Annotated in this window: 49 protein-coding genes and 1 tRNA gene (2 of these 50 only partly in view); 27 read left to right on the top strand and 23 right to left on the bottom strand. The window is 63.6% G+C overall.

All coding sequences use genetic code 11. The features are described from left to right. Positions 1-972, bottom strand: the 5' portion of a protein-coding gene (locus tag CK220_RS12490) for a slipin family protein (protein WP_095811822.1). The gene continues 174 nt to the left of window position 1, outside the view; the window shows 972 of its 1146 coding nt (coding positions 1-972); it begins with the start codon at positions 970-972; its stop codon lies off the left edge, out of view. Positions 973-1328: 356 nt separating this feature from the next. Then, positions 1329-1394, bottom strand: a tRNA-Ile gene (locus CK220_RS12495). A 476-nt stretch (positions 1395-1870) separates the two neighbouring features. Here CK220_RS12495 and CK220_RS12505 point away from each other — a divergent pair. The 3 genes from CK220_RS12505 to CK220_RS12515 all read left to right on the top strand — a co-directional run bounded on the left by CK220_RS12505 (position 1871) and on the right by CK220_RS12515 (position 5550). After that, on the top strand, positions 1871-2821 hold the full coding sequence (locus tag CK220_RS12505; RefSeq protein ID WP_095811823.1) for an AEC family transporter: 951 nt from the start codon (positions 1871-1873) through the stop codon (positions 2819-2821). Positions 2822-2972: 151 nt separating this feature from the next. Beyond that, complete coding sequence (locus tag CK220_RS12510) at positions 2973-4430, top strand: NAD-dependent succinate-semialdehyde dehydrogenase (protein ID WP_095811963.1); 1458 nt, start codon at positions 2973-2975, stop codon at positions 4428-4430. A 97-nt stretch (positions 4431-4527) separates the two neighbouring features. Further along, the gene (locus CK220_RS12515; RefSeq protein ID WP_095811824.1) at positions 4528-5550 is read left to right on the top strand and encodes an aldose epimerase family protein; all 1023 of its coding nucleotides are present in this window, start codon (positions 4528-4530) and stop codon (positions 5548-5550) included. On the opposite strand, the gene CK220_RS12520 is transcribed toward CK220_RS12515, so the two are convergent. Further along, entirely contained in the window at positions 5547-6467 is a 921-nt protein-coding gene (locus tag CK220_RS12520) for a sugar kinase (RefSeq protein ID WP_095811825.1), read from the bottom strand. The genes CK220_RS12515 and CK220_RS12520 overlap by 4 nt on opposite strands. Positions 6468-6621: 154 nt before the next feature. Here CK220_RS12520 and CK220_RS12525 point away from each other — a divergent pair, with 154 nt between their 5' ends. Both CK220_RS12525 and CK220_RS12530 read left to right on the top strand, forming a co-directional pair. Further along, positions 6622-7065, top strand: coding sequence for a FixH family protein (locus tag CK220_RS12525; RefSeq protein ID WP_095811964.1), 444 nt, complete (start codon positions 6622-6624; stop codon positions 7063-7065). 7 nt (positions 7066-7072) lie between these two features. Further along, positions 7073-8281 (top strand): cytochrome c peroxidase, encoded by a 1209-nt coding sequence (locus tag CK220_RS12530; RefSeq protein WP_095811826.1) that lies wholly within the window; start codon positions 7073-7075, stop codon positions 8279-8281. A 200-nt stretch (positions 8282-8481) separates the two neighbouring features. On the opposite strand, the gene CK220_RS12535 is transcribed toward CK220_RS12530, so the two are convergent. Then, on the bottom strand, positions 8482-8934 hold the full coding sequence (locus CK220_RS12535; RefSeq protein ID WP_095811827.1) for an Lrp/AsnC ligand binding domain-containing protein: 453 nt from the start codon (positions 8932-8934) through the stop codon (positions 8482-8484). Positions 8935-9099: 165 nt separating this feature from the next. Here CK220_RS12535 and putA point away from each other — a divergent pair, with 165 nt between their 5' ends. Next, on the top strand, positions 9100-12708 hold the full coding sequence (gene putA / locus CK220_RS12540) for a bifunctional proline dehydrogenase/L-glutamate gamma-semialdehyde dehydrogenase PutA (RefSeq protein WP_095811828.1): 3609 nt from the start codon (positions 9100-9102) through the stop codon (positions 12706-12708). A gap of 35 nt (positions 12709-12743) precedes the next feature. On the opposite strand, the gene CK220_RS12545 is transcribed toward putA, so the two are convergent. From CK220_RS12545 to CK220_RS12560, 4 genes are all read right to left on the bottom strand, one after another. Further along, positions 12744-13058 (bottom strand): antibiotic biosynthesis monooxygenase, encoded by a 315-nt coding sequence (locus tag CK220_RS12545; RefSeq protein ID WP_095811829.1) that lies wholly within the window; start codon positions 13056-13058, stop codon positions 12744-12746. Positions 13059-13108: 50 nt separating this feature from the next. Beyond that, entirely contained in the window at positions 13109-14080 is a 972-nt protein-coding gene (locus CK220_RS12550; protein ID WP_095811830.1) for an energy transducer TonB, read from the bottom strand. 128 nt (positions 14081-14208) lie between these two features. Then, positions 14209-14601, bottom strand: coding sequence for a hypothetical protein (locus CK220_RS12555; RefSeq protein WP_095811831.1), 393 nt, complete (start codon positions 14599-14601; stop codon positions 14209-14211). Positions 14602-14634: 33 nt separating this feature from the next. Then, the gene (locus CK220_RS12560; RefSeq protein WP_095811832.1) at positions 14635-16824 is read right to left on the bottom strand and encodes a TonB-dependent hemoglobin/transferrin/lactoferrin family receptor; all 2190 of its coding nucleotides are present in this window, start codon (positions 16822-16824) and stop codon (positions 14635-14637) included. Positions 16825-17027: 203 nt separating this feature from the next. On the opposite strand from CK220_RS12560, the gene hemP reads away from it, so the two are divergent. From hemP to CK220_RS12585, 5 genes are read left to right on the top strand one after another with little or no spacing between them, the layout of a single operon-like run. After that, on the top strand, positions 17028-17234 hold the full coding sequence (gene hemP, locus CK220_RS12565; protein ID WP_095811833.1) for a hemin uptake protein HemP: 207 nt from the start codon (positions 17028-17030) through the stop codon (positions 17232-17234). A gap of 50 nt (positions 17235-17284) precedes the next feature. Further along, positions 17285-18346: a hemin-degrading factor gene (locus CK220_RS12570; protein ID WP_095811965.1), complete on the top strand. Its 1062-nt coding sequence runs from the start codon at positions 17285-17287 to the stop codon at positions 18344-18346. Positions 18347-18357: 11 nt separating this feature from the next. Beyond that, on the top strand, positions 18358-19251 hold the full coding sequence (locus CK220_RS12575; protein WP_095811834.1) for a hemin ABC transporter substrate-binding protein: 894 nt from the start codon (positions 18358-18360) through the stop codon (positions 19249-19251). Between the two features lie 6 nt (positions 19252-19257). Then, the gene (locus tag CK220_RS12580; protein WP_095811835.1) at positions 19258-20358 is read left to right on the top strand and encodes an iron ABC transporter permease; all 1101 of its coding nucleotides are present in this window, start codon (positions 19258-19260) and stop codon (positions 20356-20358) included. A gap of 7 nt (positions 20359-20365) precedes the next feature. Beyond that, a complete protein-coding gene (locus tag CK220_RS12585; protein WP_095811836.1) occupies positions 20366-21154 on the top strand; it encodes a heme ABC transporter ATP-binding protein in 789 nt (262 codons plus the stop codon). Here the strand turns inward: CK220_RS12585 and rirA are convergent. After that, positions 21151-21612 carry an iron-responsive transcriptional regulator RirA gene (gene rirA, locus CK220_RS12590; RefSeq protein WP_095811837.1) on the bottom strand — a complete coding sequence of 154 codons (462 nt, stop codon included), beginning with the start codon at positions 21610-21612 and terminating at the stop codon, positions 21151-21153. The genes CK220_RS12585 and rirA overlap by 4 nt on opposite strands. A gap of 197 nt (positions 21613-21809) precedes the next feature. On the opposite strand from rirA, the gene CK220_RS12595 reads away from it, so the two are divergent. The 3 genes from CK220_RS12595 to CK220_RS12605 all read left to right on the top strand — a co-directional run bounded on the left by CK220_RS12595 (position 21810) and on the right by CK220_RS12605 (position 24286). Beyond that, positions 21810-23105 carry a DUF445 domain-containing protein gene (locus CK220_RS12595; RefSeq protein ID WP_095811838.1) on the top strand — a complete coding sequence of 432 codons (1296 nt, stop codon included), beginning with the start codon at positions 21810-21812 and terminating at the stop codon, positions 23103-23105. A gap of 67 nt (positions 23106-23172) precedes the next feature. Then, positions 23173-23601, top strand: coding sequence for a TIGR01841 family phasin (phaP, locus tag CK220_RS12600; protein ID WP_066999869.1), 429 nt, complete (start codon positions 23173-23175; stop codon positions 23599-23601). Between the two features lie 187 nt (positions 23602-23788). After that, positions 23789-24286, top strand: coding sequence for a MaoC family dehydratase (locus CK220_RS12605; RefSeq protein WP_066999871.1), 498 nt, complete (start codon positions 23789-23791; stop codon positions 24284-24286). A 17-nt stretch (positions 24287-24303) separates the two neighbouring features. On the opposite strand, the gene CK220_RS12610 is transcribed toward CK220_RS12605, so the two are convergent. Further along, the gene (locus CK220_RS12610) at positions 24304-25728 is read right to left on the bottom strand and encodes a PLP-dependent aminotransferase family protein (RefSeq protein WP_095811839.1); all 1425 of its coding nucleotides are present in this window, start codon (positions 25726-25728) and stop codon (positions 24304-24306) included. Positions 25729-25830: 102 nt separating this feature from the next. On the opposite strand from CK220_RS12610, the gene CK220_RS12615 reads away from it, so the two are divergent. Further along, positions 25831-26694, top strand: coding sequence for a DMT family transporter (locus CK220_RS12615; protein ID WP_095811966.1), 864 nt, complete (start codon positions 25831-25833; stop codon positions 26692-26694). A 9-nt stretch (positions 26695-26703) separates the two neighbouring features. Here CK220_RS12615 and CK220_RS12620 read toward each other — a convergent pair whose 3' ends face one another. Genes CK220_RS12620 through CK220_RS12630 form a run of 3 tightly spaced genes read right to left on the bottom strand, consistent with a single transcriptional unit; the run spans position 26704 to position 29110 of the window. Beyond that, on the bottom strand, positions 26704-27744 hold the full coding sequence (locus CK220_RS12620; protein WP_095811840.1) for a zinc-dependent alcohol dehydrogenase family protein: 1041 nt from the start codon (positions 27742-27744) through the stop codon (positions 26704-26706). Between the two features lie 20 nt (positions 27745-27764). Beyond that, the gene (gene maiA / locus CK220_RS12625) at positions 27765-28415 is read right to left on the bottom strand and encodes a maleylacetoacetate isomerase (protein ID WP_095811841.1); all 651 of its coding nucleotides are present in this window, start codon (positions 28413-28415) and stop codon (positions 27765-27767) included. Beyond that, positions 28412-29110 carry a fumarylacetoacetate hydrolase family protein gene (locus CK220_RS12630; RefSeq protein WP_095811842.1) on the bottom strand — a complete coding sequence of 233 codons (699 nt, stop codon included), beginning with the start codon at positions 29108-29110 and terminating at the stop codon, positions 28412-28414. The genes maiA and CK220_RS12630 overlap by 4 nt, the downstream gene beginning before the upstream one ends. Before the next feature lie 225 nt (positions 29111-29335). Here CK220_RS12630 and CK220_RS12635 point away from each other — a divergent pair, with 225 nt between their 5' ends. Further along, complete coding sequence (locus tag CK220_RS12635; RefSeq protein ID WP_095811843.1) at positions 29336-30019, top strand: response regulator transcription factor; 684 nt, start codon at positions 29336-29338, stop codon at positions 30017-30019. A gap of 9 nt (positions 30020-30028) precedes the next feature. Here CK220_RS12635 and CK220_RS12640 read toward each other — a convergent pair whose 3' ends face one another. Then, positions 30029-31369, bottom strand: a complete 1341-nt coding sequence (locus tag CK220_RS12640) for a hybrid sensor histidine kinase/response regulator (RefSeq protein ID WP_095811844.1) — start codon at positions 31367-31369, stop codon at positions 30029-30031. Between the two features lie 7 nt (positions 31370-31376). Beyond that, entirely contained in the window at positions 31377-32564 is a 1188-nt protein-coding gene (locus CK220_RS12645; protein ID WP_141245128.1) for an FIST N-terminal domain-containing protein, read from the bottom strand. Between the two features lie 260 nt (positions 32565-32824). Between CK220_RS12645 and CK220_RS12650 the strand changes: the two genes are divergently transcribed. From CK220_RS12650 to CK220_RS12665, 4 genes are all read left to right on the top strand, one after another. Beyond that, positions 32825-33325, top strand: a complete 501-nt coding sequence (locus tag CK220_RS12650) for a (2Fe-2S)-binding protein (RefSeq protein WP_095811846.1) — start codon at positions 32825-32827, stop codon at positions 33323-33325. Between the two features lie 126 nt (positions 33326-33451). Next, positions 33452-35800, top strand: coding sequence for a xanthine dehydrogenase family protein molybdopterin-binding subunit (locus CK220_RS12655; protein WP_095811847.1), 2349 nt, complete (start codon positions 33452-33454; stop codon positions 35798-35800). A 12-nt stretch (positions 35801-35812) separates the two neighbouring features. Then, a complete protein-coding gene (locus CK220_RS12660) occupies positions 35813-36610 on the top strand; it encodes a xanthine dehydrogenase family protein subunit M (protein ID WP_095811848.1) in 798 nt (265 codons plus the stop codon). A gap of 202 nt (positions 36611-36812) precedes the next feature. Beyond that, positions 36813-37835, top strand: coding sequence for an acyltransferase (locus tag CK220_RS12665; RefSeq protein ID WP_095811849.1), 1023 nt, complete (start codon positions 36813-36815; stop codon positions 37833-37835). Positions 37836-37841: 6 nt separating this feature from the next. Here the strand turns inward: CK220_RS12665 and CK220_RS12670 are convergent, their stop codons facing one another. The 4 genes from CK220_RS12670 to CK220_RS12685 all read right to left on the bottom strand — a co-directional run bounded on the left by CK220_RS12670 (position 37842) and on the right by CK220_RS12685 (position 40334). Then, complete coding sequence (locus CK220_RS12670) at positions 37842-38327, bottom strand: SRPBCC family protein (protein WP_095811850.1); 486 nt, start codon at positions 38325-38327, stop codon at positions 37842-37844. 123 nt (positions 38328-38450) lie between these two features. After that, a complete protein-coding gene (locus tag CK220_RS12675) occupies positions 38451-38945 on the bottom strand; it encodes a GNAT family N-acetyltransferase (RefSeq protein WP_095811967.1) in 495 nt (164 codons plus the stop codon). 14 nt (positions 38946-38959) lie between these two features. Beyond that, positions 38960-39721 (bottom strand): copper homeostasis protein CutC, encoded by a 762-nt coding sequence (locus tag CK220_RS12680; protein ID WP_095811968.1) that lies wholly within the window; start codon positions 39719-39721, stop codon positions 38960-38962. A gap of 181 nt (positions 39722-39902) precedes the next feature. Beyond that, a complete protein-coding gene (locus CK220_RS12685; protein WP_095811851.1) occupies positions 39903-40334 on the bottom strand; it encodes a cupin domain-containing protein in 432 nt (143 codons plus the stop codon). 274 nt (positions 40335-40608) lie between these two features. On the opposite strand from CK220_RS12685, the gene CK220_RS12690 reads away from it, so the two are divergent. After that, positions 40609-41235, top strand: coding sequence for a hypothetical protein (locus CK220_RS12690; protein WP_176479067.1), 627 nt, complete (start codon positions 40609-40611; stop codon positions 41233-41235). A 296-nt stretch (positions 41236-41531) separates the two neighbouring features. Here CK220_RS12690 and CK220_RS31890 read toward each other — a convergent pair whose 3' ends face one another. Beyond that, positions 41532-43775, bottom strand: a complete 2244-nt coding sequence (locus tag CK220_RS31890) for a hypothetical protein (protein WP_176479068.1) — start codon at positions 43773-43775, stop codon at positions 41532-41534. A gap of 363 nt (positions 43776-44138) precedes the next feature. Here CK220_RS31890 and CK220_RS12700 point away from each other — a divergent pair, with 363 nt between their 5' ends. Next, positions 44139-44318 (top strand): hypothetical protein, encoded by a 180-nt coding sequence (locus CK220_RS12700; protein WP_095811852.1) that lies wholly within the window; start codon positions 44139-44141, stop codon positions 44316-44318. Here CK220_RS12700 and CK220_RS12705 read toward each other — a convergent pair. Together CK220_RS12705 and CK220_RS12710 are read right to left on the bottom strand one after the other, a co-directional pair. Next, complete coding sequence (locus CK220_RS12705; protein WP_245429151.1) at positions 44312-45043, bottom strand: isoprenylcysteine carboxylmethyltransferase family protein; 732 nt, start codon at positions 45041-45043, stop codon at positions 44312-44314. The genes CK220_RS12700 and CK220_RS12705 overlap by 7 nt on opposite strands. Continuing rightward, on the bottom strand, positions 45040-45441 hold the full coding sequence (locus CK220_RS12710; RefSeq protein ID WP_141245129.1) for a hypothetical protein: 402 nt from the start codon (positions 45439-45441) through the stop codon (positions 45040-45042). Before CK220_RS12710 ends, CK220_RS12705 begins: the two co-directional genes overlap by 4 nt. 692 nt (positions 45442-46133) lie before the next feature. On the opposite strand from CK220_RS12710, the gene CK220_RS12715 reads away from it, so the two are divergent. Then, a complete protein-coding gene (locus CK220_RS12715; RefSeq protein ID WP_095811855.1) occupies positions 46134-46598 on the top strand; it encodes a hypothetical protein in 465 nt (154 codons plus the stop codon). A 122-nt stretch (positions 46599-46720) separates the two neighbouring features. Here CK220_RS12715 and CK220_RS12720 read toward each other — a convergent pair whose 3' ends face one another. After that, positions 46721-48022: a hypothetical protein gene (locus CK220_RS12720; RefSeq protein WP_245429153.1), complete on the bottom strand. Its 1302-nt coding sequence runs from the start codon at positions 48020-48022 to the stop codon at positions 46721-46723. A 442-nt stretch (positions 48023-48464) separates the two neighbouring features. Here CK220_RS12720 and CK220_RS12725 point away from each other — a divergent pair, with 442 nt between their 5' ends. From CK220_RS12725 to CK220_RS12745, 4 genes are all read left to right on the top strand, one after another. Beyond that, positions 48465-51566, top strand: coding sequence for an efflux RND transporter permease subunit (locus tag CK220_RS12725; protein ID WP_176479069.1), 3102 nt, complete (start codon positions 48465-48467; stop codon positions 51564-51566). Then, positions 51553-52431, top strand: coding sequence for a hypothetical protein (locus CK220_RS12730; protein ID WP_141245130.1), 879 nt, complete (start codon positions 51553-51555; stop codon positions 52429-52431). Before CK220_RS12725 ends, CK220_RS12730 begins: the two co-directional genes overlap by 14 nt. Positions 52432-52509: 78 nt before the next feature. Next, the gene (locus CK220_RS12735; RefSeq protein WP_095811858.1) at positions 52510-55656 is read left to right on the top strand and encodes an efflux RND transporter permease subunit; all 3147 of its coding nucleotides are present in this window, start codon (positions 52510-52512) and stop codon (positions 55654-55656) included. A gap of 1016 nt (positions 55657-56672) precedes the next feature. Next, positions 56673-56842 carry the 5' portion of an FHA domain-containing protein gene (locus tag CK220_RS12745; protein ID WP_095811860.1) on the top strand. Its footprint extends 721 nt past the window's final position, so 170 of the gene's 891 nt are visible here — the first part of the coding sequence; its start codon is at positions 56673-56675; its stop codon lies off the right edge, out of view.

Here is a 56842-nt window from a genome sequence, read left to right on the forward strand (position 1 = left end):
CGTCTCCTCGCGGCGGCGGATGACGTTGGCCTCGGCCTGCTTCTCGGCCGAAACCACCTGGTTGAGGATCTCGCGCATCTCGCCCGGCAGGATCACATCCTTGAGCGCGATGTCGCTGACCTCAAGGCCGATCGCAGCCATGTCGGAACGCACCTTGGCCGCTGCCTCCTCATCGACCGTGATCTTCTTGTCGAGGATCTGGTCGAGGGTGAGCGCGCCGAGCGTCTTGCGGAAGGCGTACTGCAGGGCGCGGTATAGGGCTTCCGAGAAGTCCTTCACCGTGCTCACCGCCGTCACCGGATCGACGACCCGGTATTCGGCGGCGATGTTGACGCGGATCGTCACCCGATCCTTGGTCAGCATTTCCTGCCCGGCGACATCAAGCGACTGTCGCTTGAGGTCGACGACCTTCACCTGGACCATGCGCCCGACATTCCAGAAGGCATGCACACCCGCGGCAAGCGCGCGGGTGTAGACGCCGTCCACGAACAGCAGACCGACCTGACCGTCCACGACCGGATGCAGGAACATGTGTTCCGTCTTCCGGGCCTGGCCGATCCGGCGCATCAAGGCCGGATCGACGGCCAGATCGGCCGCCGTGTCGGCAGACGTCACCGCCCACGGGCCGGCATCCGTCCACAGCACGAGCTTGCGATCCGGAGCGAGAACGGCATGAAGGGCGCCGTCGCGCTCGATCACGGCAATGTCGGTGCGCCCGGTGCGAACCACGGTGAAGTGACGCGCGGCCACGTCCGGGAGCTTGTCGAACAATGCCTTCTCGTAGGCCGAAACGAATTCCGGGTTCTTCAGGTCATGCCTGGAGATTTCCAGGTTTCCGCGCCGGTTGGTAAGCCAATGTTCACCCGGCATCAGGACAGCCTGGATCTCGCCCTTGTAGAGGGCGACGGCACGTTCATTTTCCTTCACGAGGACGCGCTGGCGTCCCAGAACCTTTTCGAGAATGGTCTTCATTGTCTTTACTCCTGTCGGGCATGGCCCCATGCGAGGCTTCACGTCATGCGTCGATCGTCCTTTCGTTTCTCGTTTCCTTTTCCCGGCACGAATGATCCGGAGACCGGTGACATCGATCCGCGGCGGGCCTTCGGGAGCGGATCGCGGGGCGGCGAAGCGGGCGCCGAAGGCCGAAGCCTCCTTTGCCGGCATCGCCGCGCCTTGATCGTCACCGCGGGCCAGGCACGAGCCGATGGCACAGGACATCGCGGGCCGGCGAGGCCGAAGCCTTGCCGTCCTTGAAATCCTCGCATTCCGGTCCCCGGACCGTTTTTCAGATAACACCGTAAGAGGCTGCCTTGGCTTATCAGGCCAAATGGAGAAGGATTCGAACCTTCGGCCGTCAGATTATGAGTCTGATGCTCTACCCAACTGAGCTATCCGTGTCGTGGGTGTGGGAATTGAACCCTGCCTCCGGATCCGAATCCGGTGCTCTCCATGAGCTACACCCGCAAGTCCCAACACTCCGAAATGGCACCGTACACAGGGCAGCAAAGCCGGCTGCGCGGGCGGAGACGAAAGCTCCAACCGGTGTGCTCGCTTCGGTTTTCGTGACCGGGAGCGCGCGTATAGACCCTGCGACGGGTTGTCGCAAGTGGCATTGTCGCGGCGGGCTTGCGGCATCTTCCGGCTGTGGCATTTCGGCCACAGCGCCGAGCGGGCAGACCTAGCCGTCAGAATGTGACGCGGCCGAGCACTTTGAGCCGTATAGCGGCCGGAGAGGCCGGGGCCATGATCGGCATATAGGGACCGCAAAGCCGGCTGAAGAACAAGCAGAGGACCAACGGTCGGCCGGAGAGCGGCCGATTGCACGGCGCTCGGGGCTCGCCTATCACGGGAAAAATGTCTTCGCCCCAAAATGACTCCGCTCGTCGAAACCGTCCTCTTCGTTTTCAGTCTCGTCGCGCTCGGCTATCTCGCCGGGTTCACCGGCTATCTGAAGCCGGCGAGCGGCGAGGGCATCTCCGAATTCGCCGTCAATGTGGCGATGCCGCTGCTGCTCTTCCAGACCATGGTGAAGTCGGATTTCCACGGCGTGGCGCCTTGGTCGCTGTGGGGCGCCTATTTCGCTGCGGTGGCCATCACCTGGGCCGCCGGCCATCTGGTCACGACGCGTATCTTCGGCCGCGATGCCCGCGCCGGCATCGTCGGCGGCGTGTCCTCGGCCTATTCCAATGTCGTGCTGCTTGGCGCGCCTTTCATCCTCGGCATATTCGGCACCAGCGGCTTCGAGGTGCTGTCGTTGCTGGTCTCGATCCACCTGCCTGTCATGATGATGGCATCAATCGTGCTGTTCGAGATGTTCGGCCGTCGCGGCGAGGAGTCCGTGCATCCGCTGCGCGTCATCCGGAATTTCCTCAGGCGGCTGTTCGTCAATCCGCTGATCATCGGCATTCTGGCGGGGCTCGCTTGGCGCTTTACCGGCGCGCCGCTGCCGGAGCTGATCGGACGGCTGGTCGACGCGCTGGCCGATACGGCCGCGCCGGTGGCGCTGTTTGCGATGGGGCTCAGCCTGCGCCGCTTCGGCATTTCGGGCAACGTCCGCCCAGCGCTCGCGCTTTCGGTGCTGAAACTCTTCGTGATGCCGGCCTTGGTGCTTCTCCTGGTCTGGTTGCTCGGCCTGCCGCCGCTGACTGCAAAGGTCGCCGTGGTGGTGGCGGCGCTGCCTTCCGGCATCAATTCCTATCTCATCGCCGTTCAGTTCAACACCGGCCAGGCGCTGGCCTCCAACCAGATGACGATCGCCACGGCCAGCGCGGTGCTCACCACATCCTTCTGGCTGACGGTGGTCCTGCACGTGTTCGGCTAGCGCTCGCTTTTGCTGGTCCAACCCCTATATGCCATCTTGTGATTGCTTGCCGGGCTTTCCCTAGGTAAGAGCAATGCGCCAGCGTGCGGCCTTGCACGCCCCTCGATATCCAGAAAAACGGCCGATCAGCGCGCCGAACGGAGGCCAGACCATGCTTCAGAAGACCAGTCATTTCATGCGCCAGGCCAATCTCATCAACGGCGAATGGGTGCAGGCCGACAGCGGCCAGACCATCGACGTCAACAATCCGGCGACGGGCCTGAAGATCGGCACTGTGCCGAAGGCCGGCAAGGCCGAAACCCGCCGCGCCATCGAGGCCGCCGAGGAGGCTTTCAAGACCTGGCGCAAGACCACCGCGCTCGAGCGCTCGAAGCTTCTGCGCAAGCTGCATGATGCGATGATGGACAATCAGGACGTGCTGGCCGAGCTGCTCACCATCGAGCAGGGCAAGTCGCTGTTCGAATCCAAGGGCGAGATCGGCTCGGCCGCGAGCTATATCCTCTGGTTCGCCGAGGAAGGCCGCCGCACCTATGGCGACATCGTGCCGTCGCCCTGGGGCGACCGCCGCATCCTAGTGACAAAGGAGCCCGTCGGCGTCATTGCCGCCATCACGCCGTGGAACTTCCCATCCTCGATGCTCGCCCGCAAGCTCGGACCGGCGCTGGCCGCGGGCTGCACGGCCGTGGTCAAACCGGCCTCGCAGACGCCTTACTCGGGCCTCGCCTGGGGCGCGCTCGCCGAAGAGGTCGGCTTCCCCAAGGGCGTCATCAACATCTTGACCGGTTCGGCCGGCGAGATCGGCGACGAGATCTGCGCCAATCCGCTGGTCAAGAAGATCACCTTCACCGGCTCGACCGAGGTCGGCAAGATCCTGATTCAGAAGTCGTCGGTCACCGTCAAGAAAGTGTCGATGGAACTCGGCGGCAACGCGCCGTTCCTGGTCTTCGACGATGCCGACATCGATCGCGCCGTCACCGGCGCCATCACCGCGAAGTACCGCAATTCCGGCCAGACCTGCGTCTGCACCAACCGCTTCCTTGTCCAGGCGGGTATCTATGACAAGTTCGTCGAGAAGCTTGCCGCCGCCAGCAACAATCTGAAGGTCGGCTCCGGCCTCGAAGAAGGCGTGCAGCAGGGGCCGCTGATCGACGAGAAAGCGGTCGAGAAAGTCGAGGAACTGATCGCCGACGCGACGTCGAAGGGCGGCAAGGTCGTTGCCGGCGGCAAGCGCCATGCGCTCGGCGGTTCGTTCTTCCAGCCGACCGTGATTTCCAATGCTACGCCGAAGATGCGCTTCATGAAGGAGGAGATTTTTGGGCCGGTCGCGCCCGTGTTCAAGTTCGAGACCGAGGAAGAGGCGATCGCATTGGCCAACGACACCGAGTTCGGCCTCGCCTGTTATTTCTACACCGGCGATCTCGGCCGCGCCTTCCGCGTCATGGAAGGACTGAAATACGGCATGGTCGGGGTCAATGAAGGCCTGATCACCACGCCCGAAGCGCCGTTCGGCGGCGTCAAGGAATCGGGCCTCGGCAAGGAAGGCGGACATCAGGGCATCGAGGACTATCTCGACACCAAATATGTCTGCATCGGCGGCCTCGGGCTCTGAGAACCTCTCCGCTGGTGGGGCAGGCGCCTGGCCTGCCCTTGCCGGAGACGACCGGCGTAGTCCACAGATCAATGAATTGACGTTTTCGGGCACAGCGATGAAGGACGGCGAGGTCTTCGGCACGACGCAGGCGGGCGAGGACGTTCGCCGCTTCACCATCCGTGGCGGTGGTCTCACGGCCAATATCATCGGGCTCGGCGCGATCGTCCAGGATCTGCGGCTCACCGGCCACGATGCGCCGCTGGTGTTGGGCTACGACCGGTTCGAGCCCTATGAGACCGACCGCGCCTATTTCGGCGCCGTCGTCGGCCGCTTCGCCAACCGCATTCGCGACGGCCGCTTCACCATCGCCGGCAAGCGCTACCAGACGGAGCGCAATTTTCTAGGAAAACACACGCTGCATGGCGGCTCGGAAGGCTATTTCCACCGGCCGTGGTCGGTCTCGCTGCACGGGCGCGATTTCGTGACGCTGACACTGCACGATCCGGACGGCACGATGGGCTTCCCAGGCGCGCTGGACGTCACCTGCACCTACCGGCTGAAGATCCCCGGCACGCTCAGCATGGAATTGACCGCCACATGCGAGGAGCCGACGCTCTGTAATCTCGCGCAGCACTCCTACTTCAATCTCGACGACGCGGGCGCCGGCGACATCCTCGACCACCGGTTGATGCTCAACGCCGGCGCCTACACGCCCGTCGATGGCGAGATGATCCCGACCGGCGCGGTGAAGCCCGTCGACGGCACTCCCTATGACTTCCGCCAGGCGCGGCCGCTGCGCATGGAATCGGAAGGCGAGCAGCTTCCCTACGATCTGAATTACTGCCTCGCCTCGAGCCGTGGACCGCTCCATCAGGCAGCCTGGGTGCAGGGCGCCAGTTCCGGCGTCGAAATGGAGGTCTGGACCACCGAGCCCGGCCTGCAGCTCTATATCGGCCAATATGTCGCGCCGTCCTCCCCAGGGCTGGACGGGCGCCGCTACAACGCCTTTTCAGGCTTCTGTCTCGAAGCGCAGACTTGGCCCGACGCGCCGAACCGGCCCTATTTCCCCCAAGCCACGCTTTGGCCGGGTCAGATCTACCATCAGGTGACGGAATACAGGTTCCGGCTCCCTAGCTAGCTTTCAAAGGCTGTTCTAAGAATCTCGAACGGCGCCAGCGCGCCGCGCACCTGCACGACGGCCGCAGCCACCCGATGCGCGCGCCGAACCGCGTCGGAAGGCTCATGACCGGCAAGCCGGGCGGCGAGATAGCCGCCGTCGAAGGAATCGCCGGCACCCGTGGTATCGAGAGGCGTGGCGACATGCACTGCCTCGATTGTTTCCGAGGCGCCGTTCACGGCAATCAATGCCGGCTGCTCGCCGTTCTTGACGACAACCTCGCCGACCAGCTTCCCAAGTCGCGCCGCCGTCGCGTGCGGTGTCTCGTCACCGAACAGCGTCTGCTCGTCCGGAAAGGTGGGCAGGGCGATGTCGGTGACGGCCAGCGCCTCCAGGATCGCGGCCTGCGCGGCCTCGCGGCTTTGCCAGAGCCGGGGACGGTAGTTGGGATCGAAGGCGATAAGCGAGCCTGCGGTGCGAGCTATTGCAACGGCCGAAAGCAGGGTTTTGCGCGCGGCATCATCCAGAATTGCCAAAGTGATTCCGGAAAAATACACAAGTGCCCGGTTTTCAAGGCTTTTCGCCAGTGCCGCTGCATCGGAGGCAAGCTGGCGCGCGGCCGCATCGCTTCGCCAGTAGGTGAAGGCGCGCTCGGCTCCGGTGAGTGTGATCGCGTAAAGGCCCGGCCTTGCACCGGCAATGACCGGGCTATTGCCGATACCGATGCCGTTCTGGGCGAAGAATGCGATCTGATCGCGGGAAAAAGGGTCGTCGCCGAAGGCCGAGACATAGGTCGAGGGTCGGCCGGGACTGAGCGCATGCAGCGCCCATAGCGTGTTGAAGGTGTCGCCGGCAAAGCCCATACGCCAGTTTGGTCCTGCCTGGCCCGACAGTTCGAGCATGCATTCGCCGATCGACGCGACACCATTGGCTTCCATATGACTTGTCCTCCTAAAGCTTTGGTGCTGTAGCTTTTTGCAGCCGGCAGCGCCATGCTTGGCGCAGGCCGATTTTTGCGCCAGAAGCGATTTCCCACAGGGGGACGGGATGCTGCGCGCAGCCCGTGACGTTATCAGCCGAAGAGGAGCCGGTTTGGCATCGATATGGCGTTACATTCTTGCGGGTCTCGGTCTGGCTGCCCTGCTGGTCGGCATCCTGGCGGTCGTCTATCTGACGGCGCCGCATTCGGCACCGGGTCCCGATACGTCGCGTTCAAAGAAGACGGCGAGCGGCCTGTTCGTTGCGAGCTTCGAGCCGGAGCGCGGCGTCATCCGGCAGGGCGAACTGCAATCCTGGCTGCTGACGCTGAAGACCGCCGCCGGCGCTCCGGTGGAGGGGGCCGCGATCACCGTTTCCGGCGGCATGCCGCAGCACAATCACGGCCTGCCGACCAGCCCTCAGGCGACCGACTATATGGGGGCGGGACGCTACCGCATCGACGGCGTGAAATTCACCATGAGCGGCTGGTGGCAACTGCGCTTTGCGATCTCGGCGGCGGCGGGCTCCGATTCCGTCGTCTTCAACATCGTGTTGTGAGCGGCCGATGAAGCGTGTTGTCCGCGTCGCAAGCCTGTCCGCTCTGGCCGCGCTCGCTTTGCTTGGCGGTTGCGGCGAGCCCGAGTTCGGCGACGCCGAGAAGAAGACCATCGCCTCGCTGGCGTTGAACACGCTGCCGGCCCTCAAAGCGGACACGACGAACCAGTATGCCGATGTGCCGGCCGCGGCGGCGCTCGGATCGACGCTGTTCTTCGATGTCGGCATGAGCCGCGACGGCACGGTGTCCTGCTCGACCTGCCACAAGATCGACCGTCAGTTCCAGGACGACCTGCCGCGGGCGGTCGGCGTCGGCCACACCAATCGCCGAACCATGGCGCTGGCCGGCGTGGCGCGCGATCCTTGGTTCTTCTGGGACGGACGTCGCGACAGTTTGTGGGCGCAGGCGCTGACGCCGCTCGAAAACCCGCTCGAGCAGGCCGGCAATCGCGCGGCCTTCGCGCATTACATCAAGAACCGGTTCGGCGAGCGCTATGAGCGCATCTTCGGGCCGCTGCCCGATCTTTCCACCGTGCCAGCCAATGCCAGCCCGCTTGGCACCGAGGCCGAAAAGGCGGCATGGAACGCCATGCCCGCCAGCCAGGCCGAAGACGTCAACCGTGTCTTTGCCAATATCGGCAAGGCGATCGCGGCCTTCGAGCGCTCGATCGAACCGCGGCAGACGCGCTTTGACCGCTTCGCCATTGACCTCGCGACCGGCGCCAAGCCGCAAGGCGACGCGGCCTTCTCGCCGGAAGAGATCCTCGGGCTGAAACTGTTCATCGGCAAGGCCAATTGCGTGACCTGCCATAATGGGCCGCGCTTCACCGACAGTTCGTTCCACAACACCGGCGTGCCGCCGGTCAAGGATCTGCCGCCGGACCGCGGCCGGGTCGATGCCGTGGCTCAAGTCCAGGCCGATCCGTTCAACTGCTCCGGCAAATTCCGCGACGGCGATGAAAGCGCCTGCCGCGAATTACGCTTCATGATGAAGGACGGGCAGCAACTCGTGCGCGCCTACAAGACGCCGTCGCTCAGGGGGGCAGCTACGCGTGCGCCCTACATGCATGCCGGGCAGTTCTCAACCCTCGACGAGGTGGTGGCGCATTATTCGAAAGCGGCGCCCAGCGTCGAAGGCGTTTCTGAGATCCACCCGCTCGAGCTTTCCGATCGCGAGCGCGTGGCTCTGGTGGCGTTTCTGAAGACCCTGTCGGAGTAGCTAGAGCCGGATGATTTCAGGTCGAATCGGCCTGAAATCTGAATCCGGCTCTAAATCGAAGAGATAGAGCATGATGTCGTCCGAAAACCGCTTCACACTTTTCGGCATCATGCTCTAGAGCCAGATCCACTCCGATCTGATCGGGATGGGGCTTATGACCATGATCTTATCGAAACCGGCTTGCACTTCCGGGATCATGGTTATCGGTCCTTCACCGTTTCCATCGCCACGAAGGTCGAAGTCTGCGCCACGTGGGGAAGGGCCGAAATGCGCTCGCCGAGCACGCGGCGGTAGGCGGCGATATCGGTGGTGCGGACCTTCAGGAGATAGTCGAAGCTGGACGCCATCATGTGGCACTGCTCGATCTCCGAAACGCCCTGCACCGCGCGGTTGAACGCGTCGAGCGCCGCCGAGCGCGTATCCGACAGCTTCACCTGGACGAAGGCGACATGGCCTTCGCCCATGCGCTCGCGGTCGACGATCGCGCGATAGCCTCTGATGTAGCCGTCCTTCTCAAGACGCTTCACGCGGGCCTGCACCGGGGTCTTCGACAGGCCGACCTTCAAAGCCAGTTCAGACATTGAAAGCCGGCCGTCTCGGCCGAGCGCGGACAGGATGTTGCGGTCAATCCGGTCCAATTGGTCTTCGTTCATCGATCTGATGGTCAAAATGGCGGGGCTTTAGCCTGCATGATAGTTCAAATGGACCATCCTGTCGATTTCTTTGGACCGACCTGCGCTCCCGGCTGTGCTAGCTTGCGCCAGTCGGTCCCGCGACCGCCGGACCCGCTCGCTAACGCTTGCTCTCATGGACCCGACATGCCGCTCGATGCCATCCGCCAGCAGATCCGCGCCAATTATTTGCCCGACGAAGACGAGGCGGTGAAGCGACTGTCCGCGGCTGCCGGGCTTTCGGCGCAAGAGCGCAAGGCGATCTCGGCGCGCGCGGCCGATCTGGTGCGCGCGGTGCGCGGCTCGACCGACCCTCGGCTGATGGAGGTCTTTCTCTCGGCTTACGGCCTGTCGACCAAGGAAGGCGTGGCGCTGATGTGTCTGGCCGAGGCGCTACTGCGCGTTCCCGATGCGGAGACGATGGACGATCTCATCGCCGACAAGATCGCGCCGCATGACTGGTCGGCGCATTCGGGCAGCTCGAGTTCCATTTTCGTCAACGCCTCGACCTGGGCGCTGATGCTGACCGGCCGCGTGCTCGATGAAGGCGAGGGCGGTATCGAAGGCACGCTGCGCGCCATGGTGAGACGGCTTGGCGAGCCGGTCATCCGCAAGGCGGTGGCGGCGGCAATGCGCGAAATGGGCGAGCAGTTCGTGCTCGGCCGCACCATCGCCGAAGCGGTCAAGCGCGGCCGTCCGATGACGCAGAAGGGCTATCTCTATTCCTTCGACATGCTGGGTGAGGCGGCCCGCACCGAGGCTGATGCGCTACGCTATCACCGCGCCTATGCGGATGCGATTTCCTCGCTCGACGCGGGGTCCAATGGCCCCGACATTCGCTACAACCACGGCATTTCGGTCAAGCTTTCGGCACTGCATCCGCGCTATGAGGTTGCGCAGAAGGAAAAGATGCTGCCGGTGATGGCCGAGCGGCTGTTGTCGCTGGCGCTTGCCGCGCGGCATTCGCGCATGGGTCTCAACATCGACGCCGAAGAGGCCGACCGGCTCGATCTGTCGCTCGATGTCATCGAACGCGTGCTCGCCGAACCGGAGCTTGCCGGCTGGGACGGGTTCGGCGTCGTCGTCCAGGCCTATGGCCCGCGCGCGGCCTTCGTTATCGACTGGCTTTACGCGCTTGCCAAAAAATATGACCGCAACATCATGGTGCGGCTGGTGAAGGGCGCCTATTGGGACACCGAGATCAAGCGGGCGCAGACGCTTGGGCTGACTGGCTACCCGGTCTTCACCCGCAAGACCAACACCGACGTCTCGTATCTGGCCTGCGCGCGAAAACTGCTGTCGATGACCGACCGCATCTATCCGCAATTCGCCACCCACAATGCGCACACGGTGGCTGCCATCCTGTCGATGGCGAAGGATCGCGACTCCTTCGAGTTCCAGCGTCTGCACGGCATGGGCGAATCGCTGCACGAGACGGTGCGCAAGTCTGAAGGGACGCGCTGCCGCATCTACGCGCCGGTCGGCGCGCATTCCGACTTGCTCGCCTATCTGGTGCGGCGGCTCCTGGAAAACGGCGCCAATTCCTCCTTCGTGCATCAGTTGACCGACGAGGAGGTCGAGCCGGAAGAAATCGCCAGCGACCCGCTGGAGGCTGTAGAGAAACAAGGCCCCGCCGCCAATCCGGCGATCGCGCGGCCCGCCGCGATCTTCGGCGCCCACCGGCGCAATTCAAAAGGGTTCGACATCAGCGATCCGGTGATGCTTGCAGCCATCGAGAGGGCACGGGCGGAATTCGCCGGAGCGGATCGCTGGCATGCCAAGCCGATCACGCGCGCCGCCGGCTACGGCAAGCAGCGCCAGATCGTCAACCCGGCCAAGCCCGACGAGGTTGTCGGCACGGTGCATGAGGCGGCGGCCAAGCAGGTGGCGACCGCCGTGCGAATCGCTGTGGAGGCGCAGCCGGCCTGGGCAAAACGCCCGGTTGCCGAGCGCGCCGCGATCCTCAACCGCGCCGCCGACCTCTACGAGGCCAACGCCGCCGAGTTCTTCGCTTTGGCCACTCGAGAGGCCGGCAAGTCGTTGGCCGACGGGGTCGCCGAAGTGCGCGAGGCGGTCGATTTCCTGCGTTATTATGCGGCCGAGGCGGCGAATGCCGAAGCGGGCACTGAAGCCCGTGGCGCGATCGTCTGCATCTCGCCGTGGAATTTCCCGCTGGCCATCTTCACCGGCCAGATCGCGGCGGCGCTCGTCACCGGCAATTCGGTGATCGCCAAGCCCGCCGAGCAGACGCCGCTGATCGCCTTCCGCGCCGTCGAGATGCTGCGCGAGGCCGGCGTGCCGGAGGATATCATCCAGCTCCTGCCGGGTGACGGCGCGTCGGTCGGCGCGCCGCTCACCGCCGACCCGCGCATCGCAGGTGTCTGCTTTACCGGCTCGACCGAGGTCGCCAAGCTGATAGAAAAACAGCTGGCCGAAACCGCGGCGCCCGATGCCATGCTGATTGCCGAGACGGGCGGGCTGAACGCCATGATCGTCGATTCCACGGCGCTTCCCGAGCAGGCGGTGCGCGACATCCTTGCCTCCGCCTTCCAGAGCGCCGGCCAACGCTGCTCGGCGCTGCGCGTGCTCTACGTCCAGAAGGACGTCGAGAAGAAGATGCTCGCCATGCTGAAGGGCGCAATGGAGGCCCTCAACGTCGGCGATCCATGGCTGATATCGACCGATGTCGGCCCGGTCATCGATGATGAGGCGCAGGCCTCGATCAGCGACTACTGCAAGAAGAAGGGGCTGGAGGGCCGGCTGATCGGCAAGCTGGAAGCGCCGGCTACCGGCCGCTTCGTCGCGCCGCATGTCTTTCGGGTAAAAGGCATCGAGGAGATGGAACGCGAAGTGTTCGGCCCGGTGCTGCATGTCGCGACCTTCGACGCCGACGACATCGACGCGGTGATTGCCGGCATCAACCGCAAGGGCTACGGCCTGACCTTCGGCCTGCACACCCGCATCGAGGGCCGGGTCCAGCATTTCGTCGATGGCATCCATGCCGGCAACATCTATGTCAACCGCAACCAGATCGGCGCCGTCGTCGGCTCGCAGCCCTTCGGCGGCGAGGGTCTGTCCGGCACCGGGCCAAAGGCCGGCGGGCCGCATTATCTGCGCCGCTTCCGCAAGGGCCCGGAGGCGGGTACGGAAGTCGGCGACGGCCACAAGGTGACGGCGACGGAACTCGCCGACAATCTGCCGGACCCGACGCTTGGCGGCTGGTCGACGCGACCCGATCGCGTGGCGATTCTGAGAAAACATCTGCGCGGCAAGGGGGCTGCGGCCATCGCCGCCGCAGCGAGCCTCGATTTCGGCCAGGTCGACCTGCCGGGCCCGACCGGCGAGGCCAACACGCTGTCGCTCGCCCCGCGCGGCCGGGTGCTCTGCCTGGGACCGGACACCGAGACGCTGCTTGCGCAGACAATCCAGGCTTTAGCCGCCGGTAACGCCGTTCTGGCAGTGGCGCCAGGCGCGCCGGCGGCGCTGTCGGCGCTGACCGGCAAGGGCCTGCCGCTGGCGGCGATCGACGGCCGGCCGGACCCGGTCGAAGCGCGGTCGCTGCGCGTCGATGTCGTCGCCTTCTCCGGCACGCCGGAAGCGGCGCGGATCGTGCGCAAGGTGATTGCCGAGCGCGCCGGGCCGATCGTGCCGCTGGTCAGCGAAGTGCTTAATCCGGCAGCCTATGCGCATGAGCGCGCGGTCTGCGTCGACACCACGGCGGCCGGCGGCAATGCGAGTCTGCTTGCGGCTGCCTAGTTGGCCCGAGACGATCACGTTTCGAGGTGGCGCGGTTAGGCGCCCTCGACCACTGAGAACCCTTCGAACTGCGGATGGCCGAGATAGTGAACCTTCGAGCCGCCAGCGTTGCGATGGGCGGCGCGGAAATTCTCTGACTTCGTCCAGGCGACGAAATCCTCCTGGCTTGCCCAGACGGTGTGTGAAGCAAACAGCGTATAGCCGTCCGTCTCGTTGACGGGACCGCGCAGCAGATGGAACTCCTTGAAGCCCTGCATTTCGGAAAGGCTGGAGTCGCGGTTCTTCCAGACGTCCTCGAAGGCTTCTTCCGAGCCGTTCCGGACCTTGAAGCGGTTCATGGCGATATACATTGGCTTCCTTTCGAAATGAACGAATTCTGACGTTTAGGATGGCGAAAGCTTTAAAAAGGGCCAATCCGCGCCTTGAACACCCAACTTGATTTTCCGGTCTCGGGTGGAATGGGAGGGAACGGGGCTTGCTTGCGCACCAGCGTCAAAGCGAACTGATCGAGCTCGGCGGACCCTGAACTTTCAGTGAGCTGCAGGTCGCTGACGCTGCCGTCGGCCGCGACGACGAAAACCACCCTGGCATTGTTGCGAGCCTTGGCCTGGATCGATTTCGAAACGCGACGGTTGGCGCGGGCGAGCTTCTTCTGGATTTCACCGCTGTAGCGGGACTCCAGGGCATTGCCGGCGGCGGCCTGTTTCTTGCCCTTGCTTGCGATGACCGGCGCATCGCGCGCGTCGCCATCTGCTGCTTCCGTGCCGCGCGTTTCGACGGGTTCGCCTGACCCTGCCGATCCGGCTGGTGCGCTCGACACCGCTGCCGGGGCTGGCGGCTGCTCGGGCTCGGCAGGGCGCGCCTCGGCGCTTTGAGGTTCGGTCGCCGGTGTCGGTTCGCTGCCAGTGAGAACACTCCAATCATCTTGGCGCGCTATCGCGACCGCCAGGATATCCGGCGTGGAGGCGGGCTCCTTGGCGGCTTCGGCCGGAGGCCGAGGCGTCACCGGTTCGCTTGCCGGTTGCGGCGCCTCAGTCGGTGGCGTTGGCTGGACAGCCTGGCGTTTCGCCGGCTGCGGATCCGGCACCAGGGTCACGTCCATCGCGCCGGACGCCTCATCATTCAAGGCGCTGCCCATGGCATCGGCGCCGGACTGATCGGTGCCTTCGGCCTGAATCGCGTCCATGGAGTCGAATGTCCCGGCAGGCGCGAGCAGGAACGCGCCCGCCGCAGCGCCATGGAGCACGGCGGAAGCGATGATCGCCACCGGCCATTTGCGATGCCCGGCCGATTGCCGCGGCTGCATGAGCGGCTCGGCCGGCGTGACCGCGGGTTCGCTGTCCGCGTCGGAGGGGTGATTGATGTCCTGCATGTCTCGCGCCGAGACCTGCAGGACGCGACAAGGAATTGTCAAATCAAGATCGGTTGCCGCCCATGGCGGCGGACCGTTGGCAGGCCACGCCATGACGTCTTGCGGGAAGGCCGGACGCAATCCCACCTCTACACGCCAAAAGCGACGGCGGTCTTGGTCGAGGTTTTGAGGCCGCGCATGCACGTCGCAGGCTCGACGCCGGTTCCCGCGCATTCCGTCGCGCTGTTGATCAGCACGCGGCCAAGCTTGCCGCAGTCGGCGCCGGCCAGGTCGAAGCGCGTGACTTTCGTCTTGCCGGCCGGCAGATTCTTGAAGTCGAGCACGGTAAGGCGATCGACGACACCGGCCTCGTTGAAAAACGCGATCTCGAAAGCCGCTTTCGACAGGTCGGCACCGAGCGCGTTATTGACGACGAAGGTCAGCCGGCAGCCCTTGTCGGAAGGTTGCGCGGCGTTGAGCTCGAGATTGAGGGCCGGAGCCGGCGCGGACTGGGCCCGCGCCGGCTCCGGGCCGCAAGACATCGCCAGCGCCGGGGTCGTCAAAGTTCATGGTTCTCAGCCTCCGAAGCGCATGGTTGCCGCAAGCTTCAGCGTGACGCCCGGTTCGTAGAGGACGGCAGTCGTGCTGCCGTTGAGCGGATTGGTGTATTTGACGTCGAACAGATTGTCGGCGCGGAAGTCGAGCTTGAGATTGTCGGTCGTCTGGTAGCTGGCAAAGGCATTGACCAGCGTATAGTCCTTGGCCACCGGATTGCCCTTGGGCTTGCCGTTATATTGCACTTCACCGCCGACGGTGAGCTTGTCCTCCAGGAAGCGCAGGCCGAGCTGCGCCGTCACCTGCGAGGAGGGAATGGTCGCAAGGGCGGCCCGCTCGCCTTCATACGAGATGGTGTGGCCGTTGACGATGGAGGCCGAAAGGCCCGCATAGCCCCAGCCGGCGTCATAGACGCTTTCCAGTTCGAAACCGTCGATCTTGGCCTTGGCGAAGTTCTGGTACTGGAAGCAGATCGGGATGCCCGGGCCGAACGGGCAGCCGCTGGTCGGGTCGAAGGCCGACAGCGTGACGCCGTCGATATAGTCTTCGACATTGTTGTTGAAATAGGCGGCCTTGAGCCGCAGAGCGTCGCCGCCTTCGAAAATGTCGTTCTGCTTGTAGTTGACGCCTAACTCGACGGTCTTGCCGGTCTCAGGCTTGAGATTCGGATTGGGCAGGAAGGGAAAGGTGACGCCGGCCGGATGGTTACCGCTGATCAACGTCTCCGTCAGCGAGGGTGAGCGGTAGCCTTCCGCATAGGTGCCGTAAAACTGCAGGCCGGCGAGGCCAGCGCTTTCGAAGGGCGATACGCCGACGGTGATGCGCGGCGACAGCCGGTCGCCCGATGTCTCGTGCTCGGAGTCCTTCAGGCTGTAATTGTCGTAGCGCAGGCCGGTGATGACCTCTAGCCATTCCCAGGTCAGCTTGTCCTGGACATAGGCGCCGGAGACGTTGCGCTTACCTGACGGCGTGTAGAAGCTGTCGCCGCCGGCTGTGCCCCCGGTTTCGACGTCGTCGCCGACCCAGTCGCCACCGTAAGTCAACTCATGCGAGATGCCGGCGGTCTCGAAGCGCGACGTGTTCCATATGTCGATGCCGGTCGTCCCGACATCGAAAGTCGACAGCGAGCCGGCGGGCAGCACCACGGGCAGGCCGGTCGTCGGATCGAACCGGTTCTGCGGAACGAGCGTCGTCAGATCGAGAAGCGTCTTGTTGTAGGAGGCGTTGATGTGGAGATCGAGCCAGCTTTTGGCATCGTCGGTGATGTTGTAGCGGGCCGTGAAGGTGTTCGACTTGAGGTCGACGTCGTTGGCGGGAACGCCACCGCTGGTTTCCGTCCAGTTGTCGCTCGAGCCGACCCAGCCGAGCTTAAATTCGCTGTTCTCGGTCGGGCGAATGGTGGTCTTCAGCAGGCCGCTCAGCACGTCGAAGCCGGTGCCGGCAACAGTGTCGCCGCCACCGTTCTTGTAGTCGCCGTAGTCGCGGTAGACGATGTTGCCCAGAACGTCCCAGTTCTCGTTGATCCGGTAGGCGCCGCTGGCGCTGGTGGTCCAGCCGTTGCCGTTGGTTTCATAGCGCCCGGTCAGCGATCCGGCCCAGGTCTCTTCCGGCTTGAGGAAATCCTCGGCGTCCTTGGTGTCGAAAAAGACGACGCCGCCGATGGCGCCGGAGCCATAGGTGTTGGCGACCGGGCCACGGATCACGTCGACGGATTTGATGAGCTCGGGATCGACATAGAAGGTCGACTGCGTGCCATGGTCCGAGCGCTGGAAATCCTGCCTCGCGCCGTCGACAATCACCGCGACGCGGCCGAAATCCTGCAGGCCGCGGATGTTGATGCTGGAGCTGACACGCCGCGCGTCGGCCTGCACGGCAACTCCCGGCACGCCAAGGAGCATCTCGTTCGGCGTCGTCGCCATGCGGCGCTCAAGCTGTTCCTTGTCGACATGGCTGGCCAAGGCCAGCGACTGGATCGCCGTCTCGCCGGTGCGGCTGATGACGAGAATCTTGTCGAGCAGCGTCGAGTCGCCCGCACTTTTCTGATCAGTCTTCTTTGTCTGGTCGCTCTGCTGGTCAGCCGCCGGCTGGGTGGCCTGTTGCGCTTTGGCCGCCGGCATACAGAGCGCGATTGCCGCCGCGCCAGCCAGCAAGGCCGCCATTTCCTTCGCCATCGACCGATCTGTCGGCCGTCCCCAATTCACCAACCCCATGCCCCAACTCCAAATCCTCAGGCTCGATGCTGGCTGGCGCGGGGCTCGCTCGCATTTTTGATCGCGTCCGGCGTCTTAAATGTTGACTCATTTAGTCCGGTAATGCACGACTAGTAAACATGATAAATCGAGTCAAGAATTGAATCGGCATTTGACGAGGCGACCGGCCCGGTGGCCGGCACAGGAAAAAGGGACCGAATGAGATGAACAGCCATAACGCAAACGACTTTCGCTACCGCGTCCGCCGTTCCGACGACATGCCCGCGCGTTTCGAGCGCGTGCCGATGTCGGTGCGGACGCTCTCCAGCAACGCGCTGTTCCAGGGTGAGCATGAGATCGGCATCGAACATCATGGTGCGCTCTACCGGTTGAAGATCACCCGCCAGGGCAAGCTGATCCTCAACAAGTGAGCACAATCGGCAGGCGGAACAGAGCAGACAAAAGTGGGCAGATGGACGACATGGACCAGCGCGTAAGACCATCGCCGGACGAGATCCGGCGGGCACGGGAAGACAATCCGAAAATGCGCGAGCGCGATCTGGCGGCCCAACTCGGCATCTCGGAAGCGGAACTGGTCGCGGTGCATTGCGGCCATGGAGCCGTGCGCGTCGAGCCGCGCGTCAACGACCTGCTGAGCGGCCTTGAAGCGGTCGGCGAAGTGATGGCGCTGACCCGCAACGAAAGCGCCGTGCACGAAAAGATCGGCGTCTACGACAAGGTCGTCACCGGCAACCACAACGCCATGGTGCTCGGCGAGAACATCGACCTGCGCATCTTCCCGAAAGTGTGGGCACATGGCTTTGCCGTCGAGAAACGCGACGGCAGCGAGATCCGCCGCAGCCTGCAGTTCTTCGATGCGGCCGGCGAGGCCGTTCACAAGGTGCATCTGCGGCCGGCCTCGAACCTCTATGCTTACCAGAAGCTGGTGGCGAGCCTTGAATCGTCGAACCAGGAGCCGACGATCGCGATCGCCTCAAGCGCGCCGGAAGGCGAAGTGGAGGCCCAAGGCTCGGTAGCCAGCATCGACGACCTCCGCGACCGCTGGAGCCGGATGACCGACGTGCATCAGTTCTTCGGCATGCTGAAGACGCTGAAGCTCAGCCGTCGTGAGGCGGTGCGCATGGTCGGCCAGGACTATGCATGGCTGCTCGACAATGATGCCGTCGGCGCCATGTTCCACCACGCGGCGGAAGGCGAGATGCCGATCATGTGCTTCGTCGGCAACCGCGGCTGCATCCAGATCCATTCCGGCCCGATCAAGTCGGTCAAGCCGATGGGACCGTGGATCAACGTGCTCGACGAGATCTTCCACCTGCATCTCAGGACCGATCACATCCATGAAGTCTGGGCGGTGCGCAAGCCGACCAAGGATGGCCATGTCACGTCGCTCGAGGCTTATGACGCCAAGGGAGGCATGATCATCCAGTTCTTCGGCAAGCGCCACGAAGGCGAGGGCGAGCGCGAAGACTGGCGCTTCCTGGCCGAGAACCTGCCCCGCATTCCCAGCCCGACCGCTGCATGAGGCAAGACCCGATGCGTGGCGTTCTCCGTTTCCGCTCTGCGCTTGCGCCGCTGATCGGCGTTCTGCTTGCCGCCGCCGCTCTGCCTGCCGGAGCCGATGAAGATACGCACGTCTTCTCCGACACCTCGCGGATCGCCTCCATCGGCGGCTCGATCACCGAGATCGTCTATGCGCTCGGCGAGGAAGGTCATCTCATTGCCCGCGATTCTACCAGCCTTTTCCCGCAAGCCGCGCAGAAATTGCCCGATGTCGGCTACATGCGCGCGCTGTCGCCGGAAGGCGTTCTGTCGGTCAATCCGTCGGGGATTCTCGCCCTGCATGGCAGCGGCCCGAAGGAAACCGTCGACGTGCTGAAGAAGTCGAGCGTGCCCTTTATCGAGGTGCCGGAGCGCTACAGCCATGAAGGCGTCCTCGAAAAGATCCGCATAGTCGGCAAGGCGCTGGGGATCGAGGCCAAGGCGGAGAAGCTCGCTGCGGAGACGGACGCGAAGCTGACGGCGGCCGAGAAGCAGACGGCTTCGATCAAGGAGCGCAAGCGCGTGCTGTTCGTGCTGTCGATCCAGGGTGGCAAGATTCTTGCCGCGGGCAGGGATACGGCCGGCGACGGCATCATCAAGCTTGCCGGCGCCGTCAATGCGGTCGAGGGGTTTTCCGGCTATAAGCAGATGTCCGACGAGGCGATCGTCACCGCAAGGCCGGATGTGATCCTGATGATGAAGAACGCCGGTCCGCCGATCCCGGAAGCTGAGCTGTTCGCCAGCCCCTCGATCGCTTCGACGCCCGCGGGCGCTGCCCGCAAGCTGATCAGCATGGATGGCGGCTATCTGCTGGGCTTCGGGCCGCGCACGGCGGAAGCGATTCACGATCTGGCTGTTTCGCTCTACGGCAATCAGGTCGCGGACTGAGCGGTGATGGCCGAACAGTCGATTGCGGGCCCGGCGGGCAGGGTGATGGCAGCCGATGGCGACCGCTCGGCGCGGGCAGGGATCGTCATCCTGCTTTTGTCTGTCGCACTTGCGCTGTCCATATTCCTGTCGCTGACCTCGGGCGCTTCGGACGCGTCCGCCGTTCGCGTCATCCGCGACTGGCTGACCGGAGCCGTGCCGGCCGATACGGCGCTCGCCGCGCGCGACCGGCTGATCGTCTATGACATCCGCATGCCGCGCGTGCTGCTCGGCGTGCTGATCGGCGCCGCGCTTGCCGTCTCCGGCGCGGTGATGCAGGGCCTGTTTCGCAATCCGCTCGCCGATCCCGGCCTGATCGGCGTCTCGGCCGGATCGAGCCTTGGCGCGGTGGCGGTCATCGTGCTCGGCACGACCTGGCTTGCGCCTGTCACGCTCGCCCTCGGCACGCTCGCCCTGCCGCTGGCAGCCTTCTTCGGCGGCCTGGCGGTGACCTTCCTGCTCTATGCCATCGCGACGCGCCAGGGCCAGACATCGGTCGCCACGATGCTGCTCGCCGGCCTGGCGATCGCCGCGCTTGCCATGGCGCTCACCGGCATACTGGTCTTCGTGGCCGACGACCGGCAACTGCGCGACCTGACCTTCTGGCAGCTCGGCTCGCTCGCCGGCGCGACATGGCCGAAGATCGGCACCATTGGCCCCGTGATCGCGCTGGCGCTGGCGACGATGCCGTTCCTGTCGCGCGGCCTCAATTCGCTGGCGCTCGGCGAGGCTGCCGCAAGCCATCTCGGCATTCCGGTGCAACGGCTGAAATACACGGCCATCGTCGGGGTTTCGGCGGCGGTCGGCGCGTCTGTCGCTGTCAGTGGGGGCATCGGCTTCATCGGCATAGTCGTGCCGCATCTGTTGCGCCTCGCGATCGGTCCCGACAACCGCTACCTTTTGCCGGCCTCGGCCTTGCTCGGCGGCTCGCTGCTTCTGCTTGCCGACGCGGTCGCCCGTACCGTCGTCGCTCCGGCCGAACTGCCGATCGGCATCGTCACGGCAGTGGCCGGCGCGCCGTTCTTCCTGTGGATCCTGCTGCGCAAGCGCGGCATCGTCGATTTGTGAGCTGCCGATGATCGAAGCAGACGACATCTCCGTGGCGATCGGCTCCAAGCGCATCGTGTCGCATGTCGATTTCGCGGCACGGCCGGGCGAGGTAACGGCGATCGTCGGGCCGAACGGGTCGGGCAAGACGACGCTGCTCAAGGCGCTGACGGGCGAGCTCTCCTATACCGGCACTGTCACCCTCAATGGCCGAGACCTGGTTTCCATGAAGCCGGTGGAGGCAGCGACGCATCGCGCCGTGCTGCCGCAGTCCACCACGCTGTCCTTTCCCTTCACGGTGCTAGAGATCGTTCGTCTCGGCCTGATCGGCGGGCGTTCCGGGGTGCTGCCCGGCGAGGATGCGCGCTTGCCCGAGCGGGCGCTGGCGCGCGTCGATCTCGACGGCTTTGCCGGCCGCTTCTACCAGGAGCTTTCAGGCGGCGAGCAGCAGCGCGTCCAGCTTGCCCGTGTGCTATGCCAGGTCTGGGCGCCGGTGCTCGAGGGCAGGCCGCGCTATCTTTTCCTCGACGAGCCTGTCTCCAGCCTCGACGTCAAGCACCAGCTCATCATCATGAATATTGCGCGCGATTTCGCCCGGCGCGGCGGCGGCGTGGTGGCGATCCTGCACGACCTCAATTTGACGGCCATGTATGCCGATCGGATTTTCGTGCTCTCTCGTGGCCAGCTGGCTGCCGCCGGCTCACCGCAAGACGTGCTCAATGACGAGCTGATCGAAAAGGTGTTCGACTGCCGGCTCAAGGTCGGCGCTCTGCCTGCTGGAAGCGTTCCGTTCGTGTTGCCGCAATCGGCAGCTTAGGCGGCCGGGGCGCGCTGCTCCAGGAGGTCGATGCCAAGCAGGTGGCGCACGTTCGGGCGCGCCGCGACGAGGTCGGCGATCGTGTAGCGGGAGAGCACGGCGAAGAAGGCGTTGAGCGCTTCGCGCAGCGCCGAATTCAAGGCGCAGCTGTCGATCAGCGGGCATTCGGCGGCGTCGTTCTCGAAGCATTCGGCCATGGCGAAGCTCTCTTCGGTGACGCGCACGACGTCGAACAGGCTGATCTGCTCGGCCGGGCGGCCGAGCCTGACGCCGCCATTGCGGCCGCGCACCGTCTCGACAAGGCCTGCCTCGACCAGCGGCTGCAGAATCTTGAACAAAAACAGCTCAGAAACCGAATAGGCGGTGGCGATCTCAGGGATGCGGCTCAGCCGGTCGCTGTTCGCGGCGCAATACATCAGTATGCGCATCGCATAGTTGGTCTGGCGCGTGAGCCGCATGGTATCCTCGCGAAAACTTAGCTTGGGCGGAATATGGCTCATAGTTTGGAACAATTCCAGACTGGACCGCTACATAGCTGAATAACCTTGTCAACTTTTTGTGCATGTCGGCCGCATCGCACCGCAATGCGCTTTGAGCGAGCGTTTCGCCGGAGCAGGCCCTAGATAAGTCCGGGTGCAATAGGGAAGGCCTTTCCATGTCACAATCAGCTCAGGCCCTCGCGCCGGTTCGATTCGACGCCGATGCGCAGGCAAAGCTCTCGGCATTGCGGCGGACCAAGTTCGTCGCCGCCGCAGCGCTTGGCCTATGCATCCTTGTCTTCGCGCTCGCCAAGCCTTTCGAGGTCACCCATCCGTGGCTCGGCTTTGTTGCCGCGTTCGCCGAGGCGGCGATCATTGGCGGCCTCGCCGACTGGTATGCGGTCGTGGCGTTGTTCAGGCGCCCGCTCGGGCTGCCGATCCCGCACACTGCCATCATTCCTGAGAACCAGCACCGCATCGCCGACAATCTCGGCCGGTTCATCGAGGCCAATTTCCTCGCGCCGGAGCCCGTGCGGGAAAAGCTCGCCGAGGTCGACTTTGCCGCCCTCGTAGCCGACTGGCTGGCCGACGCCGAACGCGCCGCCGACCTGTCGCGATTCGTCGCCCGGCTGGTGCCGCAGACGCTAACCGCTGTGGAACAGTCCGGGCTGCGCGACTTCGTCACCAGTCGCCTGCTGGAGCAGATCGAAAAGGTGCCGCTGGCGCCTTTAGCCGCGGAGCTGTTGTCGGCGCTCACCGACGACCGCCGCCACCAAAAACTGTTCGACGAGTTCACCAGGGTGGTCGGGCGCTTCCTGAACGACGAGAAGGCGCTGGCGACGATGCGCGAAAAGATCCGCGAGGAACTGCCGTCGCTATTCAACCTGTTTCGCGCCGACGCCTATCTGCTCAAGAAGATTGTCGCTTCCGCCGGGTTGCTGCTGGAGGAGGTGCGGGCCGATCCCGATCATCCGGCGCGCGCCGAGTTCGACCGTTTCGCTCTCGGTTTCGTCGAGCGGCTCAGGACGTCGAAGCAATATGCAAGACGCGCCGAAAAGCTGAAGCGCGATTTCCTGGGCCGTCCGGAAGTCAGGGCTCTGGCCGGGGACACATGGGCAAGCCTGCGCCTGTTCATCGAGCAGGACGCCAACGCGGCCAATTCGATGATCCGCGAGCACCTCGCCAACCTGTTCGTCGAGGTCGGCCGACATTTGGCCGACGATGCCCAGATCAGGGCCGACATGAACCAGGGTTTTGTTGTGGCGCTCGCTTCGTTCGTCGAAAGCCAGAAGAGCGGCGTCTCGAAATTCATCGCCGATCAGGTCAAGCGCTGGGATCTGGCCCAGCTGACGCGGCTGATCGAGATCAATATCGGCAAGGACCTGCAGTATATCCGGTTCAACGGCATGGTGATCGGCGGTCTGGCCGGTTTGGCGCTCTATACGGCGGAGCGGCTGCTTCTCCTCAATTGACGCGGACCGGGCGCGCACTATTCTCCCTAGTGGGCGCTGCAAAAGCGGCAGATCGGGAGGCGACGACATGGCAAGACAACCGGAATCCGACTCTTTTCTGGACATCTTCAGCAGGTTCGGCCGCGACTTGAAGCTGCCGAAGGTCGACATTCAGGCGATCCTCGATCACCACCGTAGGAATCTCGAGGCTCTGGAGAAGTCGGCCAGGGCAAGTGCCGCCGGCGCGTCATCCATTCTGTCGAGACAGCACGAAATGGTGCAGGAGGCGCTCGGCGAAATTACCCGGATGGCACGCAACTACCAGCCTCCAGGCAATCCGCAGGAGTTGATGACGAAGCAGGTGGATTTCGCCAGGAAATCCTTCGAGACAACGCTGAAGAATGCCGGCGAGGTCGCCGACCTGGTCCGGAAGTCCGGCACCGAATCGGTCGAAATCCTGCGCGACAGGATCAAGGACGCGATGGCGGAAATCCGGGCCGGCTACGACGGGAAGTGAGCAATCCGGGGCGCCTGATCCGGTCTTCCGGATCGGGTCCAGGCGGCTGAACATCGGCGCGTGCGGCTGCGCGTTCGCTGCCTGCCGTAAAACCGTCAACTCTAAGGGTCAAATCGAGGCGCCGCGAATTGACAGGAGCCGTCGGTTCATGGTCGGGAGATTGGCAGAAGCCAGCAGGAAAGCAGGAATGACGGAAAATCGGCCGAGAACGCCGCCGACCTTCGAACAGTTGCGGACAATGGCCGGCCAGGAGATCGGCGTGTCGGACTGGACGACGGTCGACCAACAGCGCATCGACCAGTTTGCCCAATGCACGGGGGACCACCAGTGGATACATGTCGATCCGGAGCGCGCGAAGCGGCAGAGCCCGTTCCGCACTACGATCGCGCATGGCTATCTGACGCTGTCGATCATCGGCGCGCTGGCGCTGGAGATGGGCATCGTGCCGGAAAACACGCAAGCCGCCTTCAACTACGGCTTCGACAAAGTGCGCTTCCTGGCGCCGGTGAAGTCCGGCGCGCGTATCCGGCTGCGCACGACGCTGCTCACCATGGAAGACCGCGGCCCCGGCCAATATCTGATGAAGGCCGCGAACACCGTCGAGATCGAGGGCGAGCAGAAGCCGGCGCTCACCGCCGAGACGCTGGTGATGATGTATGAGCGCCGCAAGCGGGCAGGCGCCTAAGAACTGCCGCTGCCCTCCTATGCTGCGCCTTTGCGGCGGGACGCCGCCATTGCTCTCTCAAGCACCCTGAAGATGCGCTCATCCGCGCATTGGGCGACGTTGAAACGCATGAAGCGGCCGGCGATGTGCGACAGGCTGAAGGCGTTGCCGGGCGCCAGCACGACATTGTCCGTCAGCGCATAGCGAGCGACATCGGCGGCGTCGATGCCGTCGGGCAGGCGGCACCATAGGAACATGCCGGCCGGCTGGTCGATCCAGGGCATGATGCCCATGGCTATCAGCCTGCCGGCGGTTTCGGCCATGGTGCGCGCCAGGCGGGCGCGCAGTTGTTCGACATGCTTGCGGTAGCTGCCGTCCTTCAGCAGAGTCAGCACCAGTTCCGAGGAGAGCCTCCCGCCGCCGAAAGTCGTGGCGATCTTGAGGTCAATCAGCCCTTCCATCCAGTCGCATGGCGCGGCGATGAAGCCGCAGCGCACCGAAGCTGACAGCGTCTTGGAGAAGGAACCGATCTGGACGACGCGTCCAAGGCCATCGAAGGCCGCCAGCCGCGGCGCCGGCGTGTTCTCGAAATCGGCGAAAATGTCATCCTCGACGATGGCGAGATCCGATTGATCGGCAAGCTTGAGCAGCCGGTGCGCTATAACCGGCGAGAGCACCGCGCCCGTCGGGTTGTGAAGCGCGGAATTGGTGATGTAGAGGCGCGGCCGGTGCTCGGCGAGCGCTTGCGCGAATAGGTCGATATCGGGTCCGGACGGCGTCATAGGAACGCCGACGACCTTGGTCCGATGGGCGCGCAGCAGCGCGTGAAAATTGAAGTAGCAGGGATCGTCGACCAGCACAGTGTCGCCAGGCTCGAGGAGGAAGCGGCACAGGAGGTCGATCGCCTGCGTCCCGGACTCGGTGAGCATGATCTGGTCAGGCGAAGCCTCGACGCCGCGCGCCGACAGGCGGCGGGCAAGCAACTGCCGCAGTGCCGGCAGGCCAAGGGGCGTGCCGTAGTCGGCAAGCGTCGCATCGTCGGTTCGTGCGGCGCCGCGCAGTGCTCGCCGCAACGCGGCCTGAGGCATCCAGGAGGCCGGCAGCCAGCCACAGCCCGGTTTCAGCATGTCGTCGCGTGCCTCCAGCGCTTGCCGCGAGACCCAGAGCGGGTCGACGGCGCGGTCAAGCGGCGGGCCGATCTCGGCCAGCGACAGCGGCGCAAGCGGGCCGGCGGCAAAGAAGCCGGAGCCCGGCCGCGAGCGGATCGTGCCTTCCGCCGCAAGCCGCTCATAGGCCTCGACCACGGTCGACTTCGACACCTGCATCGTGCCGGCGAAGGCGCGGATCGAAGGCAGGCGCGCGCCCGGCGTCAGGATGCGCGCGGCGATGCGCTGCCGGATTGCCGACATGACGGCTTCGACGAGCGTTCCGGCATTGGCAGCTTTCGGGTCGGGCCTGTCCATCTGTACTTCCCTGCGAACCATTACAGTTTTGGCGAATTGTACTCCATTGTCTCTGGCAACGCCATGCGCTGCGCCGGTATGGAAGCCTAAACGGAGCGGATGATGGATAAGAGTTTCAACGGCTGGCTCAACGGCTTCATCGGCGTGCTGATCTTCAGCGGCTCGCTGCCGGCGACGCGCGTGGCGGTGGTGGATTTCGACCCGACATTCCTGACGTCGGCGCGTGCGGCGATCGCCGGCCTGCTCGGCATCGCGATGCTATTCCTGTTCCGCGAGAAGCGCCCGGATCGCGGGGATCTGGTCTCGCTGGTCGTCGTTGCGCTGGGCGTCGTGGTCGGCTTTCCCCTGCTGACGGCGCTGGCGCTCAAACATGTCACGGCGGCGCATTCCATCATCTTTGTCGGCCTGCTGCCGCTGGCGACAGCGGTCTTCGGTGTGCTGCGCGGCGGCGACCGACCGCGCCCGGCCTTCTGGCTGTTCTCCTGCCTGGGCAGTGCGCTCGTCGCGGGTTTCGCGCTGTCGCAAGGCGTGACGGCCTCACCGGTCGGCGACGGCTTGATGCTCGCCGCCATCATCGCCTGCGGACTGGGCTATGCGGAAGGTGCGGCGCTGTCGCGCAAGCTCGGCGGGTGGCAGGTGATCTGCTGGGCCTTGGCGCTGTCGCTGCCCGTCATGCTGGCGCTGAGTTTTGCGACCCTGCCGCCGTCTTTTGCCGCGGTCGGCTCCGGCGCATGGATCGGCCTCGGCTATGTCTCGCTGTTCAGCATGCTGATCGGCTTCGTGTTCTGGTATCGCGGCCTGGCGCAGGGCGGCATCGCCGCGGTCGGGCAATTACAACTGCTGCAGCCCTTCTTCGGCCTGGCGCTCGCGGCGAGTCTGCTGCACGAGCAGGTCAGCCCGCTGATGGTGGTGGTCACGCTCGGCGTGGTGGCCTGCGTGTTCGGGGCGAAGAAGTTCGCTAGGTAGCGAGCCTATTCAAAACTTCGTCACCACGCCGATGCCGATGCCCTCGAAGCCGCCCATCGCCATCAATGCGGCCGGCGCTTCCTCGAGGCTGATCCTTTTGCCGACCAATAGTTCGGGCTTGAGCTTGCCGGTGCGGATCATGTCCATCATCGCCGAATAGCGGTAGGCCTGCATGCCGTGGCTGCCGAGGATTTCGAGCTCGAAGGCGATCACCTTGTCCATCGGCACCTGTGGGCGGGCATGCTCGCCCAGCATCAGCCCGACCTGAACGTGACGGCCGCGCCGACGCAGATTGGCGATCGAGTTGAAGCAAGTGGTTGGATGGCCGAGCGCATCCATCGACATATGCGCGCCGCCATTGGTGAACTGCTTGACGGCCTTGACAACATTGGGCGTGGTCGAGGCGTTGATCGTCGCGACCGCGCCGATCTTTTTCGCAAACTCCAGCTTCTCGTCGGTAAGGTCGATGGCGATGACATTGGCGCCCATGGCGCTGGCGATCATGATCGCCGAGAGGCCGACGCCGCCGCAGCCATGCACCGCCACCCACTCGCCGGGCGTCACCCGGCCCTGGTCGACGATGGCGCGGAAGGAGGTGACGAAGCGGCAGCCGAGGCTGGCGGCAGTGGCGAACTCCATCTCATCGGGCAGGCGTACGAGATTGGTGTCGGCATGCTCGATGCCGACATATTCGGCGAACGAGCCCCAGCCTGTGAAGCCCGGCTGGGTCTGGTACTCGCAGACCTGATGGTTGCCGGAGTTGCATTCGAAACAGCGGCCGCAGCCAACGGCGAAAGGCACGGTGACGCGGTCGCCGGCCTTCCAGCGGCTCACCTGCTTGCCGGCAGCGACGACGACGCCCGCCAGTTCATGGCCGGGGACATGCGGCAGCGTGATGCCGTCGTCATGGCCCATCCAGCCATGCCAGTCGCTGCGGCAAAGGCCGGTCGCCTCGACCTTGATGACGACGCCATCCGCCGCCGGCTTGGGGTCCGGCACGGTCTGGATCGTCGGCGCTTCGCCGAATTTCTCGAAGACGACAGCTTTCATGGGGAGAGTCCTTGTAGGTGCTATTCTGCGTCGATCTGATTCTGCGGCGCTGCCTTCCGGAAGGCGGTAAGTGCCATGCAGGCGGCGTGGATGCGCGAGATCACCGGATAGGCCGCCATGTCGACGCCGAAACGAGCATTGTTGGTGACCTGGGCTGCGAGGCAGATATCGGCGAGCCCCGGTGCATCACCATGGCAGAACCTGCCGGTCTCGGGCGAAGAGGCCAGAATCTTTTCAAGCGGCTGGAAACCTTCATTCACCCAATGCCGGAACCAGTTGACGACATCCTCGTCGCCGGCGCCGAACAAAGTGCGCAGCGACGTCAGCACGCGCAGATTGTTCACCGGATGGATGTCGCAGGCGATCATCTGCGCCAGCATCCGGACCCTGGCGCGTCCCAGCGCATCCTTGGGCAGCAGAGTCGGCTCGGGCGCGATCTCGTCGAGATATTCGATGATCGCCAGCGACTGGGTTAAAAGCGTTCCGTCGTCGAGCACCAGCGCCGGCACCAGTCCTTGCGGATTGACCGCGAGATAGGCGGGTTCGAGATGCTCGCCGTGGCGCAGATGGTGGGGCACATAGGTGTAGGCAAGCCCCTTCATCTCCAGCGCGATCCGCACCCGGTAGGAGGTGGAGGAGCGATAATAGTTATGGAGGACGAGGTCGCTCATCGATTCGGCTGCCCGACGGTTACTTCGACGGCGCCGATGCCGTCGACGCCACCAGTGATCTTGTCGCCCGCCTGAACCGCGCCAACGCCGGCCGGCGTGCCGGTGAAAATCAAATCGCCTGGCTGGAGCTCGACGGCCTCGCTGCAGATCGAGACGACATCGGCGACCGGCCAGATCAGCTCGGCGAGGTCGCCGTCCTGTTTTACGTCACCGTTTACAGCGAGCCAGATGCGGCCCTTTTCGGGATGGCCAGACTTTGCGACCGGAAGCAGCGGGCCGCAAGGGGCGGAGAAGTCGAACGCCTTCGACCAGTCCCAGGGGCGGGCCGCTTTCTTCGCCTGGTCCTGCAGGTCGCGGCGAGTGAGGTCCACGCCGACGCCATAGCCCCAGACATGCGCGAGCGCCTCGGTGCGGGGAATGCGGAAGCCGGGCTTGCCGATCGCCACGACCAGCTCGATCTCATGGTGGAGATTGGCGGTCAGCGGCGGATAGGGGATCTCGGCGCCGCTGTCGACCACGGCGTCGGCCGGCTTGGTGAAGAAGAATGGCGGGTCGCGCTCGTCATTGCCGAGTTCTCGCGCATGCGCCGCGTAGTTGCGGCCGACGCAGAAGATGCGGCGCACGGCAAACCGTTCCGCCGAGCCGGCCACGGCGACCGAAGCGATCGCGGGCGGAGGGAGGACGAAGTCTGGCATGGGCTGTCTCTGTATTGATGTGACTCGCCGACACCTTCGGCCGATTTCGACGGACGGGCAAGGCTCCATGGCCTCGGACACGTCGGCCCTGTCGTTTCACCGACAATGTTCTGTACGATTGGGGACCCTATACCATTGGGCGCTATACTATTTGGCAATAATCTGGCCATGGTCACGGGACTATTCTGTGCTGGACGAAACCGAAGCAATGCCCGAACCGATGCAATGACCTCCGTCAACGAGCGCGCCCGCTTCCTGATCATCGACGACCATCCTCTGTTCCGCGAGGCGCTGCACAGCGCCGTGCAGATGGCCTATCCGGAAGTCGATACGGTCGAGGCCCGCTCGATCGCGGAAGCGATCGATCTTCTCGCCGACGCAAAGCCGTTCGACCTTGCGCTGCTCGATCTCAGCATGCCCGATGTGCATGGCTTCGAAGGCCTATTGCAGCTCAGGACCCGCTATCCGCGCCTGCCGGTGGTAATCGTGTCCGGCTATGAGGAGCCGAAGATCATTTCGGAAGCACTGTCCTACGGTGCTGCCGGTTTCATACCGAAATCGGCGAGGAAGAGCGATCTCGCCGCCGCCATCCGCTCGGTGATGGACGGCGCGGTCTATGTGCCGGAAACCTATGGCGGACAGCCGCCGGACCCCGACAGCACCGACCGCGCCGACATGGTGCAGCGCCTGGCCACGCTGACGCCGCAGCAACTGCGCGTGCTGCAGATGCTGAGGCAAGGCATGCTGAACAAGCAGATCGCCTACGAGCTGCAGGTCGGCGAAACCACGGTGAAGGCGCATGTCTCGGAGATACTGCGCAAGCTCAACGTCTACAGCCGCACGCAAGCGGTGATCGAGGTCTCGAAACTGGACAATGCGGAGCTTTTCAGGGATCAGGCGGGGTTTTGAAGCGGAACTCTAAGCCAACAGATGCGCAAGCAGCGCGCGCAGCTGTGCCGGTTTCAGCGGCTTGCGCATAAGCTCGATGCCAGCGGCTCGGGCGGCCTTGGCGACGAACTCGGAGCCGTCGGCGGTGACGATCAGCGCCGGCACGGGGCGGCCGAGATAGTCACGCACTTCGGCGATCGTCGCGGTGCCCAGGTCGCCGCCGTCGAGATGCTGGTCGGCGATGACGATGTCGGGAACCCAATCGGTGTCTCCCAGCAGGTCGAGCGCATCGTCGGTCGAGGTGGCGGCACGCACCAGGCATTCCCAGCGCTCGAGCAGCGAGGTCATGGCGCTCAGCACGTCGGCGTCATTCTCGACCAGCAGCACCTTGGTGCCGAACAGGCCGTAGCCGCGCGGCCTTTCCATATCGGCGCTGCCTGCCGCCGGTTCAGCCGCGGCGCTCATGCCGACCGGCACGTCGATATGGAAGATGGTGCCGCGTCCCACTTTTGAGGAAAATGTCACGGGATGGCCGAGCGCAGCCGCCATGCGCCGGACGATGGCGAGTCCCAGCCCCAGCCCTCCTGTCAGTCCGCCATCGGCAAGCGTGGAGGTGCCGCGATGGAACTCCTCGAACACCGCCTCGCGCTGATCGTCGGGGATGCCGCAGCCCGTGTCGGCCACGTCGATGCGGATGATGTCGCCCCGATGCCTGGTGCCGACCAGCACGCCGCCCGAGCGGGTGTAGCGCAGCGCGTTGGAGAGGATGTTCTGCAGGATGCGGCGCAGCAGCGTGCGGTCCGAACGCACGACGGCATTGACCGGCCGGAACTTCAGCGACAGTCCTTTCTTCTGCGCCTCGGGCAGAAAATCCGAGCGCAGCGAGGAAAACAGCGCCTCCATGCTGACGTCGCCGATTTCGGGCTGCACCACGCCGGCGTCGAGCTTGGAGATGTCGAGCAGCGTGCGCAGCAGGTCTTCCATCGTTTCCAGCGAGCGCTCGACCTGACGGACGAGTTTCTTGCCTTCCTCACCGGTCTGGACTTCGGCGAGCGCCGAGACCGACAGATGCGCGGCATTGAGCGGCTGCAGCACGTCGTGGCTGGCGGCGGCGAGGAACCTGGTCTTGGAAAGGTTCGCCAACTCGGCGGTTTCCTTGGCGGCGACGAGATCGATGTTCGACTGCTCGAGCCGGCGCAGCGTCGCGTGCAGTTCCTCGGTGCGGGTGCGCACCCGGTTCTCCAGCGTGATGGCGGTCTGGAACAGCGAGAAGGCGTTGCCTTGCTGGTCCATCGAGCGCTCGACGCGGCTGACCAGCGCGGCATTGATCTTCTTCAGCTTTTCGAGGTCATTGATGTCGCGAAGCGGCATGGCTGCACTACTCGGCGGGCTGACGCTCGCCGAAGGCGATGCCGGTAAAAGTCTGGTTGAGATGCATCGAGCGGTACTGCTCGCCATAGGTGCCGAAGCCGATGATTTTGTTGGCCCGGTAGAGTTCCGAAATGTCGCGGAAGACCTGGCGGTTGAGCGCGTCGAGCCTGCGCAGCACGCAGTCGAAGCCGAGCACCATGTCGATGCCGCCGAGCTTGCGCTCGACGTCAAGCAGGGCGGCGCGTGTCGCTTCCACCATGTTCTTGGGTTGAGCGATGGACAGAACGACCCCGTCCTCGATGGCGCAGAAGAAGGATAGCGAGCCGTCGGCATGCATGCGCTGGATTGAGCGGCAATAGTATTCGCCGCCGACCTTCACCACGACAGGGTGGGAAGCAAAGTTTAAGGGTGTCAGCATCTGCGGCACGATGCCGACGGAGGCGGCATATTCCTCCGCCGCGTTGGTGGCATTGAATTCGCGCACGATGCGATGATCGGGATCGGACGCCGTCACCACCAGCTTCTGCTCGGTGGGAATGAAATTGTCGGTCTTGAAGACGTGGAACGGGATTTCGGTCGCGATCAGCACGATGATTGCGCTGTCGCAACCGACCTTGCCGTTCGAGATCAAACTGGTCGTCTCGAATTTCAGGTCGTCGCCGGCGGAGCCGCCGATCAGCGGAATGTCGTCCAGCCCCCAGTGGATGGCCGAGGTGACCGCTTCCTCGGCATAGGATAGCCCATCGATGAAGCAGAGCGCGAACACGCTGTTTTTGCGCTCCTGGCCGTCGCGGCCGCGCAGCAGGCGCCGCAGCGCCGTGACCTCGCCGGTGATCCGGTCCATGCCGGAGGATGAGAGGTTCTCGACCATGGTGCTGACGGTCGAAAATGATGCCGAAGGCAAAAGCAGGGCAAGTGCATGGCCTTCCTCAAGCCCTTGCGGCGTGATCTCGCCGGCTGTCGAGCAGCCGGCATAGGCCAGCGCCGGCGCATGCAGCTTCAGCGCATGCGTCAGTGCCGACGCGTCGACAAGGCTTTGGGAGAAGAAGAGCAGTGCGAAGCCGGCGTCGACGGCCGCGGCTTCGGCCGCGATTGCCCGGGCAAAGGCATTCGGATCGGGCTCATCTGTGGTGAGCGCCGAGAGGCCGCATGCGTAGCGCGTGCTCGAACTGGCCAGCTTGCCTTCTCCCGCAATTCCTCCAACGCTGTTTTTGTGCGTGTCTTCTTTTGCGTGTCAGGCACGCCTGCGTCGAGGGCATCTTTGCCTTCAATTGCGGCTTTGGCAATGGGCCGACTGCTGCGGCGCACGGAGCTTTTGTCATAATCGAAAGTACAATGGAAAGAGCGCTGGCAGGGGTGTTTTGGCCGTTGTACGGTATCGAAATAACGCACTGCCGACGCACAAGCACGGCATCGGCAACGCGATGGACCGAGGTTATACCCAGGGGAGGTTGCATGTCGGACGTGTCGTTGACGGTTAATGGCAGACGGGTCAGCGGGAACGCCGAAGACCGAACGCTGCTGGTGCATTTCCTGAGGGAACACCTCGGCCTTACCGGTACCCATGTCGGCTGCGATACCTCGCAATGCGGCGCCTGCCTCGTGCATGTCGACGGCAGGGCGGTGAAATCCTGCACGATGCTCGCCGTCCAGGCATCGGGGTCGACCATCGTCACCATTGAAGGGCTTGCGAACGGCGCCGACCTGCATCCGGTGCAGGCGGCCTTCAAGGAGCATCACGGGTTGCAATGCGGCTTCTGCACGCCGGGCATGATCATGGCGGCCACCGACATGATCGCCCGCCACCCCGAAGGTCTCGACGAGGCTACCGTGCGCGCCGAGCTCGACGGCAATATCTGCCGCTGCACCGGCTACCATAACATCGTCAAGGCGATCCTCGCCGCATCGCAAGCGATGGCGAAGGGCGCCAAGGGCAAGGCCAGGCAAGCGGCGTGAAGCCCGAGTGAGTAGCGAATAGTGAGTAGCGAGTAGTCGGGCTTACTTTTCCGGCCTCCACTCTGACCGTTCCCTACTCACTATTCGCTACTCACTACTCGCTTTTCTACGGGAGGAATTTCCGCAATGGGTATCGAAGGCGTCGGAGCCCGCGTGGCGCGCAAGGAAGACAAGAGGTTCATCACCGGCGGCGGCCGCTATGTCGAGGACATGGTGGTTCCCGGCATGAAACACGCCGTGTTCGTGCGCAGCCCGCACGCGCATGCAGAGATCAAGAAGATCGACGTAAGACAAGCGCAAGCGATGCCCGGCGTCGTCGGCGTGCTGACCGGCAAGGAGCTCAAGGCCGACGGCATCGGCAATCTCATCTGCGGTTGGATGATCCATTCCAAGGACGGCACGCCGATGAAGATGGGCGCCTGGTCGCCGCTCGCCGTCGAAAAGGTGCGTTATGTCGGCGACGCCGTCGTCATCGTCATCGCCGACACCAAGGGCCAGGCGCGCGACGCAGCCGAAGCGGTCGAGATCACCTACAAGGAACTGAAGGCGGTGGTCGAGGCGACCAAGGCGCTCGAAAAAGGCGCGCCGCAGGTCCATGCCGAAGCCGAGAACAACCTGATCTTCGACTGGGAACTCGGTGACGGCAAGGCAACCGACGCCGCCATCAAGTCGGCGGCCCATATCACGCGCATGAAGATCGTCAACAACCGGCTGGTGCCGAATGCCATGGAGCCGCGCGCGGCGCTCGGCCACTATGACAAGGCCGAGGACCATTATACCTGCTGGACGACTTCGCAGAACCCGCACGTCGCGAGGCTGGTGTTGAGCGCTTTTTACAATGTCGCGCCGGAAAACAAGCTCAGAGTAATCGCGCCCGATGTCGGCGGCGGCTTCGGCTCCAAGATCTACATCTATCCGGAAGAGATCGTCTGCCTCTGGGCGTCGAAGAAGACCGGCGTTCCAGTCAAATGGGTCGCGGACCGCACCGAGAGCTTCCTTGCCGATGCGCATGGCCGCGACCATGTCTCGACGGTGGAGATGGCTTTCGACAAGGACAACCGCATCACCGGCCTCAAGGTCGACACGATCGCCAATCTCGGCGCCTACATGTCGCTGTTCTCGTCCTGCGTGCCGACCTATCTCTACGCAACGCTGCTGTCGGGCCAGTACGACATCCCAGCCATCCACGCCAATGTGCGCACCGTCTACACCAACACCGCGCCGGTCGATGCCTATCGCGGGGCAGGGCGGCCGGAGGCCACTTACGTCCTCGAGCGCTTGATGGAGGCGGCCGCGCGCGAGCTTGGCGTGTCGCCGGCAGAGCTCAGGCGCAAGAACTTCATCACCTCGTTCCCGCACCAGACGCCGGTGATCATGAACTATGATGCCGGCGACTATGCCGCCTCGCTCGACGCGGCGATGAAGGCTGCCGACTACGCCGGCTTCACCAAGCGGCGGCAGGACGCCGCCAAGCAGGGCAAGCTGCGCGGCATCGGCATGAGCTGCTACATCGAGGCTTGCGGCCTCGCGCCGTCGGCGGCGGTCGGTTCGCTTGGCGCCGGCGTCGGTCTTTGGGAATCGGCGGAGGTGCGCGTCAACGCCGTCGGTACGATCGAGGTGCTGACCGGCTCGCACAGTCATGGCCAGGGCCACGAGACGACCTTCGCGCAACTGGTCAACCAGCGCTTCGGGGTGCCGATCGATTCGGTTTCGATCGTCCATGGCGACACCGACAAGGTGCAGATGGGCATGGGCACCTACGGCTCGCGCTCGGGCGCCGTCGGCATGTCGGCCGTCGCCAAGGCGCTCGACAAGGTCGAGGCCAAGGCCAAGAAGATCGCTGCGCATCTGATGGAAGCCGACGAGGGCGACATCGTCATCGAGAATGGCGAGGTCAAGGTCGCGGGCACCGACAGGAGCTTGCCCTGGGTCCAGGTGGCGCTCGCCGCCTATACCGCCCACAATCTGCCCGCCGGCATGGAGCCCGGCCTGAAGGAGACGGCCTTCTACGACCCGTCCAATTTCACTTTCCCGGCCGGCTGCTACATTTGCGAGGTCGAGATCGATCCGGAAACCGGCCTGACGGAAATCATCCAGTTCGTCGCGGCCGACGACTTCGGCAACATCATCAATCCGATGATCGTCGAGGGCCAGGTGCATGGCGGCATCGCGCAGGGCGTCGGCCAGGCGCTACTCGAGGGCGTGCATTATGACGCCAGCGGCCAACTGCTGACGGCAAGCTACATGGACTACACCATGCCGCGCGCCGACGACCTGCCGTCGTTCAATGTCTCGACCTCGAACACGCCATGTCCCGGCAATCCGCTCGGCGTCAAGGGCTGTGGCGAGGCTGGCGCGATCGGCTCGCCGCCGGCGGTGATCAACGCCATCACCGATGCGCTCGGCGTCGTCGACATCGCCATGCCGGCATCGCCGTCGACCGTGTGGTCGACAATTCAAGCCAAGAAGCACTGAGGAGGAGCAAAGATGTATTCGGTCAACTATCATCGCGCCGCCTCGGTCTCCGACGCCGCCAAGCTGTTGAAGAGCGGCGATGCCAAGCTGCTTTCCGGCGGCATGACGCTGATCCCCGCAATGAAAACGCGGCTCGCAGCACCTTCCGACCTCGTCGATGTGTCGAGACTGAAGGAACTGCAGGGCGTCAAGGTGTCCGGCAAGACGGTCACCATAGGTGCCGCCACAACGCATTATGACGTCTCCACCGACGAGAATCTGAAGAAGGCCTGCCCGGCGCTTGCGCATATGGCCTCGCTGATCGGTGACCCGGCGGTGCGCTACAAGGGCACGATCGGCGGCTCGATCGCCAACAACGATCCGGCGGCCGATTATCCTGCGGCGCTGCTGGCGCTGGGGGCAACCATCATCACCAACAAGCGCGAGATCGGCGCCGACAAGTTCTTCAAGGGGCTGTTCGAAACGGCGCTGAAGGAAGGTGAGATCATCACCGCGGTGACCTTCACCCCGCCTGCAAAGGCTGCCTACCAAAAATTCCGCAACCCGGCCTCGCGCTATGCGATCGTCGGAGTGTTCGTGGTCAAGGGCAAGGATGGAGTGCGGGCAGCGGTGACCGGTGCCGGCGCCGACGGCGTCTTCCGCTCCAAGGAGATAGAGGCAGCGCTGGCGAAGAATTTCGACGTCTCGGCGCTTGATGGTCTCAAAGTGTCCGCCAAGGGCTTGATGAGCGATATCCATGCCTCGGCCGATTACCGCGCCAACCTGATCGCGGTGATGGCGAAGCGCGCAGTGGCCGCGGCCATCGCCTGAACGCTCTCGGCCTGGATGAAAGAAGGGGCCGCCGCGGCCCCTTTTTCTTTTGTATGCGCAATCACTTGGCAGGAACTGCCTGGGAATTCGCGGCTTCGCACTTGCACAAGATTATCCCGCACTGCAAAATAAATTCGGCGGGAAGCGAAGCGGTTCCAGGCACGGCTATTCGTGCCGGGACCTCGAGTTGCGAAGGACGGGCATGACCGACATTTCCGCGACGGCCGGTGTCCTGCCGCTGGCCACAGCCGACAAAGCGGCACGGGCAAGGCTGGCCTATCTCGACGGCTGGCGCGGCCTGTCGATCGCGCTGGTACTGATCGGCCATTTCTTTCCGATTCCCGGCATCAATCTCGGCGTGCTCGGCGTCGAGTTCTTCTTCGTGCTCAGCGGCCGGCTGATGGGGGAAATCCTCTTCGTCGAGCGCTTTCCGCTGAAGAAATTCTTCAAGCGACGCTTCGCCCGCGTCTACCCAGCGCTGCTGGTGTTTGTGATCGCCGCTATGGTCGGGCTGTCCGGCACCTTCATCGCCTTCAAATGGAAGGCGGCGCTTACCGCGCTCACATTTACCTACAACTATGCCGGCATTCTCATCAATCGCGCGGGCGCGCTCGACCATATCTGGTCGCTAGCCATCGAGGAGCATTCTTATGTCATCCTGGCGCTGATCAGCGTGGTGGTTTCCCGGCGTGCGAATGTCGTGCGCCTCCTTGTCGTGCTGTCGCTGCTTGCCATGGCCAACGGCGCCATCTCCTACTGGGTCTTCGGCATGGACTACGAAACCAGCTACTGGCGGACCGACGTGCATATCGCCTCGATCCTGCTGTCGGCGGCGATCTGCCTGCTCAAGGCCGATGGACACCTGCCGGCATTCCTCAGGAACCGGCATCTGGCGCTGGCGACCGCCGTGGCGGCAATCTTGCTGTTCCTCGATCCGGTGCCGACGCCCTTGCACTATCTGCTGGGCGTGCCGCTGCTGGCGCTCGCCGTCAACACGCTCGACTTCGCCGGCGGCTATCTGACCGGCTTACTGTCGTCGCGGCCGATGGTAAGGCTGGGGCTGTGGTCCTATTCGCTCTATCTTTGGCAGCAGCCCTTCTACAAATTCGTCTATGACCGCCACGTCGCGCCGATCCCGATGCTGGCCGCGGTCTTCGCCTGCGCGCTGGCGAGCTACTACATCGTCGAGAAACCGGCGCGCGGCTGGCTCAACCGCAATTGGTGAGGATGGTCAGGCCTTGCCGGTTCTTTGTGCGGCGAGATAGCGCCGAAGCCCGGCTTCGCCACGAGGTGTGGTCCAGCGGTGATTCCACGCGAAAGCCGGTCTGAGCAAGGGTGCCAGGAGTTTGAGGATCGGCCGCTCCACGATGACCTGCCAGGTGAGCTTCACATGCGTTCCGCTTCCGGCTGGCGACAGCTCGGCCCGCCACAGGCCGTCGAAATCACCGAAGGTCTTCACCACCACCAGCCGGCCAGGCTCGAGCTCCGCGGCCTCGATGATGAAGTTCAGCTCGTAGGGCAGGGCGCCTCGCGCCCTGGCTCTTGCCCGTGACCCGACGACCGCCTTGCCCTTCTTGTCGAGCGGCACGACTTGCTTGTAGGCGTCGCCCCACCAAAGCGGCAGCAACGCGGCGTCGGACAGAACGTCCCACACTTCCTGCGGCGTGGCATCGGGAATGTTCCAACTCTCGTCGAAGCGGAAGACGTTGCTTGGCATGACGTCACGCCCCCTGCACGCGAAGGCGATACATTAGCTGCAGCTTCTGTTTGTGGCCAGTGCGGCCGCCGCACGAAACCTTGTGGCGCATGGTTGAAAGCCTCTGGCTTTCAGGGCCATGCGCTAGTCGATCGGCTTGGCGTAGTAACGCACCGACTTCCTGCCGCCGTGGATCACGGCATCGCCGACCTCGGAAAAGCCAAGCGCGGCGTGAAAGGCATCCGAGGCGGGGTTTGGTGGATCGGCATTGACCTCGCAGGTTATGATCGTGTGACTTGCGCGCCTGACATGCTCGAACAGATCCTCGTAGAGGCGGCGGGCATGGCCACGGCCGCGCGCTTCGGCCGCGACCACCACCCGGTCGACATAGACGAAGCGCGGATAGCGCTCCCGAAACCAGAGGAAGTTCGGGCTTTCGTAGCTGGCGTCCTGATCGAAGCACATTATGAAGGCTTCGAGCGTCCCGATGCGGCGCGTGTAGAATGCCTGCCCGATCAGGCATGACAGCCGCTCCGGCTCCAGCCAGGACAATTCGGCGGCATGCTCGTTGTTGAGAGCGAGAATGGCGGCCTCGTCGGCAGGCGAAATGCGTTCGATCGGCAAGCGATCTTTGGACATCGTCAGTTCCGGCATCAGACCCTCGCGGCCGCGATCGTTGCCGCCGCTAAGTCCTGGTCGGTCACCGTGTTGCGGTATTCGCGATCGAGGTCGGTGCCGCCCATGCCGACATGCGGATTGCGGTAGCGCATTGCGCTCGGCACGTCGGCAAGCGCGGCGAAATGCATCTCGGTCAGCCCGGTTTGCCGGCGGACTTCGCCGATATTGTCGGGCGCCAGCCCGCCGCAGCCGAGGATGATGATGCGTGCGCCGGCCCGGCGAACCAACCGCGCGAGCAGATCGACACCCTCCAGCGCCGTGTCGCGCTGGCCGCTGGTCAGCACGCGGCCGACCTTGCAGCGGATCAGCGCTTCGAGCGCTTCGGCCGGGTCACGCGTCATGTCGAAGGCACGGTGGCAGGTGACGTTGACGGGGCCGGCAGTCCGCACCAGTTCGCTCATCCTCGCTTCATCGATTGCGCCGTCGGCGGTCAGGCAGCCGACGACGACGCCGGCCACGCCGAGATCGCGCAGCGCGCCGATATCGGCCAGCATCGATTGGTATTCCGCCTCGCTATAGAGAAAATCGCCGCCGCGCGGACGCACGATGACATGGAACGGAATGGTGGCGCGTTCGAGTGCTACGCGCACCGTGCCGAGGCTCGGCGTGATGCCGCCTTCGACGAGGCTGGCGCAAAGCTCGACCCGGTCGGCGCCGGCGGCCTGCGCGGCAAGCAGCCCGTCAATGCCTTCGACGCAGAGTTCGATCAGGGGCCTTTGAGCGTCGGTCACCAGCATCTTTCCATGTTGAAGGAAGCGCAGCCCTAGCATTGGGGCGATTGAGGCGAAAGCCGCATCAATCGGTCCAACAAGCGAAAGCGATCGTTTTCCGCTTCCGGATTTGTTCGGCGCGAAGTTATTGATTGCTCAAGCCTTGGAGCGGCCGCGTGACCGCGGACAGCTGAGCCCCGTTGCCTCGCTACTGCTTCAGGATTGTGTTCTTCGCGCCCTGTTCGACCTGGTCGATCACCAGCAGCTTCACCGGATCGCTGCCGATATTGGTCGCCTGATGCCACTGGCCGATCATCTCGACGATGAAATCGCCGGTCTTGTAGGTGCTGCTGTCCCCGGTCTCGACATTGGTGACCTTGAGGGTGCCTGCCTCGACGTAGGCATAACGCGGGAAGGGATGCTTGTGCACCGGCAGCGTCGCCCCGGGCGCGATCTGGTAGGCCGAGACCTGGACCTCGACATTCTTCTGCGGCAGCTTGATCGGCTGGCCGGATGCCGTCGTCGTCTTCGACGCCAATGGCGTCACGACAACAGGTCTGCCGGCACTGTCCAGAGCGGTGGCGGTGGTTGCATAAAAAGCGGCCGCCAGCAGTAGCGCCGATGCCGGAATGTTTCGCACGATTTTCCTCCCGAAATGATCGGCAAAATCGCCTAAGCGCTATCGACACGCAAGGAGAAAGGATTTGGGGCTTCTCGGGCTCCATGAACTATCAGCTGCCAGATCCCTTTCAGATCCGCCCCGCACTTGGGTGATGCCGCACCCAGTCTTGATACACCGGAATCGTCCCCTAGTTAGTTCCGCGGGCGTAGTCGCGAGTTTTGCCTGGGGCAGCGGCTGCGCCGTGCTGACGGAATGCGGCGGCAGACTGGCCGAAGCACCTTTGGAGGGTGCCGTGCGTCAATATCTGGGATCCAGCTTGGCACAATTCGCGTTCGCGTGCTCGATCGCGATAGCTTGCGCGGGAGCCGCGACCGGCGGCGAGCGCGGCCAAGGTCATGGCGCTGGTGGCGATCATGGGAATAGCGCTGGCAGTCAGTCCGGCAACAGCAACAGCGGTCAGCACAAGGGAACCAGCGGCGATCCCAGTGGCTCCAGCGGCAGTCCGCCGTCTGGTCCACCGTCTGACGATGACGGAAGCAGCACCGCCACAACCGGGTCAGTGACGTCAGCCGCGGGCGCATCCGGCAACGGCGGACGGTCGCTCGACCTTCCGCCCGCCCTGCTGCCCTTTGAAGACAGCGCTATTCCACTGACAGTCCATCCAATCGAAGCGCTGCCGGGCGTCCCGGACAACATCGTTCGCGCCTGCCGTGAGGCAATCGAGCAGGCCGCGGCTCAGTTTGGCGCGACCAGTGTGCGCGTCAGCAGTGCAGGTTCCGTTCGTCGGTTGAGCCGACAGAGGGTCTCGGCCCCCGTCCAGGTCAGCATCGACTATGGATATCAAGACAATGTCGAGACGCGTCAGGCGCCGGTTGGCTGCGAACTGAACGCGAATGGCAGCGTGATCGGACTGACATAGCGCACAGCGCGGAACGACTCGCCGTAGACGCCGAGTTCATCCCGCCCCGCTCCCCGTTTGCCACAGGGCAATCGCATATGGAATTGCCGAGTCTTTGCAACAGTTTAGCCGTCGCAAGACACATTTGCGGGCGTTCGATCGCTGTATTGAGACGGAATCGGACCGAGAACGGACCAGAATCAAAGCGCGAACTGCCCGCGTCGACGATTTTCTCGGCACCCGGCCAAGTACCTGGAAAACCAAGAAAATCGCCATATGCGATTCCCCTGCCGTTTGCCAGGGCAGTCGTTTCAAGCTTAGTCCAGCGTCGAATGGCTTGGCCGGAGGGAAAACGGAAGCGTGATGGCACGCACACGGATCTCGCGCGATGGCTTGCGAACCTTGCTGGACGTAGTCTTCTTTTGGGTGGCAGCCTTCATCTGATTTTGGCTGACAGCCTTCATCTGACCTGTGCCGGCCGATGCGCGGCCAGAGCGCGGCTTCAGCGGCGGCTGGATCCGTGCGTCGCGGCGCTCGGCCCTAAGCTTGTCATTGTCGGCGCGCGTTGCGGCCAACTCGCGGGCGAAAGAAACCGTCGCTTCACGTTGCTTGTCCAGAGCCTCCTTCAGCCTGATGGCGGCCTGTCCTAAAAGTTGGCGGGCTGTGTCACGCTCGAGGCGGGCTTTGTTCAGGTTCTCTCCGACCGACACGGCTAAAGCGCGTTCTTGTTCCAGAGTCTGCGCCGTCTCGGCAGCACTCTGGTCCGCATGCTCTCTCGCTGCGCCCGCCTTGGCGCGCTCCTGCAACGCCGCGTCGCGCTCCAGCCGGGCTTTGTCGAGGTCCTCACGGGCCGCGACTGCCGAAGCGCGTTCGCGCTGCAGGGCCTGCGCCGTTTCGCGAGCAGTCTGCTCCGCTCGCTCTCTCGCTGCGACAGCCCTGTCTCGCTCCTGTAACGCCGCGTCCCGCTCCAGCCGGGCTTTGTCGAGGTGCTCATGGGCCGCGACTGCGGAAGCGCGTTCGCGCTCCAGCGCCTGCGCTGTTTCAGTTGCAGCCTGCTCGGCATGCACTTTCGCCGAGACAGCCTTAGCTCGCTCCTGTTCAGCCGCGTCGCGCTCGAGGCGGGCTCTGTTTACGCCCTCTTGGGCCGATACTGCGGAACCGCGTTCGCGTTCCAGAGCCTGCGCCGTTTCGGCAGCAGCCTGCTCGGCACGCTCTTTGGCTAAGACGGCCTTGGCTCGCTCCTGTTCGGCCGCGTCGCGCTCGAGCCGGGCTTTGTCGAGGTCCTGACGGGCCGCGACTGCTGAAGCCTGTTCCCGTGCCAGAGCCTGCGCCGTCTCGGCAGCAGTTTGCCCAACCCTTGCCTGCGCCGTGGCTGCACCTGTCCGTTCCCGCTCAGCCGTGTCCGCGATCGCGGGCTTGGACAGCTCCATTTCGGCAACGTCTCCACGAAGGTCCTTTGACTTCCGGCGCTCCTCGTCAAGCATTCCGCTCGCTTGCGCCAGCGAAGCCCCGGCTTTGGCGCGATCCTCGGCGGCTTTGGCTTCAAGCTGTTCAATTTGCGCTCGCGCTTGCGACAGGTCGCGCGCCATCCGTTCGGTTCGCTCCCGTTCAAGGCGAGCAGCAGGCATCTGTATAAAGACATAGTCGATGGTTTCGCTGAACCGCGCGCGGGCGTCTTGCGCGATCCACCGCAATGCCTCGAGCGTGCGGGCTGCCACAAGTTCGTTGCGCAAACGCTCTTCGCTGGCGTTGTCGGCGGCTGCCATGCTTGTCTTCAGCACCTCGATCTGCCTGCGTGCCTCAGCGAGGGCACTCTGCAGAGAGGCGCTCCTGGCGCGCTCTTCCTCCATCGCTCGGTGCTCCTGGCCAGCCAATTCCCTGGCAGCGGCTGCCTGAGCACGAGCTGCCTCGACTTGCGCCTCGGCAGCGTTGACATCCGGGTTGGGCAAATCGCCACTCGTGGGTACGTCGGCTGATTCAGCCATATCCAATGCCGTGCTCGCCGGAATCTCCGAGGGGCGTGCAAGATCGGGAAGGGAGTGGCTATCCGCCCGCGAAATGGCGGGGGCGCTTTCGACAGGCTTTTGTCTCGTCACCGCATAGCCAAGCGGCACTGCCAGACAAATTGCGGCGACGCTCAAGCGTGACAAAAGGCTCGTCGGCCTGCGAACACGGGGAGGTAAGGCCATGGCGAAGTTGGTCGCCGGAGCGAAAGCATTGGGCAGGTCCTCGGGCGAGCTCTCGCCCGCTTCGGGCGCCATGTCGAGATAATCCTTTCGCATCCCGGTCTTGCCGGAGTTTAGATCTTGAACATCCGGGGTTGGGGGCACGGCGGCCCGGGAAGAAGCGGCTGCAAGATTGAGTGGGCGATCCCAGGCCCAGGAAGCCTCGTCGAGCGGCATAGAGGTGCTTTCGCTCAGGTAGCCATACTGGTGACGCCGTCTCGCTGCGATGAGGATACGCCGGACCACAAGGAAGAAGCCTACAAATACAAATATTGTCATCCCGCCCAGGAGAGCGAGACCTGTGTCGTCTGCGTAAAACCCGGCAAGATCTGACATTGCGCGGTTTCCGATGTAACCTTAAGCTCGTGAAGCGGTGTGTGGCTCCTCGCCGTGGCTAACTTTGCTGCCTGCCTTCGAAGCTGTCACTGCTTCGGCCCCCAGTACTGGGGGAATTTGTCGACGCATGGCGGGGCGCCGGTCGTACGTTGACAGACAAACCAGCACAGGCGCTTTTCGCTTGAAGCAAAAGTTGACGATGCTGGAGCAGCCGCTTGTCAACCGACGGCGTGCAGACTTCGAAAAGCCAGATCGCACCTCTCCATCCTCAACGTCCCGCGAGTTCTCCCACTGTGCGCGCCATGCCGCCATTTCGGAGTCTGGACGGTCCATCGTGGAGTTTAAGCTAGGTCACGGACACCGGTGGTCAACCATCTGGGCGACAGTTCGGCCATGCAAAATGGCCATGGCGGTGCGCGGCACGAGCGCCAAGACTCCCGCGGCTACCTCATCAAGCGCGACGAACTGGTGACGATGCCGAAATCGGCAGGCCATTTGTTCCTGCTGCTGAGAGAGGATCTGGCACTTGGCGGATCTCAGTAGATCGTCATGAGGATCGGCAGGAATCTGCCAGCTCGCAGTTGTTCGATTGCTTCAATCGCGGGAAAGGCTGCGGGGAAGTACAGTCCATCCTGGAAGTTGCGCTTGAGCGCTTTGGGGGAGAAGACAACTTCCGGAGAGTCCGTATATTGGGACAGTTTCGGCCAGAACATCGGCGTACAGCGCGCATAGGAATCGTATTGCGAGCCGAAGATCGTCTTCAGGTGTTCGGCCTCCTTGGCTGCCGTGGTCACCAAGATCCAATAGCTGAAAAGTGCTAGCGCCAAAGCGACGACGATCGATCCATGGATCAATCCGATCCCAGCTGCGCCAAGCATAGAAAAGAGATAAAGCGGGTTCCTGGTCAACGAGTAGGGGCCGGAGGTGATCAACTCCAGGTTCTTCTTTGAACCGATATAGAGAATGCTCCACATCCTGCCAGTGAAGCAGGTGAGGACCAGGCCGAGACCCGCGATCTGGATAAGCTCATGCACGCCCCCATCCAACCCGGGCTGCGAAAACAGGATAACGGTTGCAGCAACCAGCCCCGCTGCTCGAGCGGCGTTTATTCGCATCCTTTGATTGACTGACTGAACTTTCATCGAGGCCCCCGGGAATGAATGGGCCGCGTCTCTGGGGTCGGCATTTTGACGGCAACCCCCGATATGCGGCTCGCTTGCGCTTGCCAGGTTTTGCTGGCCGTGCGGCTGAACAGGGGTATCGATCATTGGATCGTCTCCTCGGTAAGCTGAAGGAAGACGTCCTGGAGCCGCCCGCCCTTGGCCTCGAAGGCGAGGATCGGCTTCTCGGCGCGAATCAGGACATTCGGGATTTCGTTGTTGAGATGGCGGCTTGGAGGTGTTTTCGTCGGATCAAGAAGCTCGACGCGCAGCCGGCCCGCGTCCCCGTGGACGAAATATCCCGTGCTCGGCTCCAGAATGGTCGGCAGGATGCAGGTGGAGGTTGCTTTGCCCGCGCCGTTTGGGCCGAGAAAGTCAAGAACCCGGCCGGCGCGCAGGTGAAACGGTAGAAGCGCCTTTCGTGACCCATAGGACTTGTTAAGGTCTTCGGCCACCAAGACGGGGGCAGATGAGCCGGGCTCTACGGCGACACTTCCGCGAGACATTCAGTGCAGGCTCCCTCGTGCCTGCCAGCACGTTTTCAGGTTGACGCACATATTTATCGCTGCAGTCGCCAGCCTTTACGATTCGGCAGTTGAGCTGACTCGCTTGCGAAGGGATTACCCCTTTTTGCGAATAGGGCTCGTCCGTGGTGTCCGAGGTCAGCGCCAGCTTGACTGAGAGAGCGGGATTTCTGGCTCATCGCAGCGCTTGAAGGAAGTCGTCGCCGAGCAGGCGCTGGAGCTGCGGCTGCTTAAAAAAGCATGATCGTGGATAGGAGCGACGACGGATGAGATATCCGCCTGCGAAGTATGCCCGTTCCCCGGAACGACGCTACCTCCCGCCGGCGGCGTCCGGAACTTCGGATGAGCCGCTACGGCTTTCGGTTAGGCCGGCAAAGCCGTTTTGGGCTATCGGTGCGCCGGCGCGCTTTGTCCTATCCTGCGGTTCAACATCGGGCAACGGTCGCGCTGGCTCCCCCAGCCAGCCTACGCTCCGCTGGGCGCGGCGGGTGGGTTGCGCAACACTTGTCAACTTGGTGGGTCGCAGCGCTGCAGGCGAAGCTCGCGGCAAACACTACAGCCGAGCGAGCTCGGGCCGCGGCAGAGGCGGCAAAGCGGCACTGCGTGCTTGTCTGGTCGACGTCAGTTGGCGCCGTTCCGCCAAAACCGATGAGATCATATGAAGGAGGTCCCCCATGAAACCTGCTCGTTACTGCCTGGCGCCCGGCGCGTTCGTCCTCGTGCTTGCCGGGGCGACCGGCGCGTCGGCCGCGGAACAGCCGATCGCCTGCAAGAAGGTGCCGTCGGTGGTGCGGGACATGTTCCACAAGGATTTTCCCGTCGCCAGGGTCAAGGCATGCGCCCGGGAGGTCGAGAACGGAGAACTGGTTTTCGAGATAGCAAGCGTCGAGGGCGCAATGACGCGCGATGTGCTCTACCATCGCGACGGTAAGGTCATCGTCGTCGAGGAATCAATTCCGATGGAAGCGGTGCCTCAATCGGTGCGTGCGGCCGTTGACACGAAATTCGCAGGTGGAAAGATCAGGCTTGCGGAGAAGCTGACGCGCGACGGCGAGGTGAGTTACGAGTTCCACATAAGCTACAAGGGCAAGAACGTTCAGCCCGTCTTCGATCCGGATGGAAAGGAAGTAAAGGGCTGATGGACGAAACTCTTGCACTGAAGGGTCGCTGACTTCAATCAGCGTGAGGGAAGGAACAAGTCGGGCGCATGCAGACGGGAAGGCAGCTGTCAACAAGCGCCGGAACATCCGAACGATGGAGCCTACCTGCCTAACTGCACGTGTCCGCCGAATTGGAGCGTCGCGCGCACACTGAAAGTGTGCGTTCTCTCGTCTTCAGCATTCTCCGCGAATGTGTAGCCGGCGCCGAGGTTCCATTTCGCCGCGTCGGACGGCGCGTCTTCTTCCCCGGACGCATAAATCACTTCGAAATCCGCCAATTGCTCGCGGGTGTCCGGACCGTCGGCGACAAAGTTCCGCTGGTGCGTGTAGGTGGCTATGTAGGTCAAAGGTTGCACTTCCAGTGCGACAGAGCCGGTGAGAAGCAGAGCGTCGTCCGGACCGCCGTCGAAATGCTTGAGGTAGGCCGATTCGCCGAGAAGCCTCAGTTTGTTCCCGTTGAGGTCGAAGCTTCCAGTGGCGGCAGCAAGGTAGGCCAATTCATTGCCGGTCCCCGGCAGCGGTTCCTCTTCTTCTTCCTCCTCCTCCCCTGTGTCGGTGGACAGCCCGGGCTTCTGGTATCGGATGCCAAGGCGATAGCCGAATTCACCGTCCTTGTAACAATCGCCCTTTTCCGCCCCTTTGCAGCCATCGAGGGTAACCGAGAACGAGGATAAACCGGTGGTGTTGCCGGCACCGCCATCCGCCAGCGTGAGCCGTCCACGGTTGGTAAAGAGCGACTCGCTGAGGAACGTCCGGTCGGTCGTGAATACCGTCGCGGCCAGGGCATGGTTCAGCCCAAAGCCCTCGAAGCCAACAACAGCTTCGCCACCCAGACGTTCGTCAGCGTCGAAAACAGACGCCAGATCCGGGGCGTGTATCCCCGGCAGGGCTTCGCTGGCCAGGCTGAATACCGTGTCGAACTTTCCGGCCCTCACGGTCAGGGGATCGACCTTGGCGAGAGCGTAGAGCTCACCGACATAGGTGCCGATCCCTTGAAAGGCCGCATTCTCCCCGGGTTCCGGGTCGACCACGGGCTCGGTAACGATGGCACTCACGAACCGAAGATAATCCGTCGGGGCGTAGAAAAGATCGAGCTCGAACTTCGGAAACAACACATCGGATCTCAGGAAAGATGGATGTGCACCAAATATCCAGTCGTTCTGCAGCTCCGCGGTAGCCTCGTACCCCGCGCAGGGCGCAGCGCATTCTTCGGCCAGAGCCGGTATCGTTTCTTCGGCCAGAGCCCGCTCGTGCTCCTCCGCCAGTGCCGAAGCCGAAGAGTACAGCAGCCCTATGCCACTAAGCGCTAAGATAAAAAGGCGAATGACCGGCGAGCCCCCATGAGATGCACCACGCGCCGATGATATACGATGAGTCCACTGTGGCAACTGCGATTTCGTCATTTTGTCCCTTACAAACGCGACTTGTCCGATACAAACGCAAACGTGTCGCATCCCTACAACACTTCTTCGCTATTCCGCGCCCGGTACGCTCGCCGAGGACCGCCGGCGCAGCAAATTGGCGGTCCCGCTTCGCCTTCCTCGAATCAGTATTCGCATGGCACTCCCGGGCCGAGGCAAACTGCGCCACGGCACGTCCAGCCTTTTGCTGGAAACAGGCACACGCACATGCAACCGACGCGAGCAGTGACGAGTGAGTCGCGATCATAATAAATTTGTATGAACTATTTCTCTACTCCGAAAGTTATAGGTCGCCGGATATACGGTAAAAGCGCCTTGCAATATTGATTAATTATGCGGTGCCCTCCCGCGTGATACGCTTTGGGACTGTCTCTGATCTGTCGCAGGCGCGGTTTCGCGCGCCGCGGAATCGTGGGGGATTGCCGTGCTGCAAACGCTCGTCAAGCTGAGTCTCGAATTTCGGCATCTGGTCCTAGCAGCCGCGGTACTCTTGGTAGCGGCGGGTGCCGTTCTGCTTCCCAAGGCCAAAATCGACGCTCTTCCCGAGTTCGGGGCGCCGATCGTGGAGGTGCAGACCGAGGCTCTCGGCTTGTCGACAGGCGAAGTGGAAAGCCTGGTGACCATCAATCTCGAAGAGATCCTGACCGCGACGCCGTTCCTCAAATCAATTCACTCCAGGTCGGTGCCGGGGATGGCTTCGGTGTTGCTCACCTTCGAGCCCGGCATGGATCCAATGAAAGCCCGACAAATGGTGCAGGAGCGTCTTACGATGGCTTGGGCCCTGCCCAATGTCTCGAAGCCGCCCACCATGCTGCAGCCGAAGTCGGCGGCGGGCCGTGGCATGATCGTCGGACTGTCGTCCAAGACCGTGTCGCTGATCGACATGTCGGTGCTGGCCCGGTGGACGATGACGCCGAAGCTGCTCAGCGTACCGGGCGTCGCCAATGTCGCGATCTGGGGCCAGCGCGCTCGCCAGCTTCAGGTGCAAATCGAACCTCAGCGCCTCGAATCGGCCGGCATCTCGCTCGATGAAGCCATAGAGAGCGCCGGGGATTCGCTCTGGGTCTCGCCGCTGAGTTATCTTGAAGCGTCAGTACTCGGAAGCGGAGGCTGGATCGATACGCCGAACCAGAGGCTCGGCATCCAGCATGTGCAACCGATCAGCAAGGCCAGCGACCTGACGAAGGTTGCTGTCCCGTCTTCCGCGCTCAGGCTAGGAGACGTCGCCGAGGTCGTCGAAGGCCATCCGCCGCTGATCGGTGATGCGATGATCAACGGACAGCCTGGCCTCATCCTCGTTGTCGAGAAGCTTCCCAACGTCGACACCAAAGCGGTCGTAGCGGGGGTCGAAGCTGCGCTCGCGGAGTTGAGCCAAGGCATGCCGGGCATCGACATCGACGCCTCCCTCTACCGCGCCTCCGACTATGTCGACAGCGCCTTGGCCAATCTGGCCTGGATGGTGATCGCCGCCATGGTGGTCGTGTCCGTAGCCCTCTTCCTGTCCTTGACGCCGGTCGGCGCGGCGAGCATCGCCGTCGTCGCGATCGTCCTGTCGTATGTCGCGGCACTTGTCGCTCTCTATTTCAGCAGCCCCATCTTCAACCTGATCCACCTGGCCGGCCTCGCGGCCGCGCTTTCGCTCGTGGTCGACACTGCGGTAGTGGCAGCCGAGGCCATCGGGCGGCGCCTCCACGCCGGTGGCGGCCGTCCGGTCGCCGCGCCTGTATTCGATGCGATCGGCGAAATCGGCAAGCCAATGATCTATGCAGCGGTGATCGGTCTGCTGGCGGTTGCTCCGATTCTCGGACTCGACGGCGAAACCGCGGCATTCTTCCGGCCGCTGGCTCAGGCCTATGGTCTCACGGTGGCCGCTGCCATGGTCGTCGTGCTCTTGGCGGCGCCCGCCCTGGCGATGATTTTCTTCCGCTCGGGCAGGGCAGCAGGAAACAGGTCCGAACCGCGGCTGTTCGGTGCGGCCTACGGGCGGCTGCTGGGGAAGTTCTCGGCGACGACCGGTCCTGCCTATGCGATCGCCGGCCTCGGTGCGTTGGCGCTCCTCGCGGCGACGCCGGCCCTGAAGTGGTCGCCGTCGCCGTCCTTTGACGAAGGCACCGTCCGCGTTTCGTTCACGGCCGCGCCGGGTGCATCCTTGCCCGCCATGATCCGGACGGTGGCGCGACTGGAATCCGAAATCCGCGCAATCGACGGGGTCAGCTCTGTCGCTGGCCATCTCGGCAGGGCCATTACGGGCGACCAGGTCACCGGCATCGAATCCGGGCAGCTCTGGATTGGCCTCGACGAGCGGGGGAACCGAGCCGCCGCACTGTCGCAAATTCGCGACACGATGGAAGGCTTCGCGGACCTCGAGGTGAAGGTTGAAGGCTATCTGGCCAGTACGGCTGGGCGGATCTTCGCCGACGCCGGCGAACCAGTGGTGGTCCGCATCGAAGGGGCCGAGACGACCGTGCTTGAAGAGCAGGCAAAGCTCGTCGCGGCGAGAATCGCCGCCATTGACGGCATCAACTCCGTACGTCTCGACAAGAACGCTTTCTCGCCCGAAATCGAGGTCAAGGTCGACGTTGCGGAGGCGGCTGCACGTGGACTGAAACCGGGGGACATCCGGCGCGCGGCAGCGACGGTCTTCGCCGGGCTCGAGGTTGGCAATCTGTTCGAGCAGCAAAAGGTGTTCGAAGTGGTGGTTTGGGGGGCTCCCAACGCACGAAGCAGCATCGCCGACGTCGAGAATCTTCTGATCGAAACGCCTGATCGCCCGCATACACGCCTTGGTGATATCGCCGAGGTGCGGATGGTGCCGCAGTTGAGCACCATCGAGCGTGACGGCGTCACGCGCAGCATGGACGTTCACGCGAGCGTCGCAGGGCGCAGCGTCACGGCAGTGGCGGAAGACGTGGCGGCAGAACTCAAGAAGGTGCAGCTCCCCTTCGAATACCATGCCTACGTTCGAGGCGAGTATGCCGAGAGCCGTGCAGCCATGCTGCAGGTGACGCTGTTCGCAGTGTCGGCGGCAGTCCTGATCTTTTTCCTGCTGCAGGCGGCGCTGCAAAGCTGGCGACTGGCGACTGGCATGTTCCTTTCGCTGGTGGCAGTGTCGGGTGGCGTCGCGGCGATCCTCGTGGCCGTAACGGGCACTGTTTCGATTGGGACGCTTGCCGGACTTCTCGCCGTCCTCGGGCTTTCACTCCGCAACGGTCTGGTTCTGGCCAGCCGCGTCGATCAGACCGGCGAGCAGACGGGTGACGACTCCTGGCCGGACCTTGTCGCGGCGGCCGCGCGCGAGCGCTTCGCGCCTGTGTTGACGAGCACGCTGATCACCTGCCTCGCCTTCCTTCCCGCAGTGGTCATGGGCAGCGCCGCCGGTCTGGAGATTCTGCATCCAATGGCATGGGTTGTAATCGCAGGCGCAGTCATTTCAGTCCTGATCAATCTGTTCGTCCTACCGGCCATGTTGCTCCATTCCGGCCCGGTTTCACAACGCCTTGGAGGAGTTGCACATGCTTCGCAATAGGCTTTTTCTTACGTCATCCCTCGTCGCCGGTGTGGCCCTTGGCGTGGTAGCCCTGGGACCGTTCGCGGCCGCGGAGTCGCCCGCAGGTGCGCCTGCCAAGCTGGTAGAGGTCGCAGGTTCCCCGTTTCCAGGCGTGGTTCTGACTGAACAGGCCGCCAAACGACTGAGCATCCAGACCGAAGCGCTGCGGGAGGAGACGGCGAAGCGATGGATGATGATGAACGCCCAGGTCGAGATTGCGAGCGGTGAACCGTCGGTGAATGCAATTACGGAGACGGCGTCCATCGCGCCGGCCGGTGAAAGCGGCCAAGCACGGCAATCCCTGATCAAGGTGCCTGTGGACGCGGCGAGCCAGATGTTGATCGCGGTTGTCGCCGACGAGGATGACGACGACGAGGCCGGCGACCACGACGAGTTTGCCGAGATTTTCGGCGTCGCCAACCCGGCGGACGAGGATAAGGATGGTCTAGTGGTCGTGCTGCTGACCGGCCAAGGCCGCTCCGGTAAATATTACACGGCGCGGCCGGTGGCGGTGAAGGACCGGGACGACGGGCGGTTCTTTGAATTCCTCGAGGCAAGCAGCGGCGTCAAGCCAGGCGACCATGCGTTCGTGGCCATGAAGGCGCCGGAGAGCGGCAGGATGGCGAAGATCGTGCCCTACTCGTCGGTTATCTACGATGAGCACGGGGACAGCTGGCTCTACTCCAATCCGGAGCCGCTCGTCTTCGTCCGCCAGAAGGTGGCTGTCGAGCGCGTCCTCGGCGACATAGCGGTTCTGTCGGACGGACCAGCGCTCGGTACGCCGGTCGTGTCGGTCGGCGCGGTCGAGCTGATGGGGGTTGAACAGAAGTTTGGCGGGCACTGAGCGGGCGTGAAAAACATTCCGCCGCTTGCGAACGCCTGAGTTAGCTGGCGTCCAATCATCCGAACAAAGGACAGGGCCATGTTCCGCTGGATCATCGGCACGAATCTGAAATACCGGTATCTGGTACTGGCCGCGGCAGCGCTGATGGTGCTGCTGGGTCTGGACGTGTTCCGCAAGATGCCCGTGGACGTCTTTCCCGAATTCTCCCCGCCGCTAGTGGAGATTCAGACCGAGGGTATCGGCATGTCGACCGCCGAGGTCGAGGAACTGATCACCATCCCCCTCGAGGATGCACTGCGCGGCACACCGGAACTCGACGTCATCCGCTCGAAGAGCGTGATGTCGCTGTCCTCGATTGTCATGATCTTCAAGCGGGGAACCGATATCATGCACGCCCGGCAGCTCGTCCAGGAGCGCGTGCAGCTTGCGTCGGCCAGACTGCCGTTCGGCTCGAGCCCGCCCGTCATGCTGCAGCCCTTGTCCTCGACCAGCCGCACCATGAAGATCGGCCTCTCGTCGAAGGAGCTCACTCAGCTCGACCTGTCGATGACCGCCTACTGGAAGATCCGCTTCCGCCTGCTGCGCGTGCCCGGCGTCGCCAACGTGGCGATGTGGGGCGAAAAGCTCAAACAGCTGCAGATCCAAGTCGATCCCGCACGCATGCTGAAACACGGCGTGACGCTGAACGAGGTCATGGAGGCTTCGGCCGATGCGCTGGACTTCGGCCTGCTGCCGATGTCGAGCTCGGCCAAGAGCCAGACCGTAGGCTTCATCGACACCGCCAACCAGCGGCTCTATGTCGGCGCCGACGTAGCGTCCAGCGTGAAGCTGGAGGACGTCAAGAGAATTCCGGTCGAGTCAAAGGCCGGCGAGCAACTGGTGCTGGCGGACTTTGCCGACATCACCTGGGGGGAACCGCTGCCGATCGGCGACGCGGTGATCAATGACGGTCCCGGCATGATGCTGATCGTCGAGAAGTTCCCGTGGGCGAACACGCTGGAGGTCACGCGCGGCGTCGAGGCAGCCTTCGCCGAAATGAAGGACGGCCTCAAGGGTATCGACGTCGACCTGCAGATCTTCCGCCCGGCGACGTTCATCGAGCTCTCGATCCACAATCTGACAATGGCCTTGCTGGTGGGATCGGTCCTGGTGGTCTGCGTTCTCGGCGCCTTCCTGTTCGAGTGGCGGGTGGCGCTGATCAGCCTGCTGGCAATTCCGCTCTCTCTGGTCGCCGCGGGACTTGTTCTCTACTGGCTCGGAACGACCATCAACACCATGGTGCTGGCCGGCTTCGTCGTGGCGGTGGGATCAGTGGTGGACGACGCTATCATCGATGTTGAAAACATCACACGGCGATTGCGCGAGAATCGCCGCAGCGGCGCCGGCAAATCGGTCGCGTCGGTGATCCTGGAAGCATCGCTCGAGATCCGCAGCCCGATCGTCGCCGCGACCCTCATCATCGTCATCTCGGTCGTTCCTGTATTCTTCATGGGCGGTCTGTCGGGCACTTTCTTCGTGCCGCTGGCGACGTCCTATTCCATCGCGCTCCTCGCTTCGATGGCCGTGGCGCTGACGGTCACGCCGGCACTCTGCCTTATCCTGCTTCAAGGAGCGCCGATCGAGCGCGTCTCGCCGCTGGTCGGGTGGTTGCAGCGAGGCTATGCCGCCGTGCTGTCGCGGATCATCGCGGCTCCTCGCGCGATCTTTGGGATCACCGCGATCGTCGTGGTCGCGGGGTTGGCCGTTTCGCCGCTGCTCGGAACCTCGCTCCTGCCCTCCTTCAAGGAACGCGACTTCCTCATGCACTGGCTGACGCCGCCCGGGACATCGCATGCCGAGATGTACCGGATGACGGTAGCTGCCAGCAAAGAACTGAGATCCATTCCCGGGGTGCGCAACTTCGGCGCTCACATCGGCCGGGCGCTGGTGGCCGACGAGGTGGTGGGCATCGACTTCACGGAGAACTGGATCAGCGTCGATCCGAAGGTCGACTATGACAAGACCCTGAAAGCCGTTCAGGACACGGTCGACGGCTATCCGGGTATCTATCGGGACGTCCAGACCTATCTTCGCGAACGCGTGAAGGAAGTGCTCACCGGGTCGAGCGAGTCGATCGTGGTTCGGATTTTCGGGCCTGACGCGGCGGTATTGCGCGAGCAGGCGGTGAGGGTGCGCGACGCCCTGACCGGCATCGAGGGCCTGATTGACCTACACGAGGAGCCGCAGAAGACGGTACCGCAAATTCAGGTCACCGTGGATATCGCCAAGGCGGCTTCCAGGGGTCTCAAGCCCGGGGATGTTCGTCGCGCTGCTGCCGTGATCTTCGCCGGTCACGAGGTGAGCGACGTTCATCGCATCGGAAAGGTGTATGACGTCATGGTATGGTCGACGCCCAAATCGCGGCGCGGCCTTGACGACGTGCAGAACGTTCTCCTGGATACCCCCGACGGCGGCCAGCTCCGGCTCGGCGACATTGCCGAAGTCAAGATCGCCCCGGTGGCCAGCACCATCAAGCGCGAGAACGCCTCGCGCCGCCATGACGTGCATGCCAATGTGCGCGACCGCGACCTGGGCTCGGTCGTCCATGAGGTTGAGGAGCGCCTGGCCAAGTTCGAGTTTCCGCTCGGCTATCATGCCCAGCTGCTGGGCGAGGCGGCGGAACGCAAGGCTGCGCAAAGCAGGCTCTTCTATGCCTCTGTCGTCGCCGCGGTCGTAATATTCATGCTGCTACAGGCCTCCCTGAGAAGCTGGAGGCTCGCTGCCCTGGTTTTCCTGTCACTGCCGGCCGCTCTGGTCGGCGGGGTCATCGCGGCCTATCTGGGCGACGGCATCATCTCGCTAGGCGGCCTCGTGGGGTTCCTGACGGTATTGGGCATCGCGGCCCGCAACGGGGTGCTTCTGATCCACCATTTCCTGCATCTGGAGCGCGAGGAGGGCGAGCCCTTCGGACCGGAACTTGTCCTGCGCGGCGCGCGTGAACGCCTTTCGCCCATTCTCATGACGACGTTGGCGACCGGCCTTGCGCTCGTCCCCTTGGTCATTACAGGCAACATTCCCGGGCAGGAAATCGAACATCCGATGGCCATCATCATTCTGGGTGGGTTGATCACGTCAACGCTCCTCAACCTCTTCGTCGTGCCCGCAATCTATCTCAGACTCGGTTCACTGCAGGCGCGATCGCCGGCGCGGACCACGGGTCTCGGCCTGGAGCCGTCTTCCGTTTGATGCAAAAGCCGGAGATTGAGACCAGTACGTTCGTGACTCTACCGCATCCAATCACCGGCTATACCGTCGGCGATCATCTCGATCGCGCAGCGAAACAGGCGGGCAAGTCGAAGACCTGCGTGGGGACTGTCAAGATCCTATGGGAAAGCGCGTGACCTGGCGGGATGAGTGATGAAAAGCGGGAGCGGCACTCTGGCCGGCAGGCCAACAGAGCCGGGCCTTAGCCGGCGGGCGCTAGGAAACGAAATACGGCACCGGCTGACGACAAATATGCGCTCCTGCCGCAATGATGGGCACGCATTCACAAAAGAAGCAGCGTCGCTAATTTCCGCGTGGCCTGGCTTTTGGTCCTGGTAGGCTTTCGCACGGATTTGCGGCCAATCTGGCGATTCGCGGATCTCTTAGCCATAGAGTCTTCTTTCTTCTTTCCAGACTCTCTTGGCGGCCCACATCAGCGGCCGATTGGCCTTTCGCGGCAAGCGCATAGTCGGCTCGGTTCGTTCGATAGTCTTCCTTTTGGATGGACATCTTTTTCCTCCCGGTCCGCGGTCTTCCCTCCCTAGCCTGGACAGAGACACTAGCTGCCGAAGCATCGCAGGAGTCTACAAATTGAGAATTGTATTAAAATGATACAGCTCACCCCATCGGCTCACTCGCGCCGCTCAGCATTGCCCTGAACCGGCCCGTATGCCGCGCCTATTCGTCGCTATCCTCGTCGTCGCTTTCGGGATGACTGTTCCGGACCGCATCATCCGTTTGCTATTCAACAACGAACGGTTGGCTATCCATCGCAATCTCGCTGATCGGCGATAGCGTTCCTTGCCGCCCAATCGGAGCGGCCTCGTGGCCCGAGCAGTCATCCGGGCAATCATAGCCGTGGAAAGTCTCTTGCGCAGTTGGGCGGCAACAAGGCCGGGTTGTCCGCCCAAGATGGTCACGTCACATCACCGGCTCCCAGGGGGGCAAGGAGGGCGACTTATGTTATATACGTTGCGTTCTTGGTCGGATACGAGCCGATGGATCAGGAAAGACTTCTGGCCGCAGTCCTCCTAGCTGATGTCGTGGGCAGCACGCCGCTCTATGAGCGCATCGGCGACGATGCCGCTCTGCAGCAGATCTCGGATTGCCTCGACGCGATACGCGAGATCGTCGCCCGGCACGGCGGTGATTTCATTTATTCGAAGGG

The organism is Mesorhizobium sp. WSM3860 (assembly GCF_002294995.1).
Classification (GTDB): Bacteria; Pseudomonadota; Alphaproteobacteria; order Rhizobiales; family Rhizobiaceae; genus Mesorhizobium.

What these genes read in the sequence shown, in the direction of transcription:
- CK220_RS12505 (WP_095811823.1), top strand. Translation starts at nt 1,871, where the DNA reads ATGACTCCGCTCGTCGAAACCGTCCTCTTCGTTTTCAGTCTCGTCGCG.
- CK220_RS12510 (WP_095811963.1), top strand. Translation starts at nt 2,973, where the DNA reads ATGCTTCAGAAGACCAGTCATTTCATGCGCCAGGCCAATCTCATCAAC.
- CK220_RS12515 (WP_095811824.1), top strand. Translation starts at nt 4,528, where the DNA reads ATGAAGGACGGCGAGGTCTTCGGCACGACGCAGGCGGGCGAGGACGTT.
- CK220_RS12520 (WP_095811825.1), bottom strand. Translation starts at nt 6,467, where the DNA reads ATGGAAGCCAATGGTGTCGCGTCGATCGGCGAATGCATGCTCGAACTG.
- CK220_RS12530 (WP_095811826.1), top strand. Translation starts at nt 7,073, where the DNA reads ATGAAGCGTGTTGTCCGCGTCGCAAGCCTGTCCGCTCTGGCCGCGCTC.
- CK220_RS12535 (WP_095811827.1), bottom strand. Translation starts at nt 8,934, where the DNA reads ATGAACGAAGACCAATTGGACCGGATTGACCGCAACATCCTGTCCGCG.
- putA (WP_095811828.1), top strand. Translation starts at nt 9,100, where the DNA reads ATGCCGCTCGATGCCATCCGCCAGCAGATCCGCGCCAATTATTTGCCC.
- CK220_RS12545 (WP_095811829.1), bottom strand. Translation starts at nt 13,058, where the DNA reads ATGTATATCGCCATGAACCGCTTCAAGGTCCGGAACGGCTCGGAAGAA.
- CK220_RS12550 (WP_095811830.1), bottom strand. Translation starts at nt 14,080, where the DNA reads ATGCAGGACATCAATCACCCCTCCGACGCGGACAGCGAACCCGCGGTC.
- CK220_RS12555 (WP_095811831.1), bottom strand. Translation starts at nt 14,601, where the DNA reads ATGTCTTGCGGCCCGGAGCCGGCGCGGGCCCAGTCCGCGCCGGCTCCG.
- CK220_RS12560 (WP_095811832.1), bottom strand. Translation starts at nt 16,824, where the DNA reads ATGGGGTTGGTGAATTGGGGACGGCCGACAGATCGGTCGATGGCGAAG.
- hemP (WP_095811833.1), top strand. Translation starts at nt 17,028, where the DNA reads ATGAACAGCCATAACGCAAACGACTTTCGCTACCGCGTCCGCCGTTCC.
- CK220_RS12570 (WP_095811965.1), top strand. Translation starts at nt 17,285, where the DNA reads ATGGACCAGCGCGTAAGACCATCGCCGGACGAGATCCGGCGGGCACGG.
- CK220_RS12575 (WP_095811834.1), top strand. Translation starts at nt 18,358, where the DNA reads ATGCGTGGCGTTCTCCGTTTCCGCTCTGCGCTTGCGCCGCTGATCGGC.
- CK220_RS12580 (WP_095811835.1), top strand. Translation starts at nt 19,258, where the DNA reads ATGGCCGAACAGTCGATTGCGGGCCCGGCGGGCAGGGTGATGGCAGCC.
- CK220_RS12585 (WP_095811836.1), top strand. Translation starts at nt 20,366, where the DNA reads ATGATCGAAGCAGACGACATCTCCGTGGCGATCGGCTCCAAGCGCATC.
- rirA (WP_095811837.1), bottom strand. Translation starts at nt 21,612, where the DNA reads ATGCGGCTCACGCGCCAGACCAACTATGCGATGCGCATACTGATGTAT.
- CK220_RS12595 (WP_095811838.1), top strand. Translation starts at nt 21,810, where the DNA reads ATGTCACAATCAGCTCAGGCCCTCGCGCCGGTTCGATTCGACGCCGAT.
- phaP (WP_066999869.1), top strand. Translation starts at nt 23,173, where the DNA reads ATGGCAAGACAACCGGAATCCGACTCTTTTCTGGACATCTTCAGCAGG.
- CK220_RS12605 (WP_066999871.1), top strand. Translation starts at nt 23,789, where the DNA reads ATGACGGAAAATCGGCCGAGAACGCCGCCGACCTTCGAACAGTTGCGG.
- CK220_RS12610 (WP_095811839.1), bottom strand. Translation starts at nt 25,728, where the DNA reads ATGGACAGGCCCGACCCGAAAGCTGCCAATGCCGGAACGCTCGTCGAA.
- CK220_RS12615 (WP_095811966.1), top strand. Translation starts at nt 25,831, where the DNA reads ATGGATAAGAGTTTCAACGGCTGGCTCAACGGCTTCATCGGCGTGCTG.
- CK220_RS12620 (WP_095811840.1), bottom strand. Translation starts at nt 27,744, where the DNA reads ATGAAAGCTGTCGTCTTCGAGAAATTCGGCGAAGCGCCGACGATCCAG.
- maiA (WP_095811841.1), bottom strand. Translation starts at nt 28,415, where the DNA reads ATGAGCGACCTCGTCCTCCATAACTATTATCGCTCCTCCACCTCCTAC.
- CK220_RS12630 (WP_095811842.1), bottom strand. Translation starts at nt 29,110, where the DNA reads ATGCCAGACTTCGTCCTCCCTCCGCCCGCGATCGCTTCGGTCGCCGTG.
- CK220_RS12635 (WP_095811843.1), top strand. Translation starts at nt 29,336, where the DNA reads ATGACCTCCGTCAACGAGCGCGCCCGCTTCCTGATCATCGACGACCAT.
- CK220_RS12640 (WP_095811844.1), bottom strand. Translation starts at nt 31,369, where the DNA reads ATGCCGCTTCGCGACATCAATGACCTCGAAAAGCTGAAGAAGATCAAT.
- CK220_RS12650 (WP_095811846.1), top strand. Translation starts at nt 32,825, where the DNA reads ATGTCGGACGTGTCGTTGACGGTTAATGGCAGACGGGTCAGCGGGAAC.
- CK220_RS12655 (WP_095811847.1), top strand. Translation starts at nt 33,452, where the DNA reads ATGGGTATCGAAGGCGTCGGAGCCCGCGTGGCGCGCAAGGAAGACAAG.
- CK220_RS12660 (WP_095811848.1), top strand. Translation starts at nt 35,813, where the DNA reads ATGTATTCGGTCAACTATCATCGCGCCGCCTCGGTCTCCGACGCCGCC.
- CK220_RS12665 (WP_095811849.1), top strand. Translation starts at nt 36,813, where the DNA reads ATGACCGACATTTCCGCGACGGCCGGTGTCCTGCCGCTGGCCACAGCC.
- CK220_RS12670 (WP_095811850.1), bottom strand. Translation starts at nt 38,327, where the DNA reads ATGCCAAGCAACGTCTTCCGCTTCGACGAGAGTTGGAACATTCCCGAT.
- CK220_RS12675 (WP_095811967.1), bottom strand. Translation starts at nt 38,945, where the DNA reads ATGTCCAAAGATCGCTTGCCGATCGAACGCATTTCGCCTGCCGACGAG.
- CK220_RS12680 (WP_095811968.1), bottom strand. Translation starts at nt 39,721, where the DNA reads ATGCTGGTGACCGACGCTCAAAGGCCCCTGATCGAACTCTGCGTCGAA.
- CK220_RS31890 (WP_176479068.1), bottom strand. Translation starts at nt 43,775, where the DNA reads ATGTCAGATCTTGCCGGGTTTTACGCAGACGACACAGGTCTCGCTCTC.
- CK220_RS12705 (WP_245429151.1), bottom strand. Translation starts at nt 45,043, where the DNA reads ATGATCGATACCCCTGTTCAGCCGCACGGCCAGCAAAACCTGGCAAGC.
- CK220_RS12710 (WP_141245129.1), bottom strand. Translation starts at nt 45,441, where the DNA reads ATGTCTCGCGGAAGTGTCGCCGTAGAGCCCGGCTCATCTGCCCCCGTC.
- CK220_RS12715 (WP_095811855.1), top strand. Translation starts at nt 46,134, where the DNA reads ATGAAACCTGCTCGTTACTGCCTGGCGCCCGGCGCGTTCGTCCTCGTG.
- CK220_RS12720 (WP_245429153.1), bottom strand. Translation starts at nt 48,022, where the DNA reads ATGACGAAATCGCAGTTGCCACAGTGGACTCATCGTATATCATCGGCG.
- CK220_RS12730 (WP_141245130.1), top strand. Translation starts at nt 51,553, where the DNA reads ATGCTTCGCAATAGGCTTTTTCTTACGTCATCCCTCGTCGCCGGTGTG.
- CK220_RS12735 (WP_095811858.1), top strand. Translation starts at nt 52,510, where the DNA reads ATGTTCCGCTGGATCATCGGCACGAATCTGAAATACCGGTATCTGGTA.